This is a genomic window from Streptomyces zhaozhouensis (assembly GCF_900230195.1).
Classification (GTDB): domain Bacteria; phylum Actinomycetota; class Actinomycetes; order Streptomycetales; family Streptomycetaceae; genus Streptomyces; species Streptomyces zhaozhouensis.
This window is the reverse complement of sequence record NZ_OCNE01000015.1, coordinates 57,672-114,700: the sequence shown is the minus strand read 5'-3', so window position 1 is coordinate 114,700 and position 57,029 is coordinate 57,672. Positions and strand designations below refer to the sequence as shown.

At 72.7% G+C, this 57,029-nt stretch carries 48 protein-coding genes (1 of these 48 only partly in view); 11 read left to right on the top strand and 37 right to left on the bottom strand.

Annotated features, from left to right (window positions below; all coding sequences use genetic code 11):
* Together CRP51_RS20110 and CRP51_RS20105 are read left to right on the top strand one after the other, a co-directional pair.
* Positions 1-624, top strand: the 3' portion of a protein-coding gene (locus tag CRP51_RS20110; protein WP_097232666.1) for a potassium channel family protein. It extends 39 nt beyond the left edge of the window; 624 of the gene's 663 nt are visible here — the last part of the coding sequence; the start codon falls outside the window, past its left edge; its stop codon occupies positions 622-624.
* 31 nt (positions 625-655) lie between these two features.
* The gene (locus tag CRP51_RS20105; RefSeq protein WP_097232665.1) at positions 656-1,318 is read left to right on the top strand and encodes a potassium channel family protein; all 663 of its coding nucleotides are present in this window, start codon (positions 656-658) and stop codon (positions 1,316-1,318) included.
* Between the two features lie 22 nt (positions 1,319-1,340).
* Here CRP51_RS20105 and CRP51_RS20100 read toward each other — a convergent pair whose 3' ends face one another.
* The 7 genes from CRP51_RS20100 to dut all read right to left on the bottom strand — a co-directional run bounded on the left by CRP51_RS20100 (position 1,341) and on the right by dut (position 7,573).
* Positions 1,341-2,153, bottom strand: coding sequence for a DUF3159 domain-containing protein (locus CRP51_RS20100; protein WP_245880694.1), 813 nt, complete (start codon positions 2,151-2,153; stop codon positions 1,341-1,343).
* A gap of 4 nt (positions 2,154-2,157) precedes the next feature.
* Positions 2,158-2,559 (bottom strand): OB-fold nucleic acid binding domain-containing protein, encoded by a 402-nt coding sequence (locus CRP51_RS20095; RefSeq protein ID WP_097232664.1) that lies wholly within the window; start codon positions 2,557-2,559, stop codon positions 2,158-2,160.
* Positions 2,560-2,588: 29 nt separating this feature from the next.
* Positions 2,589-3,269 (bottom strand): response regulator, encoded by a 681-nt coding sequence (locus tag CRP51_RS20090; protein WP_097232663.1) that lies wholly within the window; start codon positions 3,267-3,269, stop codon positions 2,589-2,591.
* Positions 3,244-5,814 carry an ATP-binding protein gene (locus tag CRP51_RS20085; RefSeq protein ID WP_097232662.1) on the bottom strand — a complete coding sequence of 857 codons (2,571 nt, stop codon included), beginning with the start codon at positions 5,812-5,814 and terminating at the stop codon, positions 3,244-3,246. Before CRP51_RS20085 ends, CRP51_RS20090 begins: the two co-directional genes overlap by 26 nt.
* Before the next feature lie 43 nt (positions 5,815-5,857).
* Positions 5,858-6,151, bottom strand: a complete 294-nt coding sequence (locus CRP51_RS20080) for a DUF6343 family protein (RefSeq protein WP_097232661.1) — start codon at positions 6,149-6,151, stop codon at positions 5,858-5,860.
* 146 nt (positions 6,152-6,297) lie between these two features.
* A complete protein-coding gene (locus CRP51_RS20075) occupies positions 6,298-7,062 on the bottom strand; it encodes a DUF3710 domain-containing protein (protein ID WP_097232660.1) in 765 nt (254 codons plus the stop codon).
* A gap of 1 nt (position 7,063) precedes the next feature.
* On the bottom strand, positions 7,064-7,573 hold the full coding sequence (gene dut / locus CRP51_RS20070; RefSeq protein WP_097232659.1) for a dUTP diphosphatase: 510 nt from the start codon (positions 7,571-7,573) through the stop codon (positions 7,064-7,066).
* 173 nt (positions 7,574-7,746) lie between these two features.
* Between dut and CRP51_RS20065 the strand changes: the two genes are divergently transcribed.
* Positions 7,747-8,199, top strand: coding sequence for a DUF3093 domain-containing protein (locus tag CRP51_RS20065; protein WP_097232658.1), 453 nt, complete (start codon positions 7,747-7,749; stop codon positions 8,197-8,199).
* A 20-nt stretch (positions 8,200-8,219) separates the two neighbouring features.
* Here CRP51_RS20065 and CRP51_RS20060 read toward each other — a convergent pair whose 3' ends face one another.
* From CRP51_RS20060 to CRP51_RS20050, 3 genes are all read right to left on the bottom strand, one after another.
* Positions 8,220-8,519 carry a DUF4193 domain-containing protein gene (locus tag CRP51_RS20060; RefSeq protein WP_062214304.1) on the bottom strand — a complete coding sequence of 100 codons (300 nt, stop codon included), beginning with the start codon at positions 8,517-8,519 and terminating at the stop codon, positions 8,220-8,222.
* A gap of 308 nt (positions 8,520-8,827) precedes the next feature.
* On the bottom strand, positions 8,828-10,108 hold the full coding sequence (locus CRP51_RS20055) for a sensor histidine kinase (RefSeq protein WP_097232657.1): 1,281 nt from the start codon (positions 10,106-10,108) through the stop codon (positions 8,828-8,830).
* A gap of 9 nt (positions 10,109-10,117) precedes the next feature.
* Positions 10,118-10,771, bottom strand: coding sequence for a response regulator transcription factor (locus tag CRP51_RS20050; protein WP_097232656.1), 654 nt, complete (start codon positions 10,769-10,771; stop codon positions 10,118-10,120).
* 332 nt (positions 10,772-11,103) lie between these two features.
* Here CRP51_RS20050 and CRP51_RS28915 point away from each other — a divergent pair, with 332 nt between their 5' ends.
* Positions 11,104-11,265 (top strand): hypothetical protein, encoded by a 162-nt coding sequence (locus CRP51_RS28915; RefSeq protein ID WP_170970620.1) that lies wholly within the window; start codon positions 11,104-11,106, stop codon positions 11,263-11,265.
* Between the two features lie 86 nt (positions 11,266-11,351).
* Here CRP51_RS28915 and CRP51_RS20045 read toward each other — a convergent pair whose 3' ends face one another.
* The gene (locus CRP51_RS20045) at positions 11,352-12,194 is read right to left on the bottom strand and encodes an inositol monophosphatase family protein (protein ID WP_097232718.1); all 843 of its coding nucleotides are present in this window, start codon (positions 12,192-12,194) and stop codon (positions 11,352-11,354) included.
* Positions 12,195-12,256: 62 nt separating this feature from the next.
* Entirely contained in the window at positions 12,257-13,384 is a 1,128-nt protein-coding gene (locus CRP51_RS20040; RefSeq protein ID WP_097232655.1) for a ferrochelatase, read from the bottom strand.
* A gap of 516 nt (positions 13,385-13,900) precedes the next feature.
* Here CRP51_RS20040 and sepH point away from each other — a divergent pair.
* Positions 13,901-14,959: a septation protein SepH gene (gene sepH / locus CRP51_RS20035; protein ID WP_097232654.1), complete on the top strand. Its 1,059-nt coding sequence runs from the start codon at positions 13,901-13,903 to the stop codon at positions 14,957-14,959.
* A 12-nt stretch (positions 14,960-14,971) separates the two neighbouring features.
* Here sepH and CRP51_RS20030 read toward each other — a convergent pair whose 3' ends face one another.
* Entirely contained in the window at positions 14,972-15,811 is an 840-nt protein-coding gene (locus tag CRP51_RS20030; protein ID WP_097232653.1) for a sulfurtransferase, read from the bottom strand.
* 149 nt (positions 15,812-15,960) lie between these two features.
* Here CRP51_RS20030 and CRP51_RS20025 point away from each other — a divergent pair, with 149 nt between their 5' ends.
* Positions 15,961-16,683, top strand: coding sequence for a VOC family protein (locus CRP51_RS20025; protein ID WP_342749078.1), 723 nt, complete (start codon positions 15,961-15,963; stop codon positions 16,681-16,683).
* 19 nt (positions 16,684-16,702) lie between these two features.
* Here the strand turns inward: CRP51_RS20025 and CRP51_RS20020 are convergent, their stop codons facing one another.
* The 4 genes from CRP51_RS20020 to CRP51_RS20010 form a co-directional block, all read right to left on the bottom strand.
* On the bottom strand, positions 16,703-17,380 hold the full coding sequence (locus tag CRP51_RS20020) for a thymidine kinase (RefSeq protein WP_097232651.1): 678 nt from the start codon (positions 17,378-17,380) through the stop codon (positions 16,703-16,705).
* Positions 17,381-17,395: 15 nt separating this feature from the next.
* Positions 17,396-18,625 carry an alkaline phosphatase family protein gene (locus CRP51_RS20015; RefSeq protein ID WP_245880703.1) on the bottom strand — a complete coding sequence of 410 codons (1,230 nt, stop codon included), beginning with the start codon at positions 18,623-18,625 and terminating at the stop codon, positions 17,396-17,398.
* Positions 18,625-19,212, bottom strand: coding sequence for a DUF5998 family protein (locus CRP51_RS29665; protein ID WP_245880693.1), 588 nt, complete (start codon positions 19,210-19,212; stop codon positions 18,625-18,627). The genes CRP51_RS20015 and CRP51_RS29665 overlap by 1 nt, the downstream gene beginning before the upstream one ends.
* Positions 19,213-19,334: 122 nt before the next feature.
* Positions 19,335-22,061: a bifunctional acetate--CoA ligase family protein/GNAT family N-acetyltransferase gene (locus CRP51_RS20010; protein ID WP_097232649.1), complete on the bottom strand. Its 2,727-nt coding sequence runs from the start codon at positions 22,059-22,061 to the stop codon at positions 19,335-19,337.
* Between the two features lie 104 nt (positions 22,062-22,165).
* On the opposite strand from CRP51_RS20010, the gene CRP51_RS20005 reads away from it, so the two are divergent.
* Positions 22,166-22,465 carry an HPr family phosphocarrier protein gene (locus CRP51_RS20005; protein ID WP_097232648.1) on the top strand — a complete coding sequence of 100 codons (300 nt, stop codon included), beginning with the start codon at positions 22,166-22,168 and terminating at the stop codon, positions 22,463-22,465.
* A 122-nt stretch (positions 22,466-22,587) separates the two neighbouring features.
* Here CRP51_RS20005 and CRP51_RS20000 read toward each other — a convergent pair whose 3' ends face one another.
* From CRP51_RS20000 to CRP51_RS19990, 3 genes are all read right to left on the bottom strand, one after another.
* Positions 22,588-23,265, bottom strand: coding sequence for a GntR family transcriptional regulator (locus tag CRP51_RS20000; protein WP_097232647.1), 678 nt, complete (start codon positions 23,263-23,265; stop codon positions 22,588-22,590).
* Positions 23,266-23,478: 213 nt separating this feature from the next.
* Complete coding sequence (locus CRP51_RS19995; RefSeq protein ID WP_097232717.1) at positions 23,479-24,846, bottom strand: M16 family metallopeptidase; 1,368 nt, start codon at positions 24,844-24,846, stop codon at positions 23,479-23,481.
* Between the two features lie 34 nt (positions 24,847-24,880).
* Complete coding sequence (locus CRP51_RS19990; RefSeq protein ID WP_097232716.1) at positions 24,881-26,221, bottom strand: M16 family metallopeptidase; 1,341 nt, start codon at positions 26,219-26,221, stop codon at positions 24,881-24,883.
* Positions 26,222-26,367: 146 nt separating this feature from the next.
* Between CRP51_RS19990 and CRP51_RS19985 the strand changes: the two genes are divergently transcribed.
* A complete protein-coding gene (locus tag CRP51_RS19985) occupies positions 26,368-28,815 on the top strand; it encodes a DNA gyrase/topoisomerase IV subunit A (RefSeq protein ID WP_097232646.1) in 2,448 nt (815 codons plus the stop codon).
* On the opposite strand, the gene CRP51_RS19980 is transcribed toward CRP51_RS19985, so the two are convergent.
* The 8 genes from CRP51_RS19980 to CRP51_RS19945 form a co-directional block, all read right to left on the bottom strand.
* The gene (locus CRP51_RS19980; protein ID WP_170970619.1) at positions 28,812-29,984 is read right to left on the bottom strand and encodes a CobW family GTP-binding protein; all 1,173 of its coding nucleotides are present in this window, start codon (positions 29,982-29,984) and stop codon (positions 28,812-28,814) included. The genes CRP51_RS19985 and CRP51_RS19980 overlap by 4 nt on opposite strands.
* A 128-nt stretch (positions 29,985-30,112) precedes the next feature.
* Positions 30,113-31,870 carry a glycosyl hydrolase family 28-related protein gene (locus CRP51_RS19975; protein WP_097232645.1) on the bottom strand — a complete coding sequence of 586 codons (1,758 nt, stop codon included), beginning with the start codon at positions 31,868-31,870 and terminating at the stop codon, positions 30,113-30,115.
* A gap of 111 nt (positions 31,871-31,981) precedes the next feature.
* Positions 31,982-33,586, bottom strand: a complete 1,605-nt coding sequence (locus CRP51_RS19970; RefSeq protein WP_097232644.1) for a glycoside hydrolase family 13 protein — start codon at positions 33,584-33,586, stop codon at positions 31,982-31,984.
* A gap of 20 nt (positions 33,587-33,606) precedes the next feature.
* Positions 33,607-34,476, bottom strand: coding sequence for a carbohydrate ABC transporter permease (locus CRP51_RS29660; RefSeq protein ID WP_097232643.1), 870 nt, complete (start codon positions 34,474-34,476; stop codon positions 33,607-33,609).
* Between the two features lie 13 nt (positions 34,477-34,489).
* A complete protein-coding gene (locus CRP51_RS19960; protein WP_097232642.1) occupies positions 34,490-35,377 on the bottom strand; it encodes a carbohydrate ABC transporter permease in 888 nt (295 codons plus the stop codon).
* Position 35,378: 1 nt separating this feature from the next.
* Positions 35,379-36,734 carry an ABC transporter substrate-binding protein gene (locus CRP51_RS19955; RefSeq protein ID WP_097232641.1) on the bottom strand — a complete coding sequence of 452 codons (1,356 nt, stop codon included), beginning with the start codon at positions 36,732-36,734 and terminating at the stop codon, positions 35,379-35,381.
* A 98-nt stretch (positions 36,735-36,832) separates the two neighbouring features.
* Positions 36,833-37,855: a LacI family DNA-binding transcriptional regulator gene (locus CRP51_RS19950; RefSeq protein ID WP_097232640.1), complete on the bottom strand. Its 1,023-nt coding sequence runs from the start codon at positions 37,853-37,855 to the stop codon at positions 36,833-36,835.
* 111 nt (positions 37,856-37,966) lie between these two features.
* Positions 37,967-40,087, bottom strand: coding sequence for a DNA gyrase/topoisomerase IV subunit B (locus CRP51_RS19945; RefSeq protein ID WP_097232639.1), 2,121 nt, complete (start codon positions 40,085-40,087; stop codon positions 37,967-37,969).
* Between the two features lie 435 nt (positions 40,088-40,522).
* On the opposite strand from CRP51_RS19945, the gene CRP51_RS19940 reads away from it, so the two are divergent.
* Complete coding sequence (locus tag CRP51_RS19940) at positions 40,523-40,753, top strand: DUF7455 domain-containing protein (RefSeq protein WP_097232638.1); 231 nt, start codon at positions 40,523-40,525, stop codon at positions 40,751-40,753.
* 218 nt (positions 40,754-40,971) lie between these two features.
* Here the strand turns inward: CRP51_RS19940 and CRP51_RS19935 are convergent, their stop codons facing one another.
* From CRP51_RS19935 to CRP51_RS19915, 5 genes are all read right to left on the bottom strand, one after another.
* Positions 40,972-42,597: an RNA polymerase sigma factor gene (locus CRP51_RS19935; protein WP_097232637.1), complete on the bottom strand. Its 1,626-nt coding sequence runs from the start codon at positions 42,595-42,597 to the stop codon at positions 40,972-40,974.
* A gap of 307 nt (positions 42,598-42,904) precedes the next feature.
* Positions 42,905-43,882: a FadR/GntR family transcriptional regulator gene (locus CRP51_RS19930; RefSeq protein WP_097232636.1), complete on the bottom strand. Its 978-nt coding sequence runs from the start codon at positions 43,880-43,882 to the stop codon at positions 42,905-42,907.
* A 204-nt stretch (positions 43,883-44,086) separates the two neighbouring features.
* Complete coding sequence (locus CRP51_RS19925; protein WP_099459323.1) at positions 44,087-46,189, bottom strand: ATP-binding cassette domain-containing protein; 2,103 nt, start codon at positions 46,187-46,189, stop codon at positions 44,087-44,089.
* A 145-nt stretch (positions 46,190-46,334) separates the two neighbouring features.
* Positions 46,335-47,072, bottom strand: coding sequence for an NUDIX hydrolase (locus CRP51_RS19920; protein WP_097232635.1), 738 nt, complete (start codon positions 47,070-47,072; stop codon positions 46,335-46,337).
* A 27-nt stretch (positions 47,073-47,099) separates the two neighbouring features.
* Positions 47,100-48,254 carry a DUF4192 domain-containing protein gene (locus CRP51_RS19915; protein ID WP_097232634.1) on the bottom strand — a complete coding sequence of 385 codons (1,155 nt, stop codon included), beginning with the start codon at positions 48,252-48,254 and terminating at the stop codon, positions 47,100-47,102.
* Positions 48,255-48,396: 142 nt separating this feature from the next.
* Here CRP51_RS19915 and CRP51_RS19910 point away from each other — a divergent pair, with 142 nt between their 5' ends.
* Positions 48,397-50,598, top strand: coding sequence for a RecQ family ATP-dependent DNA helicase (locus CRP51_RS19910; RefSeq protein ID WP_097232633.1), 2,202 nt, complete (start codon positions 48,397-48,399; stop codon positions 50,596-50,598).
* Positions 50,599-50,623: 25 nt separating this feature from the next.
* Here the strand turns inward: CRP51_RS19910 and rnhB are convergent, their stop codons facing one another.
* The 3 genes from rnhB to CRP51_RS19895 all read right to left on the bottom strand — a co-directional run bounded on the left by rnhB (position 50,624) and on the right by CRP51_RS19895 (position 52,796).
* Entirely contained in the window at positions 50,624-51,328 is a 705-nt protein-coding gene (gene rnhB, locus CRP51_RS19905) for a ribonuclease HII (RefSeq protein ID WP_097232714.1), read from the bottom strand.
* 13 nt (positions 51,329-51,341) lie between these two features.
* Positions 51,342-52,007, bottom strand: a complete 666-nt coding sequence (locus CRP51_RS19900) for a histidine phosphatase family protein (protein WP_097232632.1) — start codon at positions 52,005-52,007, stop codon at positions 51,342-51,344.
* 180 nt (positions 52,008-52,187) lie between these two features.
* Entirely contained in the window at positions 52,188-52,796 is a 609-nt protein-coding gene (locus CRP51_RS19895; protein WP_097232631.1) for a YdbC family protein, read from the bottom strand.
* 340 nt (positions 52,797-53,136) lie between these two features.
* On the opposite strand from CRP51_RS19895, the gene CRP51_RS19890 reads away from it, so the two are divergent.
* Positions 53,137-53,664: a TerD family protein gene (locus CRP51_RS19890; protein WP_097232630.1), complete on the top strand. Its 528-nt coding sequence runs from the start codon at positions 53,137-53,139 to the stop codon at positions 53,662-53,664.
* A 470-nt stretch (positions 53,665-54,134) separates the two neighbouring features.
* Here CRP51_RS19890 and CRP51_RS19885 read toward each other — a convergent pair whose 3' ends face one another.
* On the bottom strand, positions 54,135-57,011 hold the full coding sequence (locus tag CRP51_RS19885) for a vitamin B12-dependent ribonucleotide reductase (RefSeq protein ID WP_097232629.1): 2,877 nt from the start codon (positions 57,009-57,011) through the stop codon (positions 54,135-54,137).
* Between the last annotated feature and the right edge of the window lie 18 nt (positions 57,012-57,029).

Genomic DNA, 57,029 nt, shown 5'->3' with positions numbered 1-57,029 from the left:
ACCCTGGCGCACGAGCTGGAGGAGCGCGGGCACTCGGTCGCCGTCATCGACAAGGACCCGACGGCCTTCCGCCGCCTGGGCTCCCAGTTCGCCGGCCGCCGCGTCACCGGGCTCGGATTCGACCGGGACACCCTGGTGGAGGCGGGCCTGCCAGAGGCCGGCGCCTTCGCCGCGGTCAGCAGCGGGGACAACTCCAACATCATCGCGGCCCGGGTGGCCCGCGAGGTCTTCGGCGTGCGCCATGTCACCGCCCGCATCTACGACTCGCGCCGGGCCGAGGTCTACGAGCGCTTCGGCATCCCCACGGTGGCCAGCGTCCGCTGGATCACCGACCAGATGGTCCGCCGGCTGCTGCCCTCCGGCGCCGAGCCGCTGTGGCGCGACCCCAGCGGCGAGCTGCTGCTGTCGGAGGTGACGCTCGCGCCGGCGTGGGTCGGGCACCGCGTCAGCCGCTTCCAGGAGGTGACCGGCGTGCGGGTGGCGTTCCTGACGCGGCTGGGCGAGGCGACGCTCCCGACGGCCGGGATGGTCTTCCAGGACGGCGACCTGGTGCACGTGCTGATGTACCGGGACCGGGTCGCCGAGGTGGAGGCGGCCTGCGTGCGCGGGCCGGAGCCCCGATGAGCACCGCCACCGAGCCGAGGGAGAGGCACCGATGAGAGTCGTGATCGCCGGCGCCGGGGCGGTCGGCCGTTCCGTGGCCAACGAGCTGCTGGAGAACGGCCACGAGGTGCTGCTGATCGACAAGGACCCGACCAAGGTCTCCGTGGAACGGGTGCCCTCGGCCGAGTGGCTGCTCGCCGACGCCTGCGAGATCACCAGCCTCGACGAGGCGGCACTGGAACGGTGCCAGGTGGTGATCGCGGCCAGCGGCGACGACAAGGTCAACCTGGTGGTCTCGCTGCTCGCCAAGACGGAGTACGGCGTGCCCCGGGTGGTGGCCAGGGTCAACCATCCGGCCAACGAGTGGCTCTTCAACGACTCCTGGGGCGTCGACGTCGCCGTCTCCACGCCCCGGCTGATGTCGGCGCTGGTCGAGGAGGCCGTGAGCGTCGGGGACCTGGTGCGGCTGCTGAGGTTCAGCCAGGGCGACGCGAACCTGGTGGAGCTGACGCTCCCGGAGGGCGCGGCCCTGGCCGGCACGCGGGTGGGCGAGGTGGCCTGGCCGCAGGAGACCGCGCTGGTCACCATCATCAGGGGCAGCCGGGTCATGGTGCCCGACCCGGACGACGCGCTGGCCCCCGGCGACGAGCTGCTCTTCGTCGCGGCCACCGACCAGGAGGAGGAGCTGGAGCGGCTGCTGACCGCCCGCCCGTGAGCGCCCTCCGCGGAGCGCCCGGTCAGCCCTCGGCTCTGGTCGTGGGCAGGGGGCGCGCCGCCGGCTCCCCCTCCGCGGCGGGGGCGGCGGGGGGCGGCCCCTCGACGGCCGACGGCCCGTCCCCCGTCCGCTCGCCCTTCTCGGCCTCCTCCTTCGCCGCCTCCCTGGCCTCCCACTCGGCGATCACGTCGATCGGCGCGGGAGCCTTCACCAGGATGATCCAGGTGAAGTAGACGGCGGTCAGGAACGGCGGGATGCCCAGGGCGACGCGCAGCCAGCCGAGTTGGGTGGCGTCGCCCCAGAAGTAGATGGGGAAGGTGATCGCCGACTTGGCGAGCAGGATGCCGCCCCAGACATAGCTGGACTTCACGTAGGCGCGCTTGCGGCCCGGGTTCCTCGTGCGCCAGGAGAGGTTCTCCCGGAAGATCGGCCCCAGCAGCAGCCCGAGCAGCGGCCAGCCGACGGCCGCGCTCAGCAGGTAGGCGAAGCTCAGGCAGAGCGTGTAGACCATGCCCGGCAGGTAGAAGTTCTTCGCGTCGCCCGAGATCATCGCGAAGACCGCGCCGAACGCGACGCCGAAGACCCCGCTGAACGCGTGCTTGACGCTGTCCCGCCGCACCAGCCGCGCGACGGCCATCGCCGCGGAGAGGCCGACCGCGCCGATCGCCGCCGGGGTGATCTCCCGGGTGATCGTGAAGATCAGCACGAAGACCAGGCCAGGCACGGTGGTCTCCACCATGCCGCGCACCCCGCCGAAGGCTTCGAAGAAGGCGTCCCTGGTGGCGGCCTCGTCGGGCGTCTGGTCTGCGGTCCCACGCTTGTCAGGTGAGGTCACCCGGCTACTCCTGTCCACGGGCCTGAAGCTGGTATCGGGGATTGAACAGCACCGCTCGACCGTCTGTCACGGCGATCCGCCCTGAGGCGACCATCTCGCGGCCCGGCTCGATCCCGGGTATCGCCCGCCTACCCAGCCACACCACGTTCAACGAGGCGCTCCCGTCGTCCAACCGCGCCTCAAGCGCCGGCATCCCCGCCACGCTGCGCTCCCGCACGGCGCGCAGCGTGCCGGTCACGCGCACCACGGGACGAGCGGCGGCCGTCCCGGCGCAGTCGCCGATCCGGGTGCAGGGCACGGCGGCCGGATCGGCCGCCAGGTCCTCGCCCGGCTCCCCCGCCTCGGGGCGCCCCAGCAGGCGCCACAGACGCCCGCCGCGCTTTCCCGCGCGGCCTTCCGCACTCATGCCATCAGCGTAGCGTGGCGGTCCGACACTCACGGCTCGAAGCGGTAACCCATGCCCGCCTCGGTGACCAGGTGGCGCGGGTGCGCCGGGTCGGCCTCCAGCTTGCGGCGCAGCTGCGCCATGTAGACCCGCAGGTAGTTGGTCTCCGTCAGATGGGTCGGCCCCCAGACCTCAAGCAGCAGTTGCCTGTGGCTGACGAGCTTGCCGCTGTTGCGGATCAGCACCTCCAGCAGATGCCACTCGGTGGGCGTCAGCCGCACGTCGTGCCCGTCCCGCTGGACCTTCTTGGCGGCCAGGTCGACCGTGAAGCCCCCGGTCTCCACCACCGGCTCCTGCTCGACGGCCACCGGGTCGAGCCTGCGGACCGCCGCCCGCAGCCTGGCCAGCAGCTCGTCCATCCCGAACGGCTTGGTGACGAAGTCGTCGGCGCCGGCGTCCAGCGCCTTGACCTTCTCGTCCGAGGTCTGCCGCGCGGAGAGCACGATGATCGGCGTCCGCGTCCAGCCCCTGACCCGGGTGATCACCTGCACCCCGTCCATGTCGGGCAGCCCCAGGTCGAGGATGATCACGTCCGGATGGCTCGCCGCGGCGACCCGCAGCGCGGTCGAACCGTCGGCGGCCGTGTCCACCTGGTAGCCGCGCGCCTTGAGGTTGATCACCAACGCGCGGAGAATCTGCGGCTCGTCATCGACCACGAGCACCCGGTGCATGGGCTGTCGTTCCTTCCGGTTCGGCCGCCGCGACGCTCGCGGTCGGCAGGGTGAGCACCATCGTCAGCCCGCCGCCGGGGGTGTCCTCGGCGTCCAGCGTGCCGTGCATGGCCTCGGTGAATCCGCGGGCGACGGCCAGGCCCAGGCCGACCCCGTTGCCCCTGGGGGTGTCCCCGTGCCGCTGGAACGGCTCGAAGATCCGCCCCTTGTGGCTGGCGGGGACGCCGGGGCCCCGGTCGACCACACGCAGCTCGACCCGCTCGCCCAGCGTGCTGGCCAGCACCATCACCCGCTGGTCCTCGGGGCTGTACTTGACGGCGTTCTCCACCACGTTGGCCACCGCCCGTTCCAGCAGCCCGGGGTCGGCCGCGACGAACGGCAGCGACTCGGGGATGTCCAGCACCACGCTCTCCTCGGCGATGCCGCCGAGCGCGCCGGGCACCACCTCGTCCAGGTCTATCTCCCGGATCAGCGGCTCGACCGTGCCGGTCTGGAGCCGCGACATGTCCAGCAGGTTCCCCACCAGCTGGTCCAGCCGGTCGGCGCCCTCCTCGATGCTCTCCAGCAGGTCCGCCTCGTCCTCGGGCGACCAGGCCACGTCGTCGGAGCGCAGGGAGGAGACGCTGGCCTTGATCGCGGCCAGCGGGGTACGCAGGTCGTGCGAGACGGCCGCCAGCAGCGCGGTGCGGATGCGGTTGCCCTCGGCCAGCTTGTGCGCGCGGACCGCCTCCTCCTTCAGTCGCTGCCGGTCCAGGGTCGCGGCGGCCTGGGCGGCGAACGCGGCCAGCATCCGCCGGTCCTCGGCCGGCAGCACCCGGCCGGTCAGCGCCAGCATCGTGTGGTCCCCGACCGGCACGTCCACGTCCGCGTCGGACGGCACCCGAGGCGGGCAGACGTCGTCCCGGGCCGCGACGGAGCCGACACACGCCCAGCTGCGGTCCTCACTGTCCTGCTGGAGCAGCGCGGCCGCGTCCATCCCGAACGTCTCCCTGGCCCGCTCCAGCAGCGCCGCCAGCGTGTCCTCCCCGCGCAGCACGCTGCCGGCCAGCACGGTCAACGTCTCCGACTCGGCCCGCAGCCTGGCCGCCTGCTGGGTGCGGCGCGCCGAGCGGTCCACCACGGTGGCCACCGAGGTCGCTATGGCGAAGAAGACCACGATGGCGACGATGCTGTGCCCCTCGGCGATGGTCCACTGCCGCACCGGATTGGCGAAGAAGTAGTTCAACAGCAGCGAGCCGACTGCCGCCGAGACCAGCCCCGGCAGAAAGCCGCCGGTCAGCGCCGCCAGCACCGTGAACGACAGGCACAGCAGCACGTCGCTCGAGAACTCGGCACCCGGCTCCGGCGCGTCCAGCACCACCGCCAGCAGCGCCGGGCCCCCGAGCCCCAGCAGCCAGCCGCTGAGCACCCGGGCGCGGCCGAGCCGCGCGCCGTGCGCCGCCGGCAGCCCCCGCCCCTTGGCCACCTCGTCGTGGGTGACCAGGTGCACGTCGAGATCCGGCCCCGCCTCCCTGGCGACCGTCGCGCCCACCCCGGGCCCGAAGACGTACTGCCAGGACTTGCGGCGGCTGGAGCCCAGCACGATCTGGTTGGCGTTGGCGGCCCTGGCGAAGTCCAGCAGGGCCGTCGGCACGTCCTCGCCGATCACGTGGTGGAAGGTGCCGCCCAGCTGCGCGACCAGCGTGCGCTGGGAGGCCAGCACCCGCGGCGAGGCGGAGCTGAGCCGGCCGGAGCGCGAGACGTAGACGGCGAGGATCTCCGCGCCCGAACTCTTCGCCGCCATCCGGGCCGCGCGCCGCAGCAGGGTGCTCCCCTCGGGACCGCCGGTGAGCCCGACCACGATCCGCTCCCGCGCGTGCCAGGTGGACCGTATGCCGTGCTCGGTGCGGTAGCGGCGCAGGTAGTCGTCGACCCGGTCGGCGGTCCACAGCAGCGCCAGCTCGCGCAGCGCCGTGAGGTTGCCCGGCCGGAAGTAGTGGGAGAGCGCGGCGTCGATCTTGTCGGGGGCGTAGATGTTGCCGTGCGCCAGCCGGCGGCGCAGCGCCTCGGGGGTGATGTCGACGAGCTCGATCTGGCCGGCGCTGCGCACCACCTCGTCCGGGACGGTCTCCCGCTGCTCGACGCCGGTGATGGACTCCACCACGTCGCTGAGTGAGGCCAGGTCCTGGATGTTGACGGTGGAGATCACGTCGATGCCGGCGGCCAGCAGCTCCTCGATGTCCTCCCAGCGCTTCTCGTGGCGGGCGCCGGGGGCGTTGGTGTGGGCCAGCTCGTCGACCAGCGCCACGGCGGGGCGGCGGCGCAGCACGGCCTCGGTGTCCATCTCGCCGGCCGCGCCGTCGACCTGGCCCAGCGACAGCGGCGGCACCCGCTCAAGGCCCTCCAGCAGCGCCGCCGTGCGCGGCCTGCCGTGGTGCTCGACCACACCGATCACCAGGTCGGTGCCGCGTTCGGCCCGCCGATGGGCCTCGGAGAGCATGGCGAAGGTCTTGCCCACCCCCGGGGCCGCTCCGAGATAGATCCGTAGTTCACCGCGGCGTGCCATGGCCCCATTGTCGTCGCTTCCGGGGGCCCTCGGTCCCCTCGCGTCAGCGGGAGGCGGAACGGGACGCGGAACGGGCGGCGGAGCGCCGGCGGCGTATCACCACCACGAGATCGATCAGGGCGACCACGGCGAGCACCGCGCAGATCAGGGTCGCCACCCGCAGCGGGTCAGGGCCGATCGCGTCGCCCTGCTCCGCGCGCCCCCACCAGACGCCGAAGACGATCGCGCCGGCCACGAAGAGCGGCGCGAAGACGGCCGACAGCAGCAGTCGCAGCCGCAGCGCGCTCAGCGCCGTGATGGGCTCGGTACCGGTGCGGGCGTGCCGTGCTCTGCTCATGGGCGGGCCTCCAGACGGGGACCGCGCCCGGGTACCCGCCCCGCGCCGCCGCCACACCGGCGGGCGGCACGGCCGCGCGGGAGCCCCGGGGAAACGCCGCGGCGCGACCCCCTGAACGCACGTTCGGGGGCCGCGCCGGAGGGTTCTCAGCGGACCTCGGAGATCTCCGGGCCGCGCCGCAGCTTGTCGAGACCGCCGGCGAACCGCGAGACCGGGGCCTCGTCGCCCGCGGCGGCCTGCTCCTTCTTCACACCGTCCGGCACCATCTGCGCGTCGTCCGGCAGCTTGAGGACGATCGGGTCCCTGGGGGCCATCGGCCCTTCGCCGCGGACCACGACGGTGTCCTGGAAGATCTGCTCCAGCAGCCCGGCGGTCTTCGGCTGCACCGCGCCCTGCCCGGAGATCACGCCGCGCAGGAACCAGCGGGGGCCGTCCACGCCGACGAAGCGCACCACCTGGGTGCCCTGCTTTCCGTCGGGCAGCTTGACGGGCACCCGGGCCCGCAGCTCCCAGCCCAGCGGGCCCTCGATCTCCTCGATGACCCCGCCCTGCCCGGTGATGCCCGCGCCGATCTCCTCGCGGACCTCGGCCCAGATGCCCTCGCGCCGGGGCGCGGCGAACGCCTGGAGCTGCACCGCGCTGTCCTTGAGCACCACCGTGGCGGCGACGATGGCGTCCCCGGCGACCTCGACCCGCAGCTCCATGCCCTGGACGCCGGGAACGAAGAGACCGCCGAGGTCCACCCGGCCCTCGGCCGGCTTGGAGACCTCGCTCAGGTCCCAGGGCCCGTCGGGGCGGGGGGCGGGCTCCAGCCGTACGCGGCGCACCTCTTCCTCGTCCGGAGTCTCGTCGGCGGTCGCCTCGACCGCTTCCTCGGGCTTTGCGTCTCGCTTGCGACGACGTCCGAACACGTCACTGTCCTTTCCGGTCGGCGGCCCCGCCGGGACCGACCGCAGCATAGGAGTCACCGGTGTCGGCGTGCCCGCCCGTGGAGCCGAAACCCCCGGTGGACCGCGCCGATCCCGGCAGCTCCGCGACCTCGTGGAACCGCACCGTCTCCACCCGCTGGACGACAAGCTGGCCGATGCGGTCGAACCGCTGGAACCGCACACTCTCCCGCGGGTCCAGATTGATCAGGTTGACCTTGATCTCCCCACGGTACCCGGCGTCGATCGTGCCGGGAGCGTTCACCATCGAAACCCCGCAGCGGGCGGCGAGCCCGGAACGGGGGTGTACGAACGCCGCGTACCCGTCGGGCAGGGCCAGGGAAACCCCCGTGGGCACCATCGCCCGCTCCCCGGGGGCGAGGACGAGGTCCTCGGTGGTGACCAGGTCGTACCCCGCGTCCCCGGGACGCGCCCTGGCGGGCACCGGCACCTCGGGGTCGAGTCTGCGCAGCAGCACGTCGACCGGGCGGCTCATCGCGCCACCTCCCGACGTGGCCGCGGCGACAGGGCCGCGCGGCGGGGGACGACGGGGGAAGGGACGGGCCCGGGGCCTCGTCCGCTGGGCCTCGAAAGGGTCAGGACCGCACTCACGATGCAGACCCTACCGCCGCCGGCCGGGCCGGGAGGCGAGCCTGCGATGCTTGGGCCATGAAGGCGTATGACGAGCGACTGACGGTCCCGGCGACCTGGTGGCTGATGGCCCTGGCGGGAGTGCTGCTGCTGGGCGTGACGATGGTGCCGCTGGGCCCGGTGGCGCTGCTGACCGGGATGGCCGCCGGGGGGGCGCTGGTCGGCATGGCCCTGAGCGCGTACGGCGGTACCCGGATCCGTGTGACGGCCGGCTCGCTCGTCGCCGGGGACGCCCGCGTCCCGCTGGGGGCGCTGGGCGAGGCCCGGGCGCTCGACGCCGACGAGGCGCGCGCGTGGCGCACCCATCGTGCGGATGCCCGGGCTCATATGGTGCTGCGGGCCTACATCCCCACGGCGGTCCGGGTCGAGGTGACCGATCCGGGGGACCCCACTCCCTATCTCTATCTCTCGACCCGGCGACCTGAACGTCTCGCCGCCGCGTTGACCGCCGCCCGCCCGGACGCGGGATAACCGCCGGTCCGGGCGGGGACTCAGGCCGCGCAGTCCCGGCAGATCGGCTGGCCGTCCTTCTCGTCGGCCAGCTGGGACCTGTGGTGCACCAGGAAGCAGCTCATGCAGGTGAACTCGTCCGCCTGCCGGGGCAGCACCCTGACCGACAGCTCCTCGTTGGAAAGGTCGGCGCCGGGCAGTTCGAGGCCCTCCGCCTGCTCGAACTCGTCGACGTCGACGGTCGAGGCGGACTTGTCGTTCCGCCGGGCCTTCAGCTCCTCGATGCTGTCCTCGTTGACATCGTCATCGGTCTTGCGTGGAGTGTCGTAGTCGGTTGCCATTTCGGTCTCCCCCTCCGGGTGTCTGTGATGTTCTCAGCGCACGTAACGCGCGAGGGGTCGGGATTTGTGCCCGACCCGAGGCCGAGATTTTGCCTCACATCAAGTGCTGTTACTCAATCGACACCCAACCGAACGCCTGAAGAGGTGATCATTACGGCTGCCGATCGGGCCGTGAACCGGCCAAAAGGCCCGTCCCGGCCGGTGCCCGCGCCGCTAGCGCGGCGCGCGTATGCGATTGATCACATCCCCTTCTTTCCCGTCTCAGGCCCTCGTCAGACCGCTGTTCGGACCGGACGTCGGCCCGGACCTCAGACCGGAATCGACACCCGCATCACGAGCCCGCCGCCCTCGCGCGGGACGGCCTGCACATAGCCGCCGTGCGCGCGGGCCACGGACCGCACGATGGACAGGCCGAGACCGACGCCCTTGTCGCTTCCGGTGCGCTCGGTGCGTAGCCGCCGAAAAGGCTCAAACATGCTGTCGATCTCGTAGGCGGGCACCACCGGCCCCGTATTCTCCACCACGAGCACCGCCTGCCCCGACCTGGCCTCCGTGTCGACACGCACCCAGCCGTCGGCAGGCTGGTTGTAGCGGATCGCGTTCTGCACGAGGTTGAGGGCGATGCGCTCCAGGAGGACCCCGTTGCCCTGGACCCAGAGCTGTTCGCGGCTGCCGCCCAGCGCCACCCCCCGGGACTGCGCCTCGCCCCGGCTCTGCTCGACGGCCCGGCCGGCGACCTCCGCGAGGTCGACGGGCTTGTGGTCGATGATCTCGTTCTCGCTGCGGGCGAGCAGCAGCAGGCCCTCGACCAGCTCCTCGCTGCGCTGGTTGGTGGCCAGCAGGGTCTTCCCCAGCTGGGCCAGCTCGGGGGACGCCTCGGGGTCGGAGAGCTGCACCTCAAGCAGCGTGCGGTTGATCGCCAGCGGGGTGCGCAGCTCGTGCGAGGCGTTGGCGACGAAGCGCTGCTGGGCGGTGAAGGCGCGGTCCAGCCGGTCCAGCATCTCGTCGAAGGTGTCGGCCAGCTCCTTGAACTCGTCGTCCGGGCCGTCCAGCTCGATCCTGCGGTGCAGGTCGGAGCCGGCCACCTGGCGGGCGGTGCGGGTGATCCTGCCCAGCGGGGAGAGCACCCGACCGGCCATCACATAGCCGAAGGCGAAGGCGGCGACCGCCAGCCCCAGCAGGGCCAGCAGCGAGTTGCTCAGCAGCTGGTCCAGGGCCATGGACCGCTGCACGTCCGCGCAGTTGTCCAGCCAGCGCTCGAACGCGTCGTCGCTGACCTGCCCGCTGATCTCCGGGCAGACGTCCGAGGTGATGCTGACCTCGGTGCGGGTGACGAACTTGAACGGCGGCTGGCTCCCGTCGCTCAGCGCACGGGCCGCGAGCAGGTAGATGATCGCGAGCAGCACCACGCCGGCGACCAGGAACATCCCGCCGTAGAGCAGGGTCAGCCTGATGCGGATGGTCGGCCGGAACCAGCTGCGGTGCTGCTCCCCGTCGCCCGGGTCCCACTGCGGCTTGGGCGGCGCGGCCACCCGGGACGCGGGGCGCGGGGCGGGCGGCGTGGAGGGCTTCGGTGGGAAGGAGGCCATGGGCGCGCCTCAGATCCGGTAGCCCGCGCCGGGCACGGTCGTGATCACCGGCGGGTCGCCCAGCTTGCGGCGGAGCGTCATCACCGTCACCCGCACGACGTTGGTGAACGGGTCCGTGTTCTCGTCCCAGGCCTTCTCCAGGAGCTGCTCGGCGGAGACCACGGCCCCCTCCCCGCGCATCAGCACCTCCAGCACGGCGAACTCCTTGGGCGCCAGCTGGACCGGACGCCCGCCCCGGAAGACCTCGCGGCGGTTGGGGTCGAGCGTGATCCCGGCACGCTCCAGGACGGGCGGCAGGGCGGCCGTGGCGCGCCGGCCGAGCGCCCGGACGCGGGCGATCAGCTCGGTGAAGGCGAAGGGCTTCGGCAGATAGTCGTCGGCGCCGATCTCCAGGCCCTCGACCCGGTCGCTGACGTCGCCGGAGGCGGTCAGCATCAGCACCCGCGTCGGATAGCCGGCCGCCACCACGTGCCGGCAGACGTCGTCCCCGTGGACCAGCGGCAGGTCGCGGTCGAGCACGATCACGTCGTACTCGTTGAGATCGACGCGCTCCAGGGCCGCCTCGCCGTCGTACACCACGTCCACGGCCATGGCCTGCCGGCGCAGGCCGGTGGCCACCGCGTCCGCGAGCAACCGCTCGTCCTCCACGACGAGTACGCGCACGTCCGTCCCTCTCTCTACTCCCGTCGGACCCTCCCCGAGCGTCCGACCACCCACGGCCCCGCCGACCGCGCGTCACCATCCTGCCCGCAACCCGCGTAAGCCGGTGGTAAACGGCATGTCCTCGGGTGACGGGGCGGTCGCCGAGGAGATTCGCGCGAAGCGAGAGGTTTTGCCGCCTCGCGGGCCGGGGACGTAGCCCTCGCACACCCCGTGACCACCCCCGCCAAGGCGGCAAGCCACCCCCCTGCGCTGCCGACCGGCTCGGGTCCGCCGTGGTCGCACCCACCCCCGGCACCTCCCCGGTGCCGCCTAGAGAGACGAGGGGGCGCACCTTGGACGCGTTCACCGCTGACCTTCTTCAGCGCATCGAGAACACCCGGTCCGATCTGCACCGCGCTCGTGAAGCAGGCGACCTGTTCACCATGGACGTTGAGCAGGCCGAGTTGGACGATCTGCGCCGACTGGCGCAGGAGCACGGCGTCCAGGTCGCCTGACCGACCGACGGACGCCGACCGACCAGTCCCGGTGGGGCGGTGGGGAGTGACTCCCCGCCGCCCCACCACGTATGTGCGCGCCCGCCTCAGTCGTGCCAGGCGCCCCACTCGTCGAGCAGCGGCTGGAGCGCGGCGAAGACCCCGGGGCCGGCCGCCACGGTGAGGTCGCCGTCGGGCCGCCCGCCGACCCGGCCGCCGGTCAGCGCGCCCGCCTCGCGGGCGATCAGGTCCCCCGCGGCGAGGTCCCAGGGCTGCAGGCCGCGTTCGTAGTACCCGTCCAGCCGGCCGCCCGCCAGGTCGGCCAGGTCGACGGCCGCCGAGCCCGAGCGGCGGATGTCCCGCACCCTCGGGATCAGCCGCTGGGCGAGCGCGGCCTGCGCGGTGCGGACCGTGGTCACGTAGTTGAAGCCCGTGGCGATCAGCGCCTGGTCCAACGGAGGGCTCGGGCGCACCGTCATCGGGTGCGACAGACCGCCGGCGGGGGTGCGGTGGGCGCCGCCGCCGAGGGTCGCGTGGTAGGTCTCGCCCCTCATCGGCGCCTCGACGACGGCGGCGACGGCCCGGCCGTCCACCTCGGCGGCGATGGAGACGGCCCACTGGGGCAGGCCGTAGAGGTAGTTGACGGTGCCGTCCAGCGGGTCGACGACCCAGCGCACGCCGCTGGTGCCCGGCCGTTCGCCGCCCTCCTCGCCGAGCAGCCCGTCCTCCGGGCGGCGTTCGGCGAGGAAGTCGGCGATGAGCCGTTCGGCGGCGATGTCCATCTCGGTGACGACGTCGATCGGGCTGGACTTGGTCGCCGCCACGCCGAGGTCGGCGGGGCGGCCGTCGCGCAGCAGGACGCCGGCCCTGCCGGCCGCCTCGGCGGCCACCTCCAGCAGCTCGGCGACCAGCGCGGGTTCCGGCGGCGCCGGCGCGGGGGGCTGGGACACGGGGCGTTCGGACACGGGTGCTCCTTGGGCGGGCGATCGGGAAGGGGCCGGCGGCCCCGCGGTCAGACGAAGGGGCTGTCGGCGCCGGCCGCCGCCGGCTTGTCCACCCGGCCGGCACAGCAGCCGACCGGGCACAGGTCGTGGCTGGCGCCGAACGCGCCCAGCGCGGGGCGCTCGGGGCGCTGGCCGCGCTCCGCTGCGGCGCGCTCCACGACCAGCTCGCGCAGCGCCGCGACGAAGCGCGGGTGGGCGCCGACCGTGGGGGCCCGGACGGCGAGCAGGCCCAACTCCTCGGCGGTGGCGAGCGCCTCGGTGTCGAGGTCGTAGCGGACCTCCATGTGGTCGGAGACGAAGCCGACCGGGACGAGGACCACCGCCCCCACACCCTCGGCCGCCAACTCCCGCAGCCGGTCGTTGACGTCGGGCTCCAGCCAGGGGATGCGGGGGGAGCCGCTGCGGGACTGGTAGACCAGCTCCCACGCGCGCTCCACCCCGGTGGCCTCGGCGACGCGTTCGGCCACCACCCGGGCGGCCTCCATGTGCTGGGCGACATAGGCGCCGCCGGGGCCGTGCCCGGGGGGCGGCCCGGAGACGTCGGCGGCCGAGTCGGGGATCGAGTGGGTGCTGAAGACCAGCCGTGCGCCGGCGCGCGCGTCGCTCGGCAGGCGCTCCAGCGACTCCCGCACGCCCTCGGCGACGGTTTCCAGAAAGCCGGGGTGGTTGTAGTACAGCCGGAGCTTGTCCACCCGGGGCACCTCAAGGCCCTCCTCCCGGAGGGTGAGCAGCGCCTCCGCGAGGTCCTCGCGGTACTGGCGGCAGCCGGAGTAGGAGGCGTACGCGCTGGTCACCAGCGCGAGCACCCGGCGCCTGCCGTCGGCGACCATCTGCCTGAGGGTGTCGGTCAGATAGGGCGCCCAGTTGCGGTTGCCCCAGTAGACCGGCAGGTCGATGTCGTGGGCGGCCAGCTCGTCGCCGAGGGCGGCCAGCAGGGTCCTGTTCTGCTCGTTGATCGGGCTGACGCCGCCGAACAGGTGATAGTGGGCGCCGACCTCGGCCAGCCGCTCGCGGGGGATGCCCCGGCCGCGCGTGACGTTCTCCAGGAACGGCAGGACGTCGTCTGGCCCCTCCGGACCTCCGAAGGAGAGCAGGAGCAGGGCGTCGTAGGGCTGGGCAGCGTGCACACCTTCCATGCCCGCGATCCTGCCACCATCCGACCGGCCGCCGGCGGCGCCCCCGCGCCACCGTCGCGCCCGCGCCCGGAGGGTGACGATCCGTGCCGTTCGTCACCCTCCGGACCAGTCTTTACCTTTGCTTCCCCCGTTCGACTCAAATCTCACACTGTTCACACCAGACCCACGGATACGGTCAACGAACGAGGCGGAAAGTCCTGATTTCGAGGCATCCAGGGGACTTGCCACCGGAAGCCCCGCCCGGGCGGCGCCTCAACTCCCCCACCGGCCGCGCAGTTCGACAGCGTGGCACCCCACCCCGGTGGCCCCAATGGAGTAGTGTGACCACACGTGGCCCTTGGCCCGGTTTGCCCCATGCGGAGAAGTGCGCTCGCGCCGGTCACCGCACGTGGCAAAGTGGCGACTGTGCCATAACATCGGTTCCAGACCACGGCCCGACACGCCGGGCAAGTCGGCAAGGTTGTGGCAGGCTGCGCCCGGGCAGGTCACACTCGTCTGGCAGGAGCAGCGACGTACGTGACGTCGGCAGGCACCACCCGGGAGGTCCTCGTGCCCGAACTGCGTGTCGTGGCCGTGAGCAATGACGGCACACGCCTGGTGCTGAAGGCTGCCGACAACACGGAGTACACCCTTCCCATCGACGAGCGGCTGCGCGCCGCCGTGCGCAACGACCGTGCGCGGCTGGGCCAGATCGAGATCGAGGTGGAGAACCACCTCCGTCCCCGGGACATCCAGGCGCGGATACGAGCCGGCGCGACGGCCGAGGAGGTCGCGCAGTTCGCCGGCATCCCGGTGGACCGGGTGCGCCGGTTCGAGGGTCCGGTCCTCGCCGAGCGGGCGTTCATGGCCGAGCGGGCGCGCAAGACGCCCGTCCGCAGGCCGGGTGAGACGGCGGGCCCCCAGCTGGGCGAGGCGGTCGCGGAGCGGCTGATGCTGCGCGGCGCCGACAAGGACGCGGTCCGGTGGGACTCCTGGCGCCGGGACGACGGCACCTGGGAGGTGCTGCTGGTCTACCGGGTCGCCGGCGAGACGCACTCGGCGAGCTGGATGTACGACCCGCCCCGCCGGCTGGTGCAGGCCGTCGACGAGGAGGCCAGGTCGCTGCTGGGCGAGACGGACGACTCGCCCGAGCCCAGCACCCCGTTCGTGCCGAGGATCGCCCGTCTCCCCCGGGAGAACGAGCGCCCTGGCGGCCGGGTGGGCCCCGAACCGGCGTCCCGGCTGGACAACGACACGGACTCGCTGACGAGCCTGCTGGAGGCGGTGCCGAGCTTCCGGGGCGACCTGGTGGTCCCCGAGCCGCCCGCCCCGGCGGCCGCCGTCGAGGAGGAGCCGGAGCTGGACGAGCCGGAGGAGGAGGCGCCGCCGGCCCGCGGGCCGGCCGCCGCCGCCGGCAGCGCGGGCTCGACCTACGCGGACGTGCTGATGCCGCGTTCGGTCGGGGGCCACCGCGACCGGCTCACGGGGAACACGGACCGCCAGGCCGAGGCCGACGGGGTGCGCCCCGGCCGCCGCGCGGCGGTGCCGAGTTGGGACGAGATCGTCTTCGGCACCCGCCGCAAGAAGCAGGAGTAGGCGCGGGGCCGCTCAGCCCGGCTCGTGGCCCCTGGCCACGGGGCGGCCCGGCTGGGCGGTCCACTCGCTCCAGGAGCCCGGGTAGAGCGCGGCGGGGATGCCCGCCACCTCCAGCGCCCACACCTGGTGCGCCGCGGACACCCCGGAGCCGCAGTAGACGCCGACCTCGCGGTCCGGGGTGACGCCCAGCGCGGCGAACCGGTCGCGGAGTTCGGCCGGCGAGCGCAGCAGCCCGGTGGCGTCGACGTTCCGGGTGGTGGGTGCCGAGACGGCGCCCGGGATGTGGCCGGCCACCGGGTCGATCGGCTCGACCTCGCCCCGGTAGCGCTCCCCCGCACGTGCGTCCAGCAGCACGCCGCGCCTGGCCAGCCCGGCGGCACCGTCCGCGTCCAGCACCGGCAGCGCGCCGGGGGCCGGCACGAAGTCGCCCTCGGCGGGCGTCGGTTCCTCCGTGGCCAGCGGCCCGTCCCAGGCGGCGAGCCCGCCGTCCAGCACCCGCACGTCGCCGTGACCGGCCCAGCGCAGCAGCCACCAGGCGCGGGCGGCGGCCCAGCCGTCGCCCGCGTCGTAGACCACCACGGGCCGGCCCGAGGACACGCCGGCGCGGCGCATCGCGGCGCCGAGGACCGCCGGGTCCGGCAGCGGATGCCGCCCGGCGTCCCCGGCGGGACCCGCCAGTTCGGCTTCGAGGTCGATATAGACCGCACCCGGCAGATGACCCGTCAGATAATCGGGGTGTCCCGGCGGGCCGCCGAGGCGCCAACGCACGTCGAGCAGCACGGGCCGGTCGGCTGGTGGGGTTCCGGGAGCGAGGAGCGCGGCGAGGTCCGGGGCCGGGATGATCGCAGTCATGGCGCCCATTGTCCCCGTGCGCGGAGAGACTTTTTCGGTGCGCGCAGGGCAGGGGTGTGGATGGGTATCGAGGAGGGAGCAGGATGACCGAGGCAGCGAGTCCCCCGATTTCGGGGACGCACCGCTGGGTGAGTCTGATGGTCCATGACGTGTCCGTCGCTCAACGGTTCTACGGTGAGCTGTTCGGCTGGGAGTTCGACGCCGGCCCCGACCAGCTGGGCCCCTACGTCAGGGCACTGCGCGACGGCCACCCGGTGGCCGGTCTCGGGGAGTTCGCGTCGGGGGTGCGGGGCAGGCCGGTCTCCTGGCTCCCCTACATCGCCACGAGGGACGTGGACGCGACCGCCGCCACCATCAGGGAGTGCGGCGGCACGGTGGCGGTCGGCCCGATCGAGGTGGAGCGGGTGGGAAGGCTGGCCATCGCGGCGGACGTGAACGGCGCGGTCTTCGGCCTCTGGCAGGGCGGCCCGCGGCGCAGCGCGCCGTTCTACGGGCCGGCCGGCACCCCGGAGTGGAACGAGCTGATCACGGCCGACACCTCGGCGGTCAGCAAGTTCTACAGCAACGTCCTGGGGTACGAGGCGGCGCCCGAGCCGGCCCAGCCCGAGGGCCTGGACTACCTGACGTTCCGGCTGGACGGCCGGCCGACGGCCAGCGTCCGGGGCGTCGGCGCGCGGTCGCTGCCCCGGGACCGGGGTCCGCACTGGCTGACGTACTTCTCGGTGCCGGACGTGGACGAGGCGGTGCGGGACGTCGGACGGCTCGGCGGCCGGGCGCTGAGCGAGCCCGAGGTCTCCCCGTTCGGCCGGTGGGCCAAGGTGGCCGATCCGGAGGGAGGGATCTTCGCCGTCATCCGTCCGCCGGGCCGCTGAGGCGTGGGCCGGCGCGGAGTCAGCGCTGTCCGGGTACCCCTTCCGTGGGAAGCACCTCGGGCGAGAGTTGACCCGCGCCGGCCGTCGCGGCAGTGAGCCGCCTGCGGTGGTGGCGGCGGCACAGCACCTCGTAGTCCACCTCGCCCCTGGGGGCCTCGTGGCCGCCGCCGGCGACGTCGCCGACCACCACCTGGGCGCCCTCGACCACCATCCGGCCGCCCACCGTGCGGGCGTTGTGCGTGGCCCGGGCGCCGCACCAGCACAGCCCCTCGACCTGGAGCACCTCGACCCGGTCGGCCAGCTCGATCAGCCGCTGGGAGCCGGGGAAGAGCCGGGTGCGGAAGTCGGTGGTGATGCCGAAGGCGTAGACGTCGATGCCCAGGTCGTCCACGACGCGGGCCAACTCGTCGACCTGCTCGGGCGAGAGGAACTGCGCCTCGTCGGCGATCACGTAGTCCACCCGGCCGCCCGCCGTGAGGTGGCGCACCAGGTGGGCGTGGAAGTCGAACTTCTCGTCCGCCTCCGTGGCCTCGGCGACCAGGCCGAGGCGGGAGGAGATCCGGCCGGCGCCGGCGCGGTCGTTGCGGGTGAAGATCATGCCCAGCAGGCCGCGCGCGGAGCGGTTGTGCTGGATCTGCAGGGCGAGGGTGCTCTTCCCGCAGTCCATCGTGCCGGAGAAGAAGGCGAGTTCAGCCAAGGGAACGGCTCCAGATCAGGTGCGGACTTCCAGCAGCGGTACCAGCTGCTCTGCGGGGGTCAGGGAGCCGTGCATCCCGATCAGGGCCGTCTCCCTGGGCTCCGTCTCACTGGCGACCACGGCGGCGACCCCGGTCATCGCCACCACCACGTCCCCGATGCGGGGCGCGACGCGGGACTCGACCGCCTCCCCGGGCGGGCCGAACCAGCCCAGGGCGACGGCTTCCTCGCGGGTGGCCACCCAGGCGTCCTCGGCGAGGACCTCGCGCCAGACGGCGTACACGTCGTCGGCGGCGCCGGGCACCGTGTACAGGTGGCGGGCGCGCCCCTCGCCGCCGAGCTGGGCCACGCCGGCGCGCAGCTCCCAGTCGTGGTCGAAGTCGAACCTGGCCTCCTCGGTGGCCGGGACGTCGACCATGCCGTGGTCGGCGGTGACGTAGAGCACGGCGCGCGGCGGCAGCCGCTCGGCCAGCCGCTGGGCCAGCCCGTCGACGAGGATCAGCTGGTCGCGCCACTCCTCCGAGTCCACGCCGAAGCGATGGCCGGCCGCGTCCAACTCCGCGTAGTACGTGTAGACCAGGGTGCGTCCGGCCTCGCCGAGCCTGGCCGCCGCCACGTCCATCCGCTCCCGCACGTCGGAACGGCCGAGGAAGGTGCCGCCGGAGAGCGCGACCCGGGTGAGCGGGGTGCGCTCGAAGTGCGGCGCCGAGACCTGGCAGGCGGCGACGCCGGCCGCGTCGGCGCCGCGGAAGAGCGTGGGGTGCGGCTGCCAGTGCCCCGGGTCCGTCCAGGGCTCCCAGCGCAGCTGGTGCATCAGCGCGCCGCTGCCCGGGTCCCGCACCCGGTAGCCGGCCAGGCCGTGCGCGCCGGGCGGCAGCCCGGTGCCGAGCGAGGCCAGCGAGGTCGCCGTCGTCGAGGGGAACCCCGAGGTGATCGGCGCGCCCGCGCCCGCGCGCGAGGTGGGCAGCAGCGAGGTGAGGAACGGGGCGAGCGCGGCGTGCGCCCGCAACTGCTCCCAGCCGAGGCCGTCGATCAGGAAGACGCAGACCCGGTCGGCCGGCGGCAGCGCGAACTCGGGTCGGCGGCCCGGCACGTCGAGCCCGGCCAACGCGGCCGGCAGCAGGTCGCTCAGCGCGCCCGCGCCGTAGCGGGGGGCCGGCGCCTGCCGGGGGTCGAGCGGGGTCGGCGGCTCGGGCCAGCCGCCGGGAGGGGTGCCGGGCGCCCGGCCGCCGTCGTGCCGGGGGATCACCTGCCGGACACCGCGGTCGCCTCGGAGAGCGCCTGCGCGAACTCCAGCGCCTGACGGACCGTCTCGGGCCCGTCGCCCGCCTCGCTGACCCGCAGCGACAGGTCGTCGGCCGTGGTGGAGCCCGTGTAGCCGTGGTCCGCCTCGCAGTTCGGGTCGCCGCAGTTGGCCGGCTCCATGTCGATCCGGGAGACCGCGCCCCAGCCGATGGTGAGCACCACCTCGCGCGGGAGGGTGCCGGGGACATAGGACTGGGGATCGGCGACGACCCGGCTGAGCACGACGGAGGAGATCCGGCTGAGCTTCACCGACTCGGTGGAGGTGGTGGCGTAGGGCGTCGGGGCGTTGCCGTCGGCGGGCTGCTCGTCGGTGTGGCTGACGATGAAGCGGGTGCCCGTGAGCACCAGCACCGTGGCGTGCCGGCGGACCTCGTTGCTGTCGAAGGTCGTCTCCTGGTGGACCAGGAAGGAGACGACGGGCTCCCGCCCCACGGCGGCCTCCACCGCCTCGGCGACGAGCGCTGGGTAGTAGCCGCTGCGCTCGATCGCCTCCCGCAGCCCCTGGGACGTGGTACCGGTCTTCGCCATGGCCCCCATCCTAAGGGGCGACTCCGACAGCGCAGTGGGCGCTTGACAGGGAAATGCAGGCGCCCGGCGGGACTTTCCGGGCCGCCGGGCGGTGCGCGCCGTCGGGCACCTTCGGTGACCGGTCAGTAGGCGGGGAGCCGGCGGGGGCCCAGGTCGGGGCGGGGTGGCGGGGGGCCGACCCGGACGGTCGCCGAGAGCACGGCCACGCCGCGCTCGGCGACGACGACCGGATCCAACTCGATGGCGCTGACCTGCGGATGGTCGTCGACAAGTCGACCAAGCCGGCCCAGCAGCTCCTCCAGCGCCCCGGTGTCCACCGCCGGGGAGCCGCGCCAGCCGAAGAGGATGGGGGCCGCCCTGATCGCCCGGACCAGGCCGGCGACGTCCCGGTCGGTGACGGGGAGCGACCGGTGGGCGACGTCGCCCAGCAGCTCGGAGGCGGGTCCCGCGAGGCCGAACGAGAGCACCGCGCCGAGCGTCGGGTCGACGGTGGCGGTGACGACGGTGTCCACGCCCCGGGGTGCCATCCGCTGGACGCTCGGGCGGATGCGCGCGGGCTCGCCGAGACGTTCGGCCAACTCGGCGTAGGCACGGCGGAGTTCGGACTCGGTGGCCAGGTCGAGGCGGACGGTGCCCGGCGCCGCGCTGTGGCGCGGCCCGGGCGCCGCCGCCCGCAGGGCCACCGGGTAGCCCAGCTCCTCGGCCGCCGCCACGGCGTCGGCGACGGTGGGCGCCGGGCGGCCGGGGACCAGGGCGATGCCGTAGGTGGCCAGGAGGGCGGCGGTGGCCTCGGCCGGCAGCCGCCGCCCGCCGGCCGGCCGTGCCCCGTCGGCCCCGGAGGCCCCGTCGGTGCCGGCGGCCGCGGCCGCCCCGGCGAGGAGGCGGGCGGCGGCCGGCCGATCGAGGTCCTGGAACTCGAAGGCCCGGCCCCTGCGGTCGGCGCCGGCCAGCCACTCCGCGTGCCGCACGGCCTGCGCCAGGGCGCGGGCCGCGCGCTCGGCCGACGGGTAGGTGGGGATGCCCCTGGCGCCGATCTCGCCGGCCAGCTCGTCCAGCGCGAGCTGGGCGACCAGCACCGGCTTGTCGCCGCGCGTCCCCGCGCTCGCGGCGCGCAGCGCGGCCGCCAGGTCGTCGGCGCCGAGCGTGCCGGCGACGGTCGGCGCGAGGGCGACCAGCACCGCGTCGGCGCCGGGGTCGGCCAGGGCGGAGGCGACCGCCGCGCCGAACCCGGCGGCGTCCGCCGCGTCACCCGGGCCGGTCAGCGGCAGCGGGCGGAGCCGCTGGGCGCGGCAGGCGTCGTGCGCGCTGAGGCCCACGGCCTGGGCGTTGCCCACCACCGCGACCCGGGGGCCGCCGGGCAGCGGCTGCTGGGCCAGCAGCAACCCGATGTCGACGAGTTCGACGGCGGTGTCGGCCTCGATCACCCCGGCCTGGCGCAGCAGCGCCGAGACGGTCTCCTCGGGCGCCTGGCTGGCCGGCACGATGTGACCGAGCGGCGGGGCGCCGCCGCTGTGCCGGCCGCCACGCACCACCACCACGGGCTTGCCGGCCTGCGCGGTGCGGCGGGCGAGGCGGGTGAACTTGCGCGGGTTGCCGACGGACTCCAGATAGAGCAGCGCGACCCGGGTGCGTTCGTCGTCCTGCCAGAACTGGAGGACGTCGTTGCCCGAGACGTCCGCCCGGTTGCCGGCCGAGACGAAGGTGGACAGACCGCCGCCGCGTGACTCCAGCTCGTCGAGGACGGCGATGCCCATCGGGGCCGACTGGGTGAACAGCCCGATCCGACCGGCGGCCGGGAGCCGGGGCGCGTGGCTGGCGTTCAGCCGCGTCCCGGGCGCCGTGTTGATGACGCCGAACGCGTTCGGGCCGACGATCCGCATCCCGCGCGCCCTGGCCTGGCGCACCAGGGCGCGCTGCGCGGCCCTCGTGTGGCCGGCGGCCATCACCACCAGGCCCTGGACTCCGCGCTCGGCGCAGTCCTCCAGCGTGCCGGCCACCTCGGCGGCCGGCACCGCCAGCACGGCGAGGTCGACGGCGGCCGGGATCTCCCGCACCGAGCGGAAGGCCGGCACCCCGCCCAACACCCGGGCCTCGGGCGGCAGCTCGCGGTTGACGGCGTAGAGCGCGCCGGTGAAGCCGCCGGAGAGCAGTCCGGCCAGCACGGTGCGTCCGGCGCCGCCGGGTCGGCGTCCGGCGCCGACCACCACGACGCTGCCGGGGGTCAGCAGCCGGTGCACCGAGCGCGCCTCGGCCCGCTGCTCGCGGGCGCGCATCACGGCGAGGGACTCGGCGGTCGGCGCCAGGTCGAGGGTGAGCCGGACGGCTCCGTCGGCGAAGCTGCGCCGCTGGGAGTAGCCCGCGTCGGTGAAGACCTTGATCATCTTGCGGTTGGCGGGCAGCACCTCGGCCTCGAAGCGCCGCACCCCGCGCTCCCTGGCCACGGCCGCGATGTGCTCCAGCAGGGTGGAGGCCAGCCCGCGCCCCTGGTGGGCGTCCTCGACCAGGAAGGCCACCTCGGCGAGGTCGGCCGGCGGCGAGGCGGCGCGGCCCTGCCGGTCGATCCGGTCGTAGCGGACGGTGGCCAGGAACTCGTCGCCGACCGTGGCCGCGAGACCGACCCGGTCCACGTAGTCGTGGTGGGTGAACCGGTGCACGTCCCGGTCGGACAGGCGCGGGTAGGGGGCGAAGAAGCGGTAGAACTTCGACTCGTCGGAGACCCGCTCGTAGAAGCTCACCAGGCGGTCGGCGTCGTCCGGCGTGATGGGCCTGATGTGCGCGGTACCGCCGTCCCGCAGCACCACGTCGGCCTCCCACTGGGCGGGGTAGGCGGGTTGGGCGGTTGCCTCCATGGCTTCAGCGTACGGTTGGCATGGTCGCAGCGGGCGGCTCGGGACCCGACCCGCGACCGTTGGTCACCGAAGCCCGAGGAAGCCCGTGCCACGGAAGGACACACATGGTTGAGCGCCGCGTCACCATCGGCTGGCCCGAGGGGCTGCACGCCCGTCCCGCCTCGATCTTCGTGCGGGCCGCCACGGCCACCGGAGTGCCGGTGACCGTCGCGCGGGCCGACGGCACCCCGGTGAACGCCGCCTCCATGCTCGCGGTGCTGAGCCTCGGCGCCCAGGGGGGCGAGGAGATCGTGCTGTCCTCCCCCGCCGAGGCCCCGGAGTCCCGGCCGGCTGCCGAGGCCGCGTTGGAACGTCTGGCGAGGCTCGTTTCCGAGGGGCTCGACGAGCTTCCCGAAACCGTCTGAGAGGAAACGCGACGGCCGCCGGGAAAGCCATCGGAAGGCGTCACGAAAAAGCTGACGGGAAAGCGCGCGCCGCACGGCGCGCGCTTTTCGAAAGGCGCCCGTTCCTGTCTAGCGGGCGCGTGTTAAATCTGACCGCGCACGGTGTTGACGGCAGGTTTCCGACCGCTCACCACGACCGTGTGGAACTGCCGGCGCTTCGGCGCGTTCCTGGCGAGCTGCGCGGCCGAGAGCGCCCTGGCGCGCTCGGCGTCCCCGCGCGCGATCGCGTCCACCAACGCGCCCCGCTCCTGCCACAGCGCGACCGCGCCGGCGGAGGACTCGCCCGCGTAGAGCCACGTGATCTTCCGCCGCAACTGCACCAGCAGCTCGGTGAGTCCCGGGCTGCCGGTGGCCTGCGCCAGCGTCTCGTGGAACCAGTCGCCCAGCGACCTCAGGTCACCGTCCTGCCCCTGGCCGGCGCGCTGCCGCCCCAGCCTGACCAGGCCGCGGAGCACCTTCAGATGGGCCTCGGTGCGCCGTTGCGCCGCCCTGGCCGCGCCCAGCGGCTCGACCAGCGCCCGCACCTCGAGCAGGTCCGCCGCCTCCCGGTCGCCCAACCTCGCCACCCGGGCGCCGGCGTGCCGGCGCGAGACCACGAACCCCTCGGACTCCAGCGTGCGCAGGGCCTCGCGCACCGGCACCCGGGAGACGCCGTAACGCCGCGCCAGCCGCTCCTCCGCGAGCCGGGATCCGGGCACGAGGTTCCCGGCCACGATGTCGTCCCTGATCGCGGTGCATACCGTGTGCGCTGAGAGACGCATAAAACAACCCCCACAGCTGTGGCCGGCATCGCCCTGTGGCATTACCGCCGGGTCGGTCAACCGAACTGTAGGGCAGAAACCGGGAATTCCGATAGCCGGCCCCGAGGAACACCCACGCCTTTCGGTCATCCGTACGGAAAGCGCGGGGAAAACGACGGAGAAGCGCGCCCGGCACCGGACGCGCTTCTCACCTCACTCGGGTGGCGCCCGCCGCTAGGCGCCGATCACCTCGACCTCGCCGATGCCCAGCTCCCGCACCGGGTCGGCGATCTGCTTGGCGTCGCCGACCAGCACGGTCACCAGCCCGTCCGGCGGGAAGGCCCGCACGACGGCGGCCGTGGCCTCCACCGTGCCGGTCTCCGCGAGCCGCGTGTAGAGGTTGGCCTGGTAGTCGTCCGGCAGCTCCTCCTCCACCTGGTCCGCCAGCGCCCCGGCGACGGCCGACGCCGTCTCGAAGCTCAACGGCGCGACGCCCACGAGGAACTGGACGGCCGCGTCGCGTTCCTCCTCGGTGAGCCCCTCCGCGGCCAGCGTGCGCAGCACCTGCCACAGGTCGGCCAGCGCCGGGCCCGTGACGTCGGTGGCGACCGAGCCCCTGATGCCCAGCAGCGAGAAGCCGTCACCCGCGGCGCTGGAGCGGAGCACGTGGCTGGAGGCCCGCACCCCGTAGGTATAGCCCTTCTCCTCGCGCAGCACCCGGTCCAGTCGCGACGTCAGCGTGCCGCCCAGGCAGTACACGCCCAGCCGGTGCGCCGGCCAGACCGGGTCGTGGCGGTCGGGCCCGACCCGGGCGATCAGCATCTGCGTCTGGACCGCGTCCGGGCGGTGGACGATCACCACGCGCGGGCTGTCCCGCACCTCGACGGGGGCCGGACGGACCGGCTCGGCCGCGGTGCCGCTCCACGCGCCCAGCGTCTCCTTGAGCACCGCGTCCAGGTCGATCCCGGTCAGGTCGCCGACGATCACCGCGGTGGCCGAGGCCGGCCGCAGGTGGGCGCGGTAGAAGTCCCGCACCGCCTTCGCGTCGATGTCCCGCACGGTCTCGGCGGTGCCCTGCCGCGGCCGGGAGAGCCTGGACTCCTCGGGGAAGAGCGTGGAGTAGAGCGTCATCGCCGCGCGCCGCCCCGGATTGGCCAGCTCGTGCGGGATCTCGTCCAGCCGGTTGGCGACCAGCCGCTCGATCTCGTGCTCGGGGAAGGCCGGGGCACGCAGCGCGTCGGCGACCAGCCGCAGCGCGCCCTCCAGCCGGGAGGCCGGCACCTCAAGGGAGACCCGGACCCCGACGTGGTCGGCGAACGTGTCCAGGGTGGCGCCGCACCGCTCCAGCTCGGCCGCGAACTCCTCGGCCGTGTGCCGGTCGGTCCCCTCCGAGAGGCCGCGCGCCATGATGGTGGCCACGCCCTCCAGGTCGCGGGGCTCGGCCTCCAGCGGCGCGGTGAGGTTGATCTCCACCGCGATGACCTGCTGCCCCGGGCGGTGGGCCCGCAGCACCGTCAGCCCGTTGGGCAGCGCACCGCGCTCCGGCGCGGGAAAGGCCCAGGGCCTGGCGGCGCCGCCGGTGGGGCGCGGGTGCAGGGTCATCTCGGCCCCCGCGCCCGCCGCGTTCTCGGTGGTCTCACTCACTGCCGGCCCCCTCGTCGTCGTCCCCGTCCGCGGCGTTCGGCGTGGGCTCGTAGACGAGCACCCCGCGGTTGTCGGGGCGCAGCCGCGCCGCGGCCACCGCCCGAACCTCCTCCGGGGTGATCGTCAGAATCCGCTGGACCGCGGTGAGCGCCAGCGTCGGGTCGCCGAACAGCACGGCGTACTTGCAGAGTTCGTCGGCGCGCCCGCCGACGGTGGCGAGCCGGTCCAGCCACTCGCGCTCCAACTGGGCCTGGGCGCGCTCCAGCTCCTCGGGCGTCGGGCCCTCGGCGGCGAACCTGGCCAGCTCCTCGTCGACGGCCGCCTCGATCTCGGCGACCTCGGCCTCGCCCGAGGTCTTCACGTCCAGCCACCCCATGGAGGGCGCGCCGGCCAGCCGCAGCATCCCGAAGCCCGCGGAGACCGCCGTGCGGTCGTGGCGCACCAGCCGGTTGTACAGCCGGGAGGACTCGCCGCCGCCGAGCGCGGTGAGCGCCAGGTCGGCCGCGTCGGCCTCCCTGGTGCCGTCCTGCGGCAGCCGGTAGACGGCCATCAGCGCGCGGGCCGGCACGTCCTCGCGCACCAGCTCGCGCACCTCCTCGCCGATCACCTCGGGCAGGGCGCCGTCGCGCGGCGGGTGCTTGCCGTCGTGCCCCGGGATGCTGCCGAAGTACTTCTCGGCCCAGGCGAGGGTCTGCTCGGGGTCGATGTCCCCGACGACGGTCAGCACCGCGTTGTTCGGGGCGTAGTAGGTGCGGAAGAACTCCCTGGCGTCCTCCAGGGAGGCCGCGTCCAGGTCGGCCATGGAGCCGATGGGAGTGTGGTGGTACGGGTGGCCCTCGGGGAAGACCATGGCGGTCAGCTTCTCGAAGGCGGTGCCGTAGGGCACGTTGTCGTAACGCTGCCTGCGCTCGTTCTTGACGACGTCGCGCTGGTTCTCCATGGACTCCTCGTCCAGCGCGCTCAGCAGGGTGCCCATGCGGTCGGCTTCCAGCCACAGCGCCAGCTCCAACTGGTGGGCCGGCATGGTCTCGAAGTAGTTGGTGCGCTCGAAGCTGGTGGTGCCGTTGAGGGAGCCGCCGGCGCCCTGGACCAGCTCGAAGTGTCCGTTGCCCGTGACTTGCCGCGAGCCCTGGAACATCAGGTGCTCGAAGAGGTGCGCCAACCCGGTGCGGCCCGTGACCTCGTGTCGGGAGCCGACGTCGTACCAGATGCAGACGGCGGCCACCGGAGTCAGGTGGTCCTCGGAGAGCACCACCCGCAGGCCGTTGGCGAGTCTGTGCTCCGTCGCGGTGAGCCCACCGACGGTATCCTCCGTGCTGGCCGTGTGGCCCATGGACATGAGGTCCCTTCGTTCGGTCGGTTGAGGTGTCTGTCACCTTATGCAAGGTGAGCCGGGGTGTGCGAAGTTCCCGGTTGTCAGCGGGGCGGTCCACAATGGTCGCCAGCAACCGACCGACCGTACGAAGGAGCACTGCCGCGATGGCCCGCAGCAGCAAGCAGTCCCCGCCTCCTGAGGAGTTCGAGGAGCGGATCCTCGACATCGATGTGGTCGATGAGATGCGGGGCTCCTTCCTGGAGTACGCGTACTCGGTGATCTACTCGCGCGCCCTGCCCGACGCGCGGGACGGTCTGAAGCCGGTGCAGCGCCGCATCCTCTACCAGATGCACGACATGGGCCTGAGGCCCGACCGTTCGTATGTGAAGTGCGCCCGCGTCGTCGGCGAGGTGATGGGCAAGCTCCATCCGCACGGCGACTCGGCGATCTACGACGCGCTGGTCCGGATGGCCCAGCAGTTCTCCATGCGGCTGCCGCTGGTCGACGGCCATGGGAACTTCGGTTCCCTGGGGAACGACGACCCGCCCGCCGCGATGCGGTACACCGAGTGCCGCTCCGCCTCGGCGGCCGGGCTGATGGTGGCCTCGATCGACGAGGACACGGTCGACTTCACGCCGAACTACGACGGCAGCGAGCAGGAGCCGGCCGCGCTGCCGGCCGCCTACCCCAACCTGCTGGTCAACGGCTCCAGCGGCATCGCCGTCGGCATGGCGACCAACATGCCGCCGCACAACCTGGGCGAGGTCGTCGCGGCCGCCCGCCACCTGATCAGGCACCCGAACGCCGACCTGGACACGCTGCTGCGCCTGGTGCCGGGCCCCGACCTGCCCACCGGCGGCCAGATCGTCGGCCTCGACGGCATCAGGGACGCCTACCGGACGGGCCGCGGCACGTTCAAGATGCGGGCGACGGTCACGGTGGAGAAGGTCTCCGCCCGCCGCCGGGGCCTGATCGTCACGGAGCTGCCGTTCGCCGTCGGCCCGGAGAAGGTCATCGGCAAGATCAAGGACCTGGTCAACTCCAAGCGTCTGACCGGCATCGCCGACGTCAAGGACCTCACCGACCGGGAGAACGGCCTGCGCCTGGTCATCGAGGTGAAGAACGGCTTCAACCCGGAGGCCGTGCTGGCCCAGCTGTACAAGCTGACGCCGATGGAGGAGACCTTCGGCATCAACAACGTGGCCCTGGTGGACGGTCAGCCGCTCACCATGGGGCTGCGGGAGCTGCTCCAGGTCTATGTCGACCACCGCTTCGAGGTGGTGCGCCGGCGCAGCGAGTTCCGCCGCGGCAAGCGCCGGGACCGGCTGCACCTGGTCGAGGGCCTGCTGGTGGCGCTGCTGGACATCGACGAGGTGATCCGGCTGATCAGGTCCAGCGACAACGCGGCGGCGGCGAAGGAGTCGCTGATGGAGCGCTTCGAGCTGTCGGAGATCCAGACCCAGTACATCCTGGACACCCCGCTGCGCCGGTTGACCCGTTTCGACCGGATCGAGCTGGAGTCCGAACGGGACCGGCTGCGCGAGGAGATCGAGGAGCTGACCCGCATCCTGGAGTCGGACACCGAGCTGCGGAAGCTGGTCTCCGCCGAACTGGCCGAGGTCTCCAAGAAGTTCGCCACCCCGCGCCGCACCGAGCTGGTGGAGGCGTCGGGCGCCGCCGTCGAGGTGCTGCCGCTTGAGGTCTCGGACGACCCGTGCCGGGTGCTGCTGTCCTCCACGGGGCTGCTGGCCCGCACCGCCGACGGCGAGGGCTCCCTGGACGAGACGGCCAAGCGCGGCAAGCACGACGTGGTCGTCTCCGCCGTGCAGTCCACGATCAGGGGCGAGGTGGGCGCGGTCACCTCGACGGGCCGGCTGCTGCGGATCTCCGTCGTCGACCTGCCGACGCTGCCGCCGGCCGCCTCCGTCTCCAGCCTGGCGGGCGGGGCGCAGCTGTCCGAGTTCGTGTCGCTGGAGGGGGACGAGCGGGTGATCTGCCTGACCACGCTGGACGAGTCCTCCCCCGGTCTCGCCATCGGTACCGAGCAGGGCGTGGTGAAGCGGGTGGTCCCCGACTACCCGGCGAACAAGGAGGAGTTGGAGGTCATCTCGCTGCGCGAGGGGGACCGGATCGTGGGCGCGGCCGAGTTGCAGACCGGCGAGGAGGACCTGGTCTTCATCACCGAGGAGGCGCAGCTGCTGCGGTACCCGGCGGCGCAGGTGCGGCCGCAGGGGCGGCAGGCGGGCGGCATGGCGGGGGTCAAGCTGGGCGAGGGGGTGCGGGTGCTCTCCTTCACGGTGGTCGATCCGGCGCGTGACGCGGTGGTCTTCACGGTGGCGGGCGGCTCCGGCACGCTGGACGACCTGGGGACGGCCAAGCTGACGCCGTTCGACCAGTACCCGAGGAAGGGGCGGGCCACGGGCGGGGTGCGCTGCCAGCGGTTCCTGAAGGGCGAGGAGCGGCTGGTCTTCGCCTGGGCCGGCGGCGCGCCGGCGCGGGCCGCCGGCAGGAACGGCACGCCGGTGACGCTGCCGGAGCCCGACCCCCGCCGCGACGGCTCGGGCACCCCGCTGGCCAAGGAGGTCACGGCCCTGGCGGGGCCCGTCGGCTAGGCGGAGCGCCCTGCGGGGTGGTCGGGCTCCGGCCCTTCCACCCCCTCGGGGTCCGGCGGCTCCTCCGTCGGCTCCGGGGCGCGCGCGAGGTAACGGGCCATCCGCACCGCGCCGTCGGTGGGATCGCCGGCGGCGCCGGGCGCCGCCACACAGCCGGTCAGCTCCTTGGTGAGCGCCTCCGCGTCGATGCCGGAGCCGATCAGCACCAGGCTGGTGGTCGCGGGGCCCTCGGCCGGCGGCGGGTCGGGGAAGAAGCGCAGGAAGCGGCCGACGGCGTGCAGGGTGTGGCGCCCGACTCCGGCCAGCTCCACGAAGCCCTTGATCCGGTACAGCCCCTCGCGGCGGCCGTCGAGGAAATCCATCAACCTGCCGGGGTCCAGCGGCGATTCGCTGTGGAAGCTGACGCTCTCGTAGCCGGCGTGCGGGTGGTCGTGGCCGTCGTCCCACCCGTCCGCCGCGTGCTCCCCGTGCCCCTCCTGCCCCTGCTCCTGCTCCTGCTCCTGGGCGAGCAGGTCGGCGAAGGAGAGCTGACGCGGACCGGCCTCCCGCGCCGCGCGGTCGCCGTCCGGGCCGTCCACCAGCAGCCCCGGGTCGACCCGCCCGTGGCGCGCGGCCACCACCGGCGCCCCGCCGGCCCGCTCCCGCAACGCGGCCAGCAGCGCGCCCCGTTCCTCCGGGGGCACCAGGTCCGTCTTGTTCAGCACCACCAGGTCGGCCAGCGCCGTGTAGCGGTCGGTGGCGGGCTGCCGGGCGCGCAGCGCCTCGTGCTCGACGGCGTCGACCACCTGGACCAGCCCGCCGTAGACGATCCCCGGCTGGTCGCTGGCGAGCACCATCCGCACCAGCGTCGGGGGCTCGGCCAGCCCGCTGGCCTCGATCACGATCAGGTCGATGGCGGCGGCCGGATCGGCGAGTCTGGCCAGCGCCTCGTCCAACTCCTCGGTGTCGGTGGCGCAGCAGAGGCAGCCGTTACCGAAGGAGACCATCGAGTCCACCTGGCCGGCGACCGTCAGCGCGTCGACCGGGACGCTGCCGAAGTCGTTGACCACGGCGCCGACGCGCAGCCCCGGGGCGTTGGTCAGCAGATGGTTGAGCAACGTGGTCTTGCCCGCGCCCAGGAACCCCGCGAGCACCAGCACGGGGATCCGCCCGCCCGTCGTCACCGCCACGACTCCCTCCGCCTCGGGTGGCGTCTGTCCCGGTCACTCTAGGCGACGGGTGTGACAGCACGCCCCGACGGCCGGTGCGCGGCCCTCGGGGCGTGCCCGGGGTCGGTGCGGGGGGTGTCGCGGGCGGGTCAGCCGGCCGGCTGGGGCCAGGTGGCGCAGTCCTCCCACTCGGTGTCGAGTCCGGTGTTGCCGCCGCCGTCGTGCAGGACAAGCGGCGGGACGCCGGTGGGGAACGGGCAGTTGTAGACGCCGGCCACGCCCACGTTCCCGGCCGTCACGTTCGCCAGCGTGACCTCGCCCGTGGTCTCGGCCTGGACCACCACGGTGCCCACCCCGTCGACGGTCGCGCCGTCGATGGTCACCCCGTCGGTGGCCAGGCCGGTGCCGGAACCGGAGACGAACTGGAAGGCGCTCCACGGGCTGTCGAGGACGGTGGTGTCGGTGATCCGGACGTCGGCCTGGATCGGGTGGTTGTAGGCGTCGACGCGCAGCGCCGCCATGGGGTGGTCCCAGTTGGGGTTGTGCGCGCCGGCGCGCACCAGCGTGTTCCCGTCGACCGTGAGCGTGCCGGCGAGCGGGAAGAAGGGCTCCATGAACGCCTGGTTCGACAGGGCGATGCCGCTGCCCAGCGCGTTGGTGTCCTGGACCAGGTTGCCGGAGACGGTGATGTCCTCGCCGCCGTAGACGGCGATGCCGTTGGCCAGGTTGGGCTGGACCACGGTGTTGTCCGCGAAGGTGGCGTTCCTGTTGGCCTCCGGCAGCGACCACATCGCGAGCGCGTCGTCGCCGGTGTTGCGCAGGTAGTTGTCGCGGACCAGCACGCCGTCGGCGTTGCCGTTGAGGTTGAGGCCGTCGGCCGCCATGTCCACGATGCGGTTGCCCTCGACCACCAGGCCGGTGTTGGTGCCGGTCAGCCACAGGCCGACCTTGAGGTGCTGGAGCCACATCCCGGAGACCGAGGAGTTCGGGCCCAGGGAGCCGTTGACGAAGTTGTCCGGCGCGCTGTCCACCCGCTCGGTGACGTCGCCGACCACCGCGAAGTCACGCAGCTCCACGGAGCCCGGGCTCTCCCCCTGGTTGATGAAGCGGGAAGCGCGCACCACCGAGTGCCAGTTGCCGGCGCCCGCGAGGGTGACGTTCTCGACATAGAGCGGCTGGTCGACCCGGTACTCCCCCGGCGGGATCCAGACCACGCCGCCCCGCCCCTGGGCCACGGCCTGGACGAACGCCTGGGTGGAGTCGCCCTGGCCGGTCGGGTCGGCGCCCAGCTCGGTGACGTCCAGCGCGCCTGCCGGCGGCTCGGCGGGCGCCGCGACCTGCTCGAAGTCGGCGGTGTCGACGGTGACCCGGGTGTCCGCGGTGAACGAGACGGTGTCCCCGGCGGCCAGGTCCCGCTCCAGCGCCAGCCGGCCGTGGGTGAAGAAGTGGTGGGTCGTGGAGCCGGCGATCCAGGGGGCCTCGAAGTACTGGTGGCGGGAGCTGACCGGCACGGTCAGGCCCAACGCCTCGCCGTTGACCGCGACGGCCAGTGCGCCCTCGCCGCCCTCCGGCACGTTGTAGACGACGGTGGCCGCGTTGGCCGGTTCGGTGAGGGTGAAGGTGACGCTCTGCCCCGCGGACAGCTCGACGGCGGTGCGCCCCGAAGCCTCGGAGGCGACGGTGCCCTGGGTGATGTCGGGGCCGACCACGGCGCCGTCGTGCGCGGCGTCCTCCGCCTCCTGGGTGACGAACGGGAGCGCGGCGCCCGCCGTGGGGGCGGCCTCCGCGGGGTCGGTCGCGCCGGCGTGCGCCGGCGAGCCGAGCCCGACAGCGCCGAGCAGGACGGCGCAGGCCGAGACGGCGCCCGCCAGACGCCTTCGCACGCGCGACGAATATGGCGCGTTCATGACACTTCTCATGACGTTCCCTTCCTTGCGGGTGGGTGTTGCGGGTAGGTGCGGACGGGTGTTGCGGGTAGGTGCGGACGGGCGGGGCGGGGCGGACGGGCGGGGGTCGGCTCAGACCCGCAGCCAGACGGCCGTGTCCCGCGGCAGCCGCCCCTCCTCGTCCAGGGGGCCGCTGCCGAGCAGCAGCGAGCGGTGGTCGGGCAGTTCCAGGGGTTCGGCCGCCAGGTTGACGGCGCAGAGCACCCCGTGGTCGCGCGCGAAGACCAGCGCACCGTCCGGGGACGGCAGCCAGGTCAGGTCGCCCGCGCCGGGCGGCCAGGCGCGGCGCAGCCGCAGGGCCGTGCGGTAGAGGGCCAGCATCGATCCGGGATCCCGCTGTTGGGCCTCGGCGGTGCGGTCGGCCCAGTCCTCCGGCTGCGGCAGCCAGGTGTCCGCGCCGCCGAAGCCGTACGGCGGCGCCTCCCCCGACCAGGGCAGCGGCACCCGGCAGCCGTCGCGGCCCGGATCGACCCCGCCGGAGCGTGCGTGCATCGGGTCGACGATCCGCTCCCGCGCCACCTCGGCCTCCGGCAGCCCGAGTTCCTCGCCCTGGTAGAGGTAGACCGACCCCGGCAGCGCCAGGCTCAGCAGCGCGGCGGCGCGGGCCCTGCGGGTCCCGAGCGCGGGGTCCGTCGGCGTGCCGAAGCGCTTGGCCGCGAACGAGAAGCCGGTCTCCGCGCGGCCGTAGCGCGTGACCGTGCGGGTGATGTCGTGGTTGGCCAAAACCCAGGTGGCCGGGGCGCCGACGCCGGCGTGCGAGGCGAGCGTTCCCTCGATGGAGGCACGCAGCCGCTCCGGCTCCCAGGGGCAGGCCAGGAAGTCGAAGTTGAACGCCGTGTGCAGCTCGTCCGGGCGCAGATAGCGGGCGAAGCGCTCCACGTCGGGCAGCCACAACTCGCCGATCAGCACCGCGTCGTGGGCGTCGGCGACGGCCCGCCAGGAGCGGTAGATCCCGTGCAGCTCGTCGCGGTCCACGTAGGGGTGGGCGTCGCCGCGCCCGGGGTCGAAGTCGGGCAGCGCCGGGTCCTTGGCCAGCAGCGCGGCGGAGTCGATCCGCACGCCGGCCGCGCCGCGCTCGAACCAGAAGCGCAGGATCTCCTCGTGCTCGCTCCTCACCTGCGGGTGAGCCCAGTTGAGGTCCGGCTGACCCGGTGCGAAGAGATGGAGATACCACTCCCCCGGGGTCCCGTCGGCCCGGGTGGAGCGCGTCCAGGCCGGGCCGCCGAACTCCGACCGCCACCCGTTCGGCGGGCGTGCGCCGTCCGGTCCGCGCCCGGGACGGAAGTGGAACAGCTCCCGTTCCGGGCTGCCCTCCGGGGCGGCCAACGCCGCCCGGAACCAGGGGTGCGCGGCCGACACATGGTTGGGGACGATGTCCACGATGGTGCGCAGCCCCAGGTCACGGGCCTCCGCGATCAGCTTCTCCGCCTCCGCCAGGGTGCCGAAGGCGGGATCGATCGCGCGGTAGTCCGCCACGTCGTAGCCGCCGTCCGCGAGCGGAGAGACATACCAGGGGGTGAACCACAGGGCGTCCACGCCGAGTTCGGCGAGGTAGGGCAGCCGGGCGCGGACCCCGGCGAGATCGCCCGTGCCGTCGCCGTTGCCGTCGGCGAAGCTGCGGACGTACACCTGGTAGATGGCGGCGGAGCGCCACCAGGCGTCGGTGGTGTGCGGCACTGAGGTGTCCTTTCGCGTGGTCAGCCCTTGAGGCTGCCCGCCGTGAGACCGGCGAGGATGTGGCGCTGGAAGACGAGGAAGACCACCACGAGCGGGATGCTCGCCAGCACCATTCCGGCGATCAGCATGTTGAGCGAGGTGGTGTCGGCGATGCGCTGGAAATAGACGGTGATCGGTTGTTTGGCCGGGTCGGGCAGCACCACCATCGGCCAGAGGAAGTCCCGCCACAGGGCGGTGATGGAGAGAATGGAGACCACCGCGATGATCGGCCGTGAAAGCGGCAGGATGACGCGCCACATGGTGGCGAGGGCCCCCGCGCCGTCGATGCGCGCGGCGTCGAGGATCTCGCCCGGTATCTGGTCGAAGAAGTTCTTCAGCACATAGATGTTGAACGCGTTGGCCGCCGCCGGCAGCCAGACCGCCGCCGGGTTGTTGACCAGGTTCAGGCCGAGGAACGGCACGTCGGTGACGGTCAGATAGGTCGGGATCAGCAGCGCGGTGGCCGGCACCATGAGCGTGAGCAGCATCATCCCGAGCACCACCCGGCCGAAGCGCGGCCTGAGCTTGGAGAGCGCGTAGGCGGCCGGCAGCTGGATCGCGAGCCCGAGCAGCCAGGCCCCGCCGATCAGCACCACCGTGTTCCCGAAGTAGCGGGCCAGCTCCAGTCGGTCCCAGGTGTCCGCGTAGTTTCCCGGGTGCCATTCCTCGGGAATGTAGGTCGGCGGGTTCCTGGCCACCTCGGCGGAACTCTTCAGACCTCCGGTCACCATCCAGTACAGCGGAAGGATGAAAGCCACGGTGAAAAGGACCAGCGCGAGGACGAGAAGCGACCAGTAGACGAAACGGCCGCGAGGCGTTCTCAACACCGCGGGGCGTACCAGAGTGCGCATCGGAAAGCCTCCCTCACTTCTGTTGGCCGCGGGTGACCCGCAGATAGGCGGCGGAGAAGACGGCGAGCACCACCAGCAGCAACAGACTCATGGCGCTCGCGGCGCCGAAGTCGTTGTAGACGAAGGCGTAGCGGTAGATGAGCAGCATCACCGTGACCGTCGAGTCCTCGGGCCCACCGCCGGTCATCACGAACGGTTCGGTGAAGACCTGCATGGTCGCGATCACCTGAAGGAGCAGCAGCATCAGGATCACGAACCGCGTCTGCGGCACGGTCACGTGCCAGATCCGCCGCCAGATCCCGGCGCCGTCCAGCTCGGCCGCCTCGTACAGCTCGCCCGGGATGGTCTGGAGCGCCGCCAGGTAGATCAGCGTGGCGGTACCGAGATTGGCCCAGGTGGAGGCGATGACCAGCGAGATCAGCGCGGTGGACGAGGAGTTGGTCCACTCCGGGGTGGGCAGGCCCGCCGTGCCCAGCACCTCGTTGATCAGTCCGCCCTCGGGCTGGTAGAACCACCGCCACATCAGCGCGACGACCACGGGCGGCAGCATCACGGGCAGATAGACCAGCACCCGGAAGTAGGCCCTGGCGTGGCGGAACTCGTTGATCAGCAGGGCCGTCACGAACGGCACGCCGAACCCCAGCAGCAGCGCGTACAGCGTGAACAGCGCGCTGTTGCGCCAGGCGGTGGCGAAGAGCGGGTCGTCCAGGAGGCGGCGGAAGTTCTCCAGGCCGACCCAGCTCGACCCCCGGACGAAGTTCACCTCCTGGAAGCTCAGCACGATGTTGCGGACCGCCGGGTACCAGGCGAAGACGGCGAAGACGACGAGCGCGGCGCACAGGAAGCCGTAGGCGGTGACGTGTTCGCCCAGTCGCCGCCGCCTGGCCGTGGGCGTGCTCATCTCAGGAGCCGTAGACGCGGTTGACGTCGTCCTCGGCGCGGTCCAGCAGGCCCCGGATGTCCGCGCCCTCGTCCGTCAGCACGCCCTGCATCACGTTGTCGAGGATCGCGTAGACCTCCTGGGCCCTCGGCGGCTCGATCCGCCCCTCGACGGTGGGCGCCCCCTCCATGAACGGCCGCACGTTCTCGACCGGCACGTTGGCGTGCCGCTCCTTGAGCGCCTCGACGCTCTCGCGTATCTCGCCCTCGACCCAGATGTCCGGGGTGGGCGGTGTCGGCAGGCCGACGGGGAGTTCGTCGGCGGCGGCCTCCTCGATCCGGCGCTCCACGGCGTCCGGGTTGACGAAGCGCCACTGGAGCCAGGTCAGGGCCGCCTCGATCTGCTCGTCCGAGGCGCCCGCGTTGATCATGTACCCCTCGCCGCCGAGCAGGGTGCCCCGGCCGTCGGGCACGGGGGCCAGACCCAGGTCCTCGTAGTCGCCGTCGTACTGCCGCACCAGGGTGGGCAGGTTGTCGGGCGCGCCCAGGTACATGCCGAGCTGGCCGGCGCCCATCTGCACCATGACGTCCTCGCAGGAGCGCATCTGGTCGCTGCCCATGGAGTCGTCCTCCCAGCGCATGGCGCGCAGGTTCTCCAGCAGTCGGACGGTCTCGGGGGTGTGGAACGCCGCGCGCCAGCCCTCCCCGTCGCGCTCGGCGACCCCGCCGCCGGTGGAGTAGATCTCGGCGGTCAGGTGCCAGCCGCCGGTGTTCTCGGTGGCGCACTCGCCGTACCCGGTCACCCCGCCGCCGAGCGCGGCGATCGCGGCGGACGCCTCCCGCACCTCCTCCCAGGTGGTGGGCGGGGCGTCGGGGTCGAGGCCGGCGCGCTCGAAGAGGCCCCGGTGGTAGAGCAGCCCCATCGAGTAGTTGGCGGTCGGCACGCCGTACTGCCGCCCCTCCTCGTCCTGGAACACCTCGTGGAGTTCCGGTCGCACCTGGTCGAGGTGGGGGACGTCGTCGAGATGGTCGGTGAGGTCGGCGGCGTAGCCCTGCTCGATGATGCCGGCCGGGTCGGTGAGATAGACGTAGAAGACGTCCTCCAGGTCACCGCCGGCGACCCTGGTGTGGAAGGTCTCCGGGTCCATGAAGCCCTCGTGCGGGACCAGGTCGATCTCGGGGTGCTCCTCCTCGAAGAGCGCGATCTCCGCCTCGAACACCCGCAGTTCCCGCTCGTCGGTGCCGGGCGGCTGGCCGTTGATGTGCAGGGTGACGCGTCCGTCGTCGCCCCCGTCGCCGTCGGACGAGCAGGCGGCCAGCGTGAGGGCGAGGACGGCGGTCGTGGCCAGACAGCGTCGGGTGCGGGCGCGACGTTTCATCGGATGACCCCTTCGTGGGCACGGTCCTGAAGTGCCGCACACTCAACCACCGTTGACAGGGTCGCGCAATATTCTGCGCTCAGATTGCAAAAACTCGACTACTCCTCGCGCGGCCGCCCCGGCGCCTGCCCCGTCGACTCCCGCACGACCAGCTCCGGCTCGAAGAGCAGCTCGTCGGCCCCGACCTCCCGCCCCCCGAACTGCGCCGCCAGCACCTCGACGGCCGCGCGGCCCATCGCCTCGATCGGCTGGCGCACGGTGCTCAACGGCGGGCTGACGCTGGTCATCAGCGCCGAGTCGTCGAAGCCCACCACCGACAGGTCGTCCGGCACCGTCAGGCCCCGACGCCGCGCCGCCCTGATCGCGCCCAGCGCGATCACGTCGCTGGCGCAGATCACCCCGGTGACGCCGCGCTCCAGCAACGTCGCGGTCGCCGCCTGGCCGCCCTCCAGCGTGTACATCGCGCGCGCCACCCGCTCCGGCGGCAGCTCACCCCCGCCGGCCTCGACGACGGCCCGCGCGGCGGCCAGCTTGCGCTGCGAGGGGACATGGTCCTCCGGCCCCAGCACCAGCCCGATCCGCTCGTGCCCGAGCGAGGCCAGATGACGCCACGCCTGCTCCACGGCGACCGCGTCGTCGCAGGAGACCCGGGGGAAGCCGAGACCGGGCACCGACGCGTTCATCAGGACGACGGGCAGCCGCCGCTCGGCCAGCAGCCGGTAGTGGTCGTGCGACGCGTCGGCCTGCGCGTAGTGCCCGCCGGCGAAGACGACACCGGAGACCTGCTGTTGGAGCAGCAGGTCCACGTAGTCCGTCTCCTGGACGCCGCCCGGCGTCTGGGTGCACAGCACCGGCACCAGACCGCGCTGCGCCAGCACCCCGCCGAGCACCTCGGCGAACGCGGGGAAGATCGGGTTCTGCAGCTCGGGCAGGATCAGGCCGACCAACCGGCCGCGCTCGCCGCGCAGCTGGGTGGGGCGCTCGTAGCCGAGCACGTCGAGGGCGGTGAGCACGGCCTGCCGGGTGGCGTCGGAGACCCCCGGCTTGCCGTTGAGGACACGGCTGACCGTGGCCTCGCTCACTCCCACCTTCTGCGCTACCTGAGCAAGTCGTCGCGTCATATGCGCAAGGCTAACGCAAAATAGCGCAATAAAATTGCGGGGCCTTCGCACCCGCCGGCCGCCCGGCGTCGCCCCGGGCGGCCCGCCCCGGCCGCCGGGCCCGGGGCTCGCTCAGGTGTCGATCCGCGACCTGTCCAACGTGGCCGCCGAGGACGCGATGAACTCCCGGCGCGGCGCCACCTCGTTGCCCATCAGCAGGCTGAACGCCTCCTCGGCCGCCTCCAGGTCGCCGATGTTGATCCGCCGCAGGGTCCGCTTGCGCGGGTCCATGGTGGTCTCGGCCAGCTGGTCCGCGTCCATCTCACCCAGCCCCTTGTAGCGCTGGATCGACTCCTTGTAGCGGATGCCGCGACGCTCGAAGTCCAGCAGCGTCTGCCGGAGTTCGTTGTCCGAGTAGGTGTAGTGGTACTTCTCCTGGCCGCGCTTGGGGTTGGACAGCTCGATCCGGTGCAGCGGTGGCACGGCCGAGAAGACCCGGCCCTGCTCGACCATCGGCCGCATGTATCTCTGGAAGAGCGTCAGCAGCAGGCAGCGGATGTGCGCGCCGTCGACGTCCGCGTCGGCGAGGAAGATCACCCGCCCGTAGCGCGCCTGGTCGATGTCGAAGGTCCGCCCGGAACCGGCTCCTATCACCTGGATGATCGCGCCGCACTCGGCGTTCTTCAGCATGTCCGAGACGGACGACTTCTGCACGTTGAGGATCTTGCCCCGGATCGGCAGCAGCGCCTGGAACTCGCTGTTCCTCGCGAGCTTGGCCGTGCCCAGCGCGCTGTCCCCCTCGACGATGAACAGCTCGCTGCGCTCCACCTCGTCGCTGCGGCAGTCGGCGAGCTTGGCGGGCAGCGCGGAGGACTCGAGCGCGGTCTTCCGGCGCTGGGCCTCCTTGTGCTGCCGGGCGGCGATCCGGGTCCTGGCGGCCGCCACGACCTTCTCCAGCACCGCGCGGGACTGCTGCTTGTCGTCACGCTTCGTGGAGGTCAGGAACGCCTTCAGCTCCTTGGCCACCACCTGCGCCACGATCCGGGTGGCCGCCGAGGTACCGAGGACCTCCTTGGTCTGCCCCTCGAACTGCGGCTCCGCGAGCCGGACGGTCACGACGGCGGTGAGCCCCTCCAGCACGTCGTCCTTGGCCACGTCGTCCTCGGCCACCCGCAGCAGCTTCGCCGACCGCAGCACCTCGTTGACCGTGCCGCGCAGCGCACGCTCGAAGCCGGCGACGTGGGTTCCCCCCTTGGGGGTGGCGATGATGTTGACGAAGGACCGCACCGTCGACTCGTACCCGGTGCCCCAGCGCAGCGCCACGTCGACGTCCAGCTCGCGGCGGACCTCGGTCGGGATCATGTGCCCGCGGTCGTCCAGGACCGGCACGGTCTCCTTGAACGTTCCGGAACCGCGCAGTCGCAACACGTCACAGATCGGCCGATCGGCGGCCAGATACTCGCAGAACTCGCTGATCCCCCCGTCGTAGTGGAACACCTCCGTGGAGTGCTCGGCGCCGTCGATCTCCCGCTGGTCGCTCACCGAGATGGTCAGCCCCGGCACCAGGAAGGCGGTCTGGCGGGCGCGGTTGTGCAGGTTCTCCAGGGAGAGCCTGGCGTCCTTGAGGAAGATCTGGCGGTCCGCCCAGTAGCGCACCCGGGTGCCGGTGCGCGCCCTGGAGGCCTTCTTGCGGCTGACCCGCAGCCCGCTGGCCGGCTCGAACGGGGCGTCCGGGCCCGACTCGGTGAAGATCCCGGGGGTGCCCCGGCGGAAGCTGGTGGAGTGGGTCTTCGAGCCCCGGTCGACCTCGACGTCCAGCCGCGCGGAGAGCGCGTTGACGACGGAGGCGCCCACACCGTGCAGGCCCCCGGAGGCGGCGTAGGAGCCGCCTCCGAACTTCCCGCCGGCGTGCAGCTTGGTCATGACCACCTCGACGCCGGAGAGGCCCGTCTTGGGCTCCACGTCGACGGGGATGCCGCGCCCGTTGTCCCTGACCTCGACGGAGCCGTCGGCGTGCAGCAGCACCTCGATCCGGTCGCAGTGGCCGCCCAGGGCCTCGTCGACCGAGTTGTCGATGATCTCCCAGAGGCAGTGCATCAGCCCGCGGCTGTCGGTGGAGCCGATGTACATGCCGGGGCGCTTGCGGACCGCCTCAAGACCCTCCAGAACCAACAGGTGACGCGCGGTGTAGTTGCCCCCCGGATCAGCCCCGGTCAGCAGTGCGGTGGACGGCACGGACGTGTCGGCGGTCACGCGGGTTCGCTCCTCGCTGAATTCTGAGATGTGGCGGAGTACCGCTCAGAGGGTACCGAGGCCATAGGAGAGGGTTGTGCGGCTCCCCGGGAAGATCAGGGTAGCCCACAATCGTTCGCATGTTCGATCGAGCTGGGAGGGTGACGTGTACATCATGTTTCCTTCGGGGCATGAACCCTCTAGGCTCCGGGCACGTCCTCCAGAACGAATACCGACATCCGGATACGTCGAGGTAGCCGGGAACAAAAGGGCGCGACAACGCGTATTAGCAAGCGAAGACAAGCACCACAGCAATACGGCACATTCGCCGCCACCGGGCAGCGTCCGGTCACCTCGCACGGAGCCTCCGTTCGAGAAGCCGCGAGCGGGAACGTTCTCGGCCTGGTTGGATGTTGTCCCTGGTACGACAGCTCGTCGAGCTAGAGAAGAGGCGACGTGACTACTGTTCTGACCCCCGCGACCCCGCTGACCGCCGGGGACCGCTGCGACCGCTGCGGCGCCCAGGCGTACCTGCGTGTGGTCCTCCTCAGCGGCGGAGAGCTGCTTTTCTGCGCTCACCATGGCCGCAAGTTCCAGCCAGAACTCAAGAAGATCGCCGCTGAGATACAGGACGAGACGGAGAAGCTCACCGCCACCCCGGCGAGCGCTCAGGACGACGAGCGATGACATGACGTCCTGACGTCTCCACCACACCGACGGGCTCGGTCCGGCACAGCCGGACGACGGGCGGTCCTCCCCGGCCACCTGGGGGCGGCCGCCCGTTTCCGTTGGGGGCCCTCCCGGAGCTCCTGAGGCCGTCTGGAGGCGTGGCGGACGTGTGTGAGGGCCGGCACCCCGGGAAGGGTGCCGGCCCTCACACACGTCCGGCCTCGGCCGCCGCGCGCTCAGTCCAGGTAGTCGCGGAGCACCTGAGAACGCGACGGGTGCCGCAGCTTGGACATCGTCTTGGACTCGATCTGCCGGATCCGCTCCCGGGTGACGCCGTAGACCTTGCCGATCTCGTCCAGGGTCTTGGGCTGCCCGTCGGTCAGACCGAAGCGCATCGACACCACGCCGGCCTCGCGCTCACTGAGCGTGTCCAGCACGGAGTGGAGCTGCTCCTGGAGGAGCGTGAAGCTCACCGCGTCGGCGGGCACGACGGCCTCGGAGTCCTCGATCAGGTCGCCGAACTCGCTGTCCCCGTCCTCGCCGAGGGGGGTGTGCAGGGAGATCGGCTCCCGGCCGTACTTCTGGACCTCGACCACCTTCTCGGGGGTCATGTCCAGCTCCTTGGCCAGCTCCTCCGGCGTCGGCTCCCGGCCGAGGTCCTGGAGCATCTGCCGCTGCACCCGGGCCAGCTTGTTGATGACCTCGACCATGTGCACCGGGATACGGATGGTGCGGGCCTGGTCGGCCATCGCGCGGGTGATCGCCTGCCGGATCCACCAGGTGGCGTACGTGGAGAACTTGTAGCCCTTGGTGTAGTCGAACTTCTCCACCGCGCGGATCAGACCCAGGTTGCCCTCCTGGATCAGGTCCAGGAAGAGCATCCCGCGTCCGGTGTAGCGCTTGGCCAGGGAGACCACCAGACGGAGGTTGGCCTCCAGCAGGTGGTTCTTGGCGCGGCGGCCGTCCTCGGAGATGATCTCCAGCTCGCGCTGGAGCTTGGGCGCGATCTTGTCGGCGCCGGCCAGCTTGTCCTCGGCGAAGAGCCCCGCCTCGATCCGCTTGGCGAGCTCGACCTCCTGCTCGGCGTTGAGCAGGGGGACCTTGCCGATCTGCTTCAGGTAGTCCTTGACCGGGTCGGCGGTGGCACCCGCCGCGGCCACCTGCTGAGCCGGGGCGTCGTCCTCGTCGTCGTCCGAGAGGACGAAGCCCTCGTTCTCCTGCTTGGCCCCCTCAGGTCCCTCGGCGGGCGCACCGGCGCGGGCGGCGCGCTCGGCCGGCTCGTCGGTCGCGTCCTCCTCGCCCTCCAGGAACTCGTCGACCAGCTCCTTCTTGGGCTCGTCCTTCTTGCCCGCCGTCTTCTTGGCCGGAGCCTTCTTGGCGGCGGCCTTCTTGGCCGGGGCCGCCTTCTTCGCGGCGGCCTTCTTGGCGGGGGCGGCCTTCTTGGCCGGAGCCTTCCGCGCCGCCTCGGCGGCCGAGCCGTCGGCCGGGGCCTGCGGCTCGGCGACCGATTCGTCGGGAGGGGCCAGCGCGGTGGCCTTCTTGACCGGGGCCGTCTTGGCGGCGACCGTCTTCGTCGCGGTGCGCTTGGCAGTCGTCTTCGCGGCGACACTCTTCCGGGTGCGCTTGGGCGCCTCGGCGGCACTCACCATCAGCGTCACGCCCTCCTCGTCGAGGATCTGGTTGAGGCTGCGCAGAACGTTCTTCCACTGGGTTGACGGGATCTGGTCAGCCTCGAAGGCCCGGCGCACATCGTCGCCGGCGATCTGCCCCTCAGCCTTTCCCCGTTCGATGAGCGCCATCACAGAATTTGACTCGGCGATCTCTGCGGGGAGAGTACGGGAAGTGCTGGCCGACACGAACAACCTCTCGGAAACTCAGGGAACGGCTTGAGCCCGCTCGCTGGAAGCGGGGCCACGACCGACGACCGGGGCGCCGGCGGCTGTGGCGGTGGTACCGCGGACGGACGCTCCGCCCGCTGCTGCCACCTCTAGGTTCATCGCGCTGCTCCCCGAAGCGTTACGCAGCTTTCACGTGTCCCGAGTCACACCGCACGCTCGACTGTAGCGGGCCGAGGCGAATGCGTCGCCGGAGCCCAGGCCCGAGCGGGCCCGGCGACGCACGTCTCAGCGGCCCGCACCGACGCCCCACGGGCACGGACCGAGGCGTCGTTCAGTGCTCTCGGGGGGCGGGAACGACGTGGTCGGCGCCGGTGGGAGCGGTCGGCGCGGCCGGCGCCTCGGCGGAGAACGTGAGGAGTTGGCGCATCGCCGTCTCGGCGGCCGGCGGCTCCCCCGAGCCGATCGCGTCGACGATCCGCTGGTGGAGTGCGACGGAGGCGTCCGTCGGGTGCTCACATCCGGAGGCGGCGCCGCCGGAGACCTGGAGCGCGGAGGCCACGATGCCGGAGAGGTGCTCCAGCATCCGGTTACCGGCCGACTGGAGGATCAGCGCGTGGAACTCCGCGTCGGCTCGGGCGAAGGTCAACGCGTCACCCTGGGCGAGGGTGTGGGTCATGATGTCCACCATGTCGCCGAGGCGCTGCTGGACTTCGTCCCCGGTGTCGGCGGCGGCCAGCCGGGCGGCGAGCGGCTCGATGGTCAGCCGCAGCTCGCACAGCTCGCGGCGCTGGTCCTCGCGCTGCGGGCCGAAGGCGCGCCACTCGATGATGTCGGGGTCGAGGAGGTTCCAGTCGCCGACGGGGCGGACCCGGGTGCCGACGTTGGGGCGGGCGCTCACCAGGCCCTTGGCCTCCAGCACGCGCAGCGACTCGCGGACGACCGTGCGGGAGACCTCGAAGCGCTGGCCGATCTCCTCGGGGACCAGCGGGCGGTCGGCGCCGAGGTCGCCCGAGACGATCATCTGACCGAGCTGCTGGACGAGTTGACCGTGCAGGCCGCGGCCGCGGTTGCCGGCGGCGCGGCGGCCGACGCGACCCATGTCGGAGTCGCCGCCGTCCCAGGCGGGGGCGTTGGTGGTGCGGGCCGAACCGGTGGACTCGGCGTAGGAGTAGCGGTCGAACTCGCTGCGCCGTCCGGCGGGGCCGGAGTCGGCGGAGCGGGTGGCGGTCATCATGGAGTGCGCAAGGGTAGTCACGCCTCCTTTGTCGGCGGCCCCGCTGGGCACCTTGAGGTCTTTGGTGAAAAGCACACGAAAGGGTGATCGGCGACTCCCACATAATTGACGTCTAACCGGAAGGAAATGGACTGCCTCGTGCACGCCGTATCAGCGCTTCGGTCTCAGGGCACCACCTCTCACCACTGAACGCGCCCCTCCCGCACCGGCGTTCGCCAACTCCCCCGTTCCGGAAGTTGAGTTCGGCGGCTCGGCCGGACCCGGCGGCCCGGCGCCGGGTCACCTCCGGACACGGCGCAACCCGGCCAGCGCGTAACCGCAGAGCAGAACGGCCAGCGCGAGCGCCAGCGCCCACCCCACGGGCTGGGCCGCCAGCCGCACCGAGGCGGTCAGCCAACGGTCCAGCAGCGAGGCGAAGGGCAGAGTGGTCAGGGCGGTCAGGCGCTCGGGCAGCCCGTCGAGTTCGCGGCCGAGCGGGCTGTCGGGGACCATCCGCAGCGCCGGCGCCAGCGCGAGCGGAACGGCCGCGACCGCGCCCACCCCGACCACCGCGGAGCGGAAGACGCCGGCCGCCAGCAGCCCGGCCCAGGCGCACCCCACGGAGAGCGCGGCGACGCTCTCGAAGGCCGAGGGCCAGGATTCGGGGGTCGGGCTCCGGGTGCCGAGCAGCAGGGTGAGGGCGGCGGAGTTCACCGCGATCGCCGCGCCGCACAGCAGCAGGGCGGCGGCGCCGCAGACCGCCAACTTGCCCCCGAGCAGAGAGAGTCGGCGCGGCACCTGCCGGCTGGAGGGGGCCAGCGCCGGAAAGCGGAACTCCTGGCCGAAGGCCAGCGCCCCCAGCACCCCCGCCGCCGCGGCCACCGGCGGCAGCGGAAGCGGTTCGGCCCACCCGCTGAGCAGGCGCTCGGGCGAGGAGGATCCGGTCCAGGCGAGGCCGACCGCGACCGCGAGGCCGGCGAGCAGGGCCAGCGCCATGAGCCACCAGGCGGTGCCGGTGCCGGACCAGCGACGCAACTCGTAGCGGAGCGGCCAACTCGGGCCCGGTGGCGGGAGCGCCGGGAGCGCCGGAGGCAGTCCGGGACGGACGGTCACCCGGCCGCCGCGCGCGGGCGCGCCGGCCTCGGAAGGCGCGGCGCCGTCCCGCGCCCCCGGGGCGGTGGTGAGGCGCTCGCGCGCGGGCGGCGGCAGGGTGTCGACGGCCGTCCCCGTCGCGGCGTGGGACGTGGGCGCCCCGGCGCCGATGACGACGGAGGCCGGGGCCGCCGTGGGGGCGGAGGCCCCGACCCGCGAGGTCGCCACGCCGCTCTCCGCGCCCTCGGCCAGGGCGACTTCGCCCTTCCCCTCCGGGGTGGCCTCCCCGGCCGCCCCGGCCTCCCCGGCCAGCGCGGGGGTGCTCTCCGCGGTCCTCGGGACGAGGACCACGGTCGTGGTCGGCTCCTGTGCGCGCCGGGCACCGTCGCCGTCGGCCGGCCGCCCGTCGGCACGCCGCAACGGGCCCGCCGGCGCGCGGTCCCCCGCGTCGCCGATCTCGTCGGCGAGTTGGTGGACCACGATCCGGTGCTGATGGGCGATCTCGCCGACCGTGGCGAGGTCACTGCCGTACACGGAGAGCCGGTTGCCCGCCTCGCGCACCACCTCCGCCGCGGCCGTGGTCCGCAGCCGGTGCTGGAGCACGGTGGCCAACCGCTCGGCGTGGGGACTGCGCACCGCGACGCGGGGACGGAGCCGGGTCCGGCGGAAGTCCGCGATCCGCTGGTCGGCCACCAGCCGCCCGCCGTCGAGGCTCACCACCCGGTCGGCGACCCGCGCGGCCTCCATGGCGTCGGTCGCGGTCATCAGCACGGTCCCGCCCTGCTCCGCGTATCCCCTCAACAGGCCCTGCGCCCACCCCCTTTCCCGTGGCGACAGGCCGCTCTCCGGCTCGTCGAGCACCAGGGTGTGCGGGTCGCCGAGCAGCGCCGCGGCGAGCCCGAGCCTGCGGTCCATGCCGAGGGAGAACCGCCCCAGCCGCTGCCCCGCCAACCCGGTGAGCCCGACCACCTCCAGCACCTCGTCGGCGCGCCCCGCGGGCACCCCGGCGGCCGCCGCCAGCATCCGCAGATGCCCCACCGCCGAACGCCTCGGATGTCCGGGCACGTCTCCGAGGAGCGTGCCGATCTCCCGCTGGGGCTGGGGCATTCGCGACAGCGGGCGCCCCCGGAAGAGGGCGACACCGCGCCCCGGCGCCAGTTGGAGCATCAGCCGCAGGGCCGCCGACTTGCCGGCTCCCGGAGGTCCCAGCAGCACGGTGACCTCTCCGGCCCCCGCCTCGAAGGTGAGGTCGTCAACGGCGGGCGGTCTGCCCCGCCGCGACGCACTGGTGAGTCCGATGGTCTGGATCATCGATTCTCCCGTTGATTGCGCATTCTGCACCATAACGGGACATAAGGGATTACCTCGGCAACCCAGCCGGACTGTCGGCCACCCACCCCGGGACACCGCCCGGAACGTGCCCCGGAAGGCACCGCCCCGCGCCGGAGGCCCGTGCTCAGACCTCGGGACGCAGCATCGGCGGGTTCAACACGCTGGCGCCACCCGCCCTGAAGAGCTGGGCGGGGCGGCCGCCCTGCCGCGTGGTGGTACCGCCGACGGGCACCAGGAAACCGGGCGTCCCGGTCACCTTCCGGTGGAAGTTGCGCGGGTCCAGAGGCACGCCCCAGACGGCCTCATAGACCCTGCGCAACTCCCCGACCGTGAACTCCGGAGGGCAGAAGGCCGCGGCTAGGGACGAGTACTCGATCTTCGACCGCGCGCGCTCGACCCCGTCGGCGAGGATGCGCGCGTGATCGAACGCCAGCCCGTCGTCCGACTCGCCTCCGGCGCCCAACAGCTCACTGGCGGAGCGCCACTGGGCGCTGCCGGCATCTCCTCCGGCGGTGGGTGACGGCAGGTCGGGCGCCAGGACGAGGTGGGCCACACTGACCACCCGCATCCTCGGGTCGCGCCCCGGCTCCCCGTAGGTCGCCAACTGCTCCAGATGCGCCCCCGCGTGCCAACCCCCCGCGTCCTGAGCCCGGAGCCCGGTCTCCTCCGCGAGCTCGCGGGCGGCGGCGGACTCCAGATCCTCGTCGGCACGCACAAAGCCACCAGGAAGAGCCCACTGCCCCTGATAAGGGTCCTCACCACGTCGCACCAGTAGCGCGCAGAGCGCGTGACGCCTGACGGTGAGCACGACCAGATCGACGGTGACGGCGAACGACGGATACTCCGACGGGTCGTAGGGCATGTCGTGATCATAGGGGCCCCACCAGGCTCACTGGGCCCGATGCGCGGACCACTGCCTTCGCAGGCTGGCACGCAGGGGTTCGGGGTCGATCTCCTCGTTGCACGCCTGGTACAGCAGCCGGGCGAAGACGTACTCGGGGTCCAGCTCCAGCGCCCTGGCCAGGGCGACCCTGGCGCTCACGTCGTCGCCCGTCGACCAGGAGACCCAGCCGGCCAGGGTGAGCGGAGGTGCGGCGTGCGTCTCGAACGTCCCGACGCAGCGTCGCGACAGCGCCCGCCACAACCGCAGCGCGGTCTGGGCGTCTGGCCCCTCCATCCACCCGGCGGCGATGTCCCTGGTGAGCCGGTCCTGGAGCCCGACGACGAGACGGGCGGCCTCGGACGAGGTGAGCAGCGCGTCGTCCCTGGCGTCGGCCGCCGCCGGCTCGGGGTCCCTCGGGGCCGGCACCCGACGGAAGCGGTGCAGCAGCCTGTCGACCAGGTCCACCATCTCGTTCCTGACCGCGTCCTGTTCGGTGCGCGGGCCGACCATGCGCGGCGCCAGGCCGGCGACCGCCTCGTCGAACCCGCGCTCCTGTTGGACGGCCACCTCACCGTCCAACGGAATGAACCGGCGACGCATCTCCTTGAGCGAGCCCCGCACCCGGACCCCGGCGAAGGCCGCGGCCGCCGCCATGGGTGAGCTCCCGTCGCGCGGCAGGAGACTCAGCCGTTCGCCCTCGGCGCGACCGTCCGGGGCCGAGTAGGAGAGGTAGCGCTCCTGGGAGATATAGAGGGCCTCGTAGACCGGGACGTCGAGCTCGCCGCAGGCGGTGCGCACCAGCTGGGCCAGCGGACGGAGACGCTCGGCGGTCTCCGCCGGGTCGGCGCCCTCCGGCGGGTCCTGACTGAGGTACAGCACCGCCGCGTCCGGGCGGGCTCCGTGCGCCGAGCTGGCCTCCACCAGGCAGGCCGCCAACTGCCGCGCGGTCTCCGGCCAGTTCGCCGCGTCGGACGGGATGCCGGTCCTGATGCGACCTCCGAGTCGACCCTGGGCGCCGTGCAGGCCGAGGATGACGATCGAGTCGTCCGGGTGGTAACCGAGGAGGTAGGGCAGCGCGTCCGCCAGGTCGGCGGGGCCGCTGAGGATGACCCGATTGTCGGTGACGGTGAGTGGTGCGATGGATTCGCTGTGTTGAGTCATGGGTGCAGACTGCCTCCTTCCACCGACATCGTGCGTTTTTTTATCCACAGATCAGCGCGTCCATCACACAAGTCATATGTATGCCTGGTTTATCCACAAGGGTCATTCGCCAAGTCGGCGGTCATCCGCTTGCATGGATGCCATGTCCGACCAGACGACGGGGTCCACCCCGTCCGCAGAGAACGACCCACGGGGCGCGCTGCGCGACGCCGCGGACGCGGTGCTCGCCCGGCTGATCGGTGACGAGGCCGGAGCGGCGCGGCTCCGCCCCGACCAGTGGCGGGCCATCGAGGCGCTGGTCGCCGAGCGGCGCCGAGCGCTGGTGGTGCAGCGCACCGGCTGGGGCAAGTCCGCCGTCTACTTCGTGGCGACCGCCCTGCTGCGGGAGCGCGGCGCGGGGCCCACGGTGATCGTCTCCCCCCTGCTGGCCCTCATGCGCAACCAGATCGCCGCCGCCGGACGCGCCGGCATCCGGGCGCGCACGATCAACTCGGCCAACCAGGAGGAGTGGGAGACCGTCCGCGAGGAGATCTCGGCCGGCGCGGTCGACGTGCTGCTGGTCTCGCCCGAGCGCCTCAACAACCCCGACTTCCGGGACGGTGTGCTTCCGCAGCTCGCCGCGACCGCCGGTCTGCTGGTGGTGGACGAGGCGCACTGCATCTCCGACTGGGGCCACGACTTCCGGCCCGACTACCGCCGGCTGCGCACCATGCTCGGTGAGCTGCCGGCCGGGGTCCCCGTGTTGGCCACCACGGCGACGGCCAACGCCAGGGTCACCTCCGATGTCGCCGAACAGCTGGGGACGGGCGCCTCCGCCGACGACGCCCTGGTGCTGCGCGGGCCGCTCGACCGCACGAGCCTGCGGCTCTCCGTCCTGCGGCTGCCCGACGCGGCGCACCGGCTGGCCTGGCTCGACGACCACCTCCAGCGGTTCCCCGGCTCCGGGATCATCTACACGTTGACCGTCGCCGCGGCCGAGGAGGTCGCCGCCCACCTCACGGCGCGGGGCCACCGGGTGACCGCCTACACGGGACGCACGGAGCCGGCCGAGCGTGCCGCCGCCGAGGACGACCTCCTGGCCAACCGGGTCAAGGCCCTGGTCGCCACCTCCGCCCTGGGCATGGGCTTCGACAAGCCGGACCTCGGCTTCGTGATCCACCTGGGCTCGCCGTCCTCCCCCATCGCCTACTACCAACAGGTCGGCCGTGCGGGACGAGGGGTGGAGCACGCCGAGGTGCTGCTGCTGCCCGGGCCCGAGGACGAGGCGATCTGGCGGTACTTCGGCTCCCTCGCCTTCCCGCCCGAGGAGCAGGTGCGGCACACCCTCGCCGTGCTGGCGGCAGCCGACCGCCCGCTCTCCCTCCCGGCGTTGGAGGCCAGGGTCGAGCTGCGTCGCACCCGGCTGGAGACGATGCTCAAGGTGCTGGACGTGGACGGCGCCGTCCGTCGCGAGCGCGGCGGCTGGACCGCCACGGGCGCCCCCTGGCGATACGACACCGAGCGCTACGCCTGGGTGGCACGCCAGCGCGAGATCGAGCAGGAGGCCATGCGGGAGTACGCGGCCACCGGCGGCTGCAGGATGGAGCTGCTGCGCCGCACCCTCGACGACGAGGAGGCCGAGCCCTGCGGCCGCTGCGACAACTGCACCGACATGGGTTTCGACGCGCAGGTCTCCCCCGACGCCCTGGACGCGGCCAAGGGCGAGCTGTCCCGTCCCGGTGTGTCGGTCGAGCCGCGGAAGATGTGGCCCACCGGGCTGCCCGCGGCGGGGATCGACCTCAAGGGCCGCATTCCCGTGGGCGAGCAGGCGGCGGTGGGCCGGGCTCTCGGCCGGCTCTCCGACATCGGCTGGGGCGACCGGCTGCGCCCGTTGCTGAGCCCCGAGGCCATGGACGGCGCGCTGCCGGTGGACGTGCTGGACGCCGTGGTGACGGTGCTGACCGACTGGGCTCGGGGGCCTGGCGGTTGGGCCTCTGGCGAGCCGGACGCACCACGCCGGCCGGTCGGTGTCGTCTCCGTGGCCTCCAGGAGCCGGCCCCGGCTGGTGGCCTCGCTCGCCGAGGGCATCGCGCATGTCGGGCGGATGCCCCTGCTGGGCGAGGTGCGCCCCACCAGCCTCGACCGTCCGCCGGGTCCGAGCAACAGCGCGCGGCGGGTCCACGCCCTGCACGGCGCGCTGGAGTTGGGGCCGGAGCTGACCGAAGCCGTGAAGACCCATCCCGGTGCCCTGCTGCTGGTGGACGACTTCACGGAGTCCGGCTGGACCCTGGCCCTGGCGGCGCGGCTGCTGCGGGCGGCCGGCGCCGAGCAGGTGCTGCCGCTGGTTCTGGCGGTGCGGGCGTGAGTGCGGGGGCCGTGGCGGGGCGCCCTCAGAAGATGCCGAGTTGGCCGCTGTCCTCCAGGGACTCCTCGGCCATGGCGTCCCTGTGGGAGGGAAGCCTCAGATGACGCCAGCGCGGAAGTGCGTCCAGGTAGGCCCAGGAGAGCCGGTGGTGTTCGGTCGGCCCCAGCTCGGCGAGGGCCGCCCGGTGCGTGGGCGAGGGGTAGCCGGCGTTGGTCTCGAAGCCGTAGGTCGGGTGGGTGTCCGCGAGTTCGGCGACCAGAGCGTCGCGGTGCACCTTCGCGATCACCGACGCGGCCGCCACGGAGACACACGACTGATCGCCCTTGATCACCGTGCGCACCCGCCACGGCGTCCCGAGGTAGTCGTGCTTGCCGTCCAGGATGACCGCGTCCGGTCGCTCCGGCAGCGCCTCCAGGGCCCGGGTCGCCGCCAGCCGCAGGGCGGCCGTCATGCCGAGTTGGTCGATCTCGCGCGGGGAGGCGTGCCCCAGCGCGTGCTGGGTGACCCACTCGCGCAGGACCTCGGCAAGTGCCGTGCGCCTGACGGGCGTCAGCAGCTTGGAGTCGGTCAGTCCCTCCGGCGGCCGACGCAGGCCGGTGACGGCGGCGCAGACGGTGACCGGCCCGGCCCACGCTCCCCGGCCCACCTCGTCGACACCGGCGACGAGGCGGGCGCCGGTCGTGGCGCGGATCGAGCGTTCGACGCGATGGGTCGGCGGTTGGTAGGCCATGGCGGCGTCCACCCTACGCACACCAGCCGTGGAAGGGGCGGTCGGGTGTGTGCCAGCGCTCGAAGGGCCGATCCAGGTGATAGCGCCCGTCCGAGCCCAGGACCAGCTGACGGGTCTCCCCGTTGCCCGGGTTGGACAGCGACTCGAACTCGGCGACGGTCCAGTGCAGCCAGCGCATACAGAAGAGCCTCATGGTCAGCCCATGGGTCAGCAGCAGCACGTTGGGCGGATGGTCCGGCTCGTCGAAGCTGCGCCACAGGCTCTCCAGGAACGCGCCGACCCGGTCGTACACGTCCGCCCCCGACTCACCCTGCGCGAAGCGGTAGAAGAAGTGGCCGTAGGCGTCCCTGGCCCGCTTCTGCCGCTCCACGTCCGCGCGGTCCTGCCAGTTGCCCCAGTCCTGTTCCCGGAGCCTCGGCTCCTCCCGCACCCTCGTCCGCGTCGGATCGAGGGCCAACGCCCGGAAGGTCTGATGCGTACGTCGATAAGGAGACACGTAGGCGGAGACGCGCTCGTCGCCGATGGTCTCGCGCAGCTGCTCCCCCGCTGCCTCGGCCTGGCGCTGGCCCTTCTCTGTCAGCTCCAGCGCGTGGTCGGGCGTGTGCTGGTACACGGAGTCGTCGTGGTTCCCCTGCGACTCTCCGTGTCGCATGAGGATGATGCGCCGAGGCTGTGGCATGGCGCTCAGCCTAGGTCCTGTCCGGGCGATCTTCGAGAATCAGCCCGCGGCTCCCCCAGCCTCGCGGCTGGGAGGTGCCCCCATCGCTGGCGTCGCGGGCCCGAAGAAGGTCGCCCGGACAGAACACCTAGTTCGAGGGAGCGGCGGGCGCCGACTCGCACGCCGCCCGGACGGTGCGGATCACACCGTCCAGGAGGGCTCCATGTCGATCACGTCCCCCGTGATGGCGGCGATGTCGGCCCCCGTCTGCGCGCGCAGGGCCAGTCGTTCCACCCGTTCCGTGCGGTACTTGGCCCGTTCCGCGGCCGACTTCCACATCGACAGCACGAGGAACTCGCTCTCCGACTCGGCCTGGGCGAACACCCCTCGGAGCATCCCGGGAGAGCCGGCCATGGCCGGATTCCAGACCTTCTCCTGCATCAGCGCGAAGTGCTCCGCCCGCTCCTCGTGCACCCTGGTGTGCGCGACCCGCAGCAGGTCCGCGTCGTGGAAGCGGGGCTCGAAGCCCATCTTCACGTCGAAGCGGTACTCGAAGAGCCGCACACGGGCGTCCTGGAAGCTGCCCTGCTGGGTGGCCGCGAGCCGGTCGTGGGAGCGGGCCATGAAGGAGTCGTAGAGCGCACGGCTCTCCCAGAAGCTGAAAAGGTGGACCACCCCCGGCTCGGCGCGGCTCCACCCCCCGCCCTGCGCCCGAAACCCGGGCTCGCCGAGCAACCCGGCCCACTTCCGCTGCCCGCGATCAAAGCCGACCCGGTCAACCACGGCACAACGAATCCACTTGACCAGCACCGCGCCATCGTACGGCCATCCGTCGCGGAGAACGCAGGGGTTCGGCGATCACGGTCGCCGGTACCCCCGCCCCGGCGACGGCGAGGCGCGACGCGGGTACGCCCGGTGTCCGGGGTCAACGCACGCCCCGCTGACCGGCGTTTGTCCCCCATCGGGACACCGGAAGCGAATGACAGCGCGTTGACCAGGCCCGCCGGCGCGGGCGTGGACGCCCTGGCTCATCCGCGACCCAGCGTGGGCGCGCGGCGGTTAACCGCCCCGGACAGAGGTGAGAATGGCTGTGCCGGGAGGCCACGCCGTCGCCGGCGCGGCTTCATCACCCGCACGGAAGGGATGTCCGGTGAGCCCGTTCAGCAAAGGGATCGAGACGGCCGAGGTCACGCTCCGCTGGGACCCCAGCCCCGCCGACGCCCCACCCCACGACCTCGACCTGATCGCCGCGACCTTCGGGGCCGACGCGCCCCAGGGGCCGCCCGTCTATCTGGTGCACTTCGACAGCAGGTCCCCGGACGGCACCATCACCCTGACCCGGGACAGCGAGACCGGCCAGGGCTTCGGCAACGACGAGGTGCTGAAGCTGGAGCTCGACCGACTCGCCGACAGCTTCACCAGGGTGGTTGTGGGCGTCGCCATCCAACAGCGCCACGGACGCCGCGTCTTCCGGGAGATCGCCCAACCGGTCGTGAAGATCAGCGAGGGGTACACCGCGCTGGCCGAGGAGGACCTGTCCGCCGCGGCCCCGGACGCCACGGCGGCCACGGTGGCCCGCTTCGCGCGCGACGACTCGGGGAACTGGCGCTTTCAGCGAGGTGTGCGCGGCTTCGACACCGACCCCGACCAGTTCACGACGGCGATGGGCGGCGACTGACGGGCTCGCCTTGTCGGGCCGCGCCGCGAGGGCGCCCCTGCCGGCCAAGTGCCCGTTGCGGAAGTGTCCGTTGCGCAAGTCCCCGTCGCGGGACCTGCGCAGGGGCCCCGGCCTGGCTGCCGGGTCGCCAAGTCGACAGAGCACCTCCACGACATGACGCCTCCGCGACATGGCCCCTCCCCCACCCGGCGACGTACTCGCCCAGGCGGAGCAGGTCCCGGCATCCGCCTACTCGTCTCTCCGAGGCGTGCGCCGCCAGGGGCAGAACCGGCGGGGAAGCGGGCCGAGGGTCCTACGCGACGAGCCTGTCCACCGTCGCCGGGAGGGCGGAGCGGGCACGAGTGGCCGGGAGGACGGGGCCGGAACGGCGGGAAGGTGCCGACCACTCGGTCGACACCTTCCTGGCACCGCTCACCTCCCCGCCGTCGCGCGACGTCTCACCGCGCGACGGGGGGGGGCGGCGTTCGGCCTCAGCTGCAACCGCTGGTGGAGCCGCAGCCCTCACACAGGTAGCAGCTGCCGGCCCGGCGCATCTTGGTGCCGCAGGACAGGCAGAGCGGGGCGTCCGCGTTCAGCCCCAGCTGCATCTCGGCCAACTCCGTCGAGCTGTGCGCCTCCCGGGGCGCGGGCCGCTCCTCGGCCACCGGGGTCTGCTCGGCCGCCTGCGGCACCGACGCCGACGGGGCCTGTCGGGGCGCCGACTGGGAAAGCCCCTCGACGTCCAACTCCTCGTCGCCCGGCTCGTAGGAGCCGGTCTCCAGATGGCGCTGCCGCTCGGTCGCCGTGTGGATGCCCAGTGCCGACCGCGTCTCGAACGGCAGGAAGTCCAGCGCCAGCCGGCGGAAGATGTAGTCCACGATGGACTGCGCCATCCGCACGTCCTGGTCGTCCGTCATGCCTGCCGGCTCGAAGCGCATGTTGGTGAACTTCGAGACATAGGTCTCCAACGGCACCCCGTACTGGAGGCCGACCGAGACCGCGATGGAGAAGGCGTCCATCATCCCGGCGAGCGTCGACCCCTGCTTCGACATCTTCAGGAAGACCTCGCCGAGGCCGTCGTCCGGGTAGGAGTTGGCCGTCATGTACCCCTCGGCGCCGCCCACCGTGAAGGAGGTGGTGATCCCCGGCCGCCCCTTGGGGAGCCGGCGACGCACGGGCCGGTACTCGACGACGCGCTCCGGCTCGGCCGGCTGCTCGCCCTTCTCCGCGTCCTTGGTCTTGGCGGAGAGCGGCTGTCCGACCTTGCTGTTCTCCACGTAGACCGCCAGGGCCTTGACCCCGAGCTTCCAGCCCTGGTGGTAGATCTCCGCGACGTCGTCGACGGTGCTGCTGCTTGGCATGTTGACCGTCTTGGAGATGGCGCCGCTGAGGAACGGCTGGGCGGCCGCCATCATCCGCACGTGGCCCATGGGGGCGATCGACCGCTCCCCCATCGCGCAGTCGAAGACCTCGTAGTGCTCCAGCCGCAGACCGGGCGCGTCGACGACGTTCCCGTGCTCGGCGATGTGGGCGACGATCGCCTCGACCTGCTCCGGCTGGTAGCCGAGGCGCTTGAGCGCCTTGGGCACCGTGTTGTTGACGATCTGCATCGAGCCGCCGCCGACGAGCTTCTTGTACTTCACCAGCGCGAGGTCGGGCTCGACCCCGGTGGTGTCGCAGTCCATCATCAGCCCGATGGTGCCGGTCGGCGCCAGCACGGACGCCTGCGCGTTGCGGAAGCCGTGCTTGTCACCGAGGCGGACGACGTCCCGCCAGGCGGCGGTGGCCGCCGCCCACACCGGGGTGTCGAGGTCGTCGGAGCGCTGGGCCGCGTCGTTGGCGTCGGCGTGCTGGCGCATGACGCGCTTGTGGGCGTCCGCGTTGCGCGCGTAGCCCTCGTAGGGGCCGACGACCGCCGCCAGTTCCGCCGAACGCCGGTAGGAGGTGCCGGTCATCAGCGAGGTGATCGCGCCGGCGAGGGCCCGGCCGCCGTCCGAGTCGTAGGCGTGGCCGGTGGCCATCAGCAGCGCGCCCAGGTTGGCGTAGCCGATGCCCAACTGGCGGAAGGCGCGGGTGGTCTCGCCGATCTTCTCCGTCGGGAAGTCCGCGAAGCTGATGGAGATGTCCATCGCGGTGATGACCAGCTCAACCACCTTGGCGAAGCGCTCGGCGTCGAAGGACTGGTTGCCCTCGTCGTCGTCGGAGAGGAACTTCATCAGGTTCAACGAGGCGAGGTTGCACGAGGAGTTGTCCAGGTGCATGTACTCGCTGCACGGGTTGGACGCGGTGATCCGGCCCGACTCGGGGGAGGTATGCCACCGGTTGATGACGTCGTCGTACTGGATCCCGGGGTCCGCGCAGACGTGGGCGGCCTCGGCCATCTTCCGGAAGAGCTTCCGCGCGTCGACGTGCTCGATGATCTCGCCCGAGGTGCGGCCCCGCAGCCCGAAGGACTCGCCGGCCTCGACCGCGCGCATGAACTCGTCGTTCACCCGGACCGAGTTGTTCGCGTTCTGGTACTGCACGGAGGTGATGTCGTCGCCCCCGAGGTCCATGTCGAAGCCCGCGTCGCGCAGGGCGCGGATCTTCTCCTCCTCCTTGACCTTGGTCTCGATGAACGCCTCGATGTCCGGGTGGTCGACGTCCAGCACCACCATCTTGGCGGCCCGGCGGGTGGCGCCGCCGGACTTGATGGTCCCGGCGGAGGCGTCGGCACCGCGCATGAACGAGACGGGGCCGGAGGCGTTGCCGCCCGAGGAGAGGAGTTCCTTGGAGGAGCGGATGCGGGAGAGGTTCAACCCGGCGCCTGAGCCGCCCTTGAAGATCATCCCCTCTTCCTTGTACCAGTCGAGGATCGACTCCATGGAGTCGTCGACCGAGAGGATGAAGCAGGCACTGACCTGCTGCGGCTGGGCCGTGCCCACGTTGAACCAGACCGGCGAGTTGAAGCTGAAGACCTGGTGCAACAGCGCGTAGGTCAGCTCGTGCTCGAAGATCTCGGCGTCGGCCGGGGAGGCGAAGTAGCCGAACTTCTCGCCCGCCGCGCGGTAGGTGTGCACCACGCGGTCGATCAGCTGCTTGAGGCCGGTCTCCCGCTGCGGCGTGCCGACAGCGCCGCGGAAGTACTTGCTGGTGACGATGTTGACCGCGTTCACCGACCAGAAGTCGGGGAACTCGACGCCACGCTGCTCGAAGTTGATCGAACCGTCGCGCCAGTTGGTCATGACGACGTCACGACGCTCCCAGACCACCTCGTCGTAGGGGTGAATCCCCGCGGTGGTGTGAACGCGTTCGACCCGCAGCCCCTTGGTGCCCTTGCCGCCCTTGGCCCGTGAGCCCCGTGCCGGGCCGCTCGTCGTCTCAGTCATTCCGCCTCCCTGTTCGGG

Bases quoted from the DNA above. Each gene is read 5' to 3' on its own strand.
- CRP51_RS20105 (WP_097232665.1), top strand. From the start codon at position 656: ATGAGAGTCGTGATCGCCGGCGCCGGGGCGGTCGGCCGTTCCGTGGCC.
- CRP51_RS20095 (WP_097232664.1), bottom strand. From the start codon at position 2,559: ATGAGTGCGGAAGGCCGCGCGGGAAAGCGCGGCGGGCGTCTGTGGCGC.
- CRP51_RS20090 (WP_097232663.1), bottom strand. From the start codon at position 3,269: ATGCACCGGGTGCTCGTGGTCGATGACGAGCCGCAGATTCTCCGCGCG.
- CRP51_RS20085 (WP_097232662.1), bottom strand. From the start codon at position 5,814: ATGGCACGCCGCGGTGAACTACGGATCTATCTCGGAGCGGCCCCGGGG.
- CRP51_RS20080 (WP_097232661.1), bottom strand. From the start codon at position 6,151: ATGAGCAGAGCACGGCACGCCCGCACCGGTACCGAGCCCATCACGGCG.
- dut (WP_097232659.1), bottom strand. From the start codon at position 7,573: ATGAGCCGCCCGGTCGACGTGCTGCTGCGCAGACTCGACCCCGAGGTG.
- CRP51_RS20065 (WP_097232658.1), top strand. From the start codon at position 7,747: ATGAAGGCGTATGACGAGCGACTGACGGTCCCGGCGACCTGGTGGCTG.
- CRP51_RS20060 (WP_062214304.1), bottom strand. From the start codon at position 8,519: ATGGCAACCGACTACGACACTCCACGCAAGACCGATGACGATGTCAAC.
- CRP51_RS20055 (WP_097232657.1), bottom strand. From the start codon at position 10,108: ATGGCCTCCTTCCCACCGAAGCCCTCCACGCCGCCCGCCCCGCGCCCC.
- CRP51_RS20040 (WP_097232655.1), bottom strand. From the start codon at position 13,384: ATGGAAGGTGTGCACGCTGCCCAGCCCTACGACGCCCTGCTCCTGCTC.
- CRP51_RS20030 (WP_097232653.1), bottom strand. From the start codon at position 15,811: ATGACTGCGATCATCCCGGCCCCGGACCTCGCCGCGCTCCTCGCTCCC.
- CRP51_RS29665 (WP_245880693.1), bottom strand. From the start codon at position 19,212: ATGGCGAAGACCGGTACCACGTCCCAGGGGCTGCGGGAGGCGATCGAG.
- CRP51_RS20010 (WP_097232649.1), bottom strand. From the start codon at position 22,061: ATGGAGGCAACCGCCCAACCCGCCTACCCCGCCCAGTGGGAGGCCGAC.
- CRP51_RS20005 (WP_097232648.1), top strand. From the start codon at position 22,166: ATGGTTGAGCGCCGCGTCACCATCGGCTGGCCCGAGGGGCTGCACGCC.
- CRP51_RS20000 (WP_097232647.1), bottom strand. From the start codon at position 23,265: ATGCGTCTCTCAGCGCACACGGTATGCACCGCGATCAGGGACGACATC.
- CRP51_RS19995 (WP_097232717.1), bottom strand. From the start codon at position 24,846: ATGACCCTGCACCCGCGCCCCACCGGCGGCGCCGCCAGGCCCTGGGCC.
- CRP51_RS19990 (WP_097232716.1), bottom strand. From the start codon at position 26,221: ATGGGCCACACGGCCAGCACGGAGGATACCGTCGGTGGGCTCACCGCG.
- CRP51_RS19985 (WP_097232646.1), top strand. From the start codon at position 26,368: ATGGCCCGCAGCAGCAAGCAGTCCCCGCCTCCTGAGGAGTTCGAGGAG.
- CRP51_RS19975 (WP_097232645.1), bottom strand. From the start codon at position 31,870: ATGAACGCGCCATATTCGTCGCGCGTGCGAAGGCGTCTGGCGGGCGCC.
- CRP51_RS29660 (WP_097232643.1), bottom strand. From the start codon at position 34,476: ATGCGCACTCTGGTACGCCCCGCGGTGTTGAGAACGCCTCGCGGCCGT.
- CRP51_RS19960 (WP_097232642.1), bottom strand. From the start codon at position 35,377: ATGAGCACGCCCACGGCCAGGCGGCGGCGACTGGGCGAACACGTCACC.
- CRP51_RS19955 (WP_097232641.1), bottom strand. From the start codon at position 36,734: ATGAAACGTCGCGCCCGCACCCGACGCTGTCTGGCCACGACCGCCGTC.
- CRP51_RS19950 (WP_097232640.1), bottom strand. From the start codon at position 37,855: ATGACGCGACGACTTGCTCAGGTAGCGCAGAAGGTGGGAGTGAGCGAG.
- CRP51_RS19925 (WP_099459323.1), bottom strand. From the start codon at position 46,189: ATGATCCAGACCATCGGACTCACCAGTGCGTCGCGGCGGGGCAGACCG.
- CRP51_RS19920 (WP_097232635.1), bottom strand. From the start codon at position 47,072: ATGCCCTACGACCCGTCGGAGTATCCGTCGTTCGCCGTCACCGTCGAT.
- CRP51_RS19915 (WP_097232634.1), bottom strand. From the start codon at position 48,254: ATGACTCAACACAGCGAATCCATCGCACCACTCACCGTCACCGACAAT.
- CRP51_RS19910 (WP_097232633.1), top strand. From the start codon at position 48,397: ATGTCCGACCAGACGACGGGGTCCACCCCGTCCGCAGAGAACGACCCA.
- rnhB (WP_097232714.1), bottom strand. From the start codon at position 51,328: ATGGCCTACCAACCGCCGACCCATCGCGTCGAACGCTCGATCCGCGCC.
- CRP51_RS19900 (WP_097232632.1), bottom strand. From the start codon at position 52,007: ATGCCACAGCCTCGGCGCATCATCCTCATGCGACACGGAGAGTCGCAG.
- CRP51_RS19885 (WP_097232629.1), bottom strand. From the start codon at position 57,011: ATGACTGAGACGACGAGCGGCCCGGCACGGGGCTCACGGGCCAAGGGC.